Origin of the sequence: Microvirga lupini, assembly GCF_014191055.1 — a bacterium.
Classification (GTDB): domain Bacteria; phylum Pseudomonadota; class Alphaproteobacteria; order Rhizobiales; family Beijerinckiaceae; genus Microvirga; species Microvirga lupini_A.
In genome coordinates, this window is the sequence record NZ_JACHWB010000001.1 from 679096 (window position 1) to 730850 (window position 51755).

Here is a 51755-nt window from a genome sequence, read left to right on the forward strand (position 1 = left end):
CGGGTTGATCTATCCCTACCCTACATTTTCCGAGGTGACGAAGAGCACAGCGGTGGAGTTTCTCAAGCCTTCGGCCCAAAATCCCTGGGTGCGGCGGCTGGTATCCCTGGTCCGCCGCTTGGGATGAAACCGGACATGAGATCTGAGCAGACCTCCCTTGCAGGACGCATTCTGAGCCAGTTCGGGCTCTCCGCGCGCCTGCTGCTGCTCACGGTGCTGTTCGTCATGATCGCCGAGGTGCTCATCTATGTGCCCTCCGTGGCCAATTTCCGTCTCACATGGCTGAACGACCGGCTGGCCGCGGCGCAGATCGCCGCCATGGTGCTCGATGCGGCGCCCGAGGAAAGCCTTCCCGAAGATCTCGAGGTTCGCCTGCTCCAGGGTGTTGGCGCCCGGGCCATCGCCCTGCGGGGCGGTGGGCGCCGGAGCCTTCTGGCCGCCGGTGACGTGCCACCCGAGGTGGGCAAGACTGTCGATCTGCGGGATGCGCAATGGCTCATCCTGGTCCAGGATGCCTTCGATGTTCTGCTCAACCCGGCCGACAAGCCGATTCGGGTGATTGGGGCCGGCATGGGCGTCGACTTCGTCGAGATGATTCTCGACCAGCGGCCCCTACGCCACGCCATGATCGAGTTTTCGCGCAACATCCTTTTCCTGTCCCTGTTCATCTCCATCATCACGGCAGGCCTGGTCTATCTCACCCTGCAATGGGTGATCGTGCGTCCGGTGCGGCGGCTGACCGGCAACATCGCGGAATTTTCCAGCAATCCCGAGGATGCCTCCCGGGTCATCCGGCCCACGGATCGGGTCGACGAGATCGGGCTCGCCGAGCAGGCCCTGGCCCGCATGGAAACGACCCTGGCCGATGAGCTGCGCCAGAAGCGGCGCCTCGCCCAGCTCGGCCTTGCGGTCAGCAAGATCAACCACGAGCTGCGCAACATGCTGACCACGGCTCAGCTCCTGACGGATCGCCTGGATAATGTCAGCGATGATTCCGTGCAGCGCATCGCCCCCCGGCTGGTCAGCACCCTCGACCGGGCGATCGCCTTCTGCGAGACGACCCTGGCCTATGGCCGGGCGACCGAGCCCCTGCCGCAGCGGCGCCTGATTCCCCTGGCGCCCATGATCGACGAACTGTCGAACCTGACGGATCTGGCACCTGAGGTCGGGATTGCGTTCCAGGCGGATGTGCCCGACGACCTGATGATCGACGCAGATCCGGACCAGCTCTCCCGGGTGCTCGTGAACGTGGTCCGCAACGCGGTTCAGGCGCTCAGCCAGACCGGTTCCCCTCATGGCCAGCCCTGCATCGACATCTCGGCCCATCGCGAGGGCAGCGATGTCGTCATCCTGATCAAGGATAACGGCCCTGGCATCCCCGAGCGGGCCAAGGCCAACCTGTTCACGCCCTTTCAGGGGTCGGCCCAGAAGGGCGGTACGGGCCTGGGGCTGCCGATCGCTGCGGAGCTCGTCCAGCTCCACGGCGGAACGATCGTTCTCGACGAGGGGCATGGCAAGACCTGCTTCAAGATCACGATCCCCGACCGGCTCGCCGCCGCGGAAGCAAACTGAGCTTTCCGCAAAACTTCCACACAAGAGGCTTGCCAACCGGGTCAGATCCCTTTATGTCACCGGCCTCGGCCAACGTTGCCTCCCGCAACGACCTAGCCGACCAAGCGCCCGTAGCTCAGCTGGATAGAGCACCAGACTACGAATCTGGGGGTCAGAGGTTCGAATCCTTTCGGGCGCGCCATTTTCTCCTTCAAAAATCCCTTACAAACCAAGGCTTTGCACGCCGTAGGTGCGCCTGTCAATCGGGCGCGACTTGGGGCGCAGTAAGGCTTTCGGGCGCAATTCGGGCGCAAGAACCGGCGGTACCGAGGGAGAACAAGGGATTGCGCGCCGGAGCCCGCGGTAACTTCAGGGGAGCAAGGATCGGGCGCTGCGCCCGGGTTCGAACCTCCGGGCGCGGCTTCGGGCGCAAGTTCGGGCGCAGCTAAACGACCACTGTCACGCGGTCAGCGGCGCGCGTGATGGCCGTGTACAGCCACTTCCCGGCGTCCTCCCGGAACACGCTCGATTCGTCGAAAACCAGCGGGTGTGACCATTGGCTGCCTTGGGCCTTGTGACAGGTCAGGGCGTAGCCATAGGTGAACTGGTCGGCGCGCTTCAGGTCGCGCCAGTCCAGGGTCTTCTCGGTGCCATTGAAGAACTCGGCCGGCACCTTCACGCGGGCCGGTGACAGCTCCGGCTCGTCCAGTGACTGGACGGACATCTCGACTTTCCCGTTGAACACGTCCTCGGCCAGAACCTCCCAGAGACCGCCGTTGAGCAGGCCGAGCTCCTGGTTATTCTTGAGGCAGACCAGCCGGTCGCCGACCACCGGCAGGAACGGTGCGCGGGCGCCGGCTAGCTCCTTGATCTCGCGGATTCGGGCGTTGAATGTCTGCCGTGACTTGTTCAGGCCGCACAGCAGCTGGTCAGAGGCCAGCACCATCTCGCGCAACTTGTGCTTGTCCAGGCTCGACCGTGCGACGACCAGGCTTTCACCGTAGGTGCCCAGCTGCAGGCGGCGCCCCTCGCGGACGTCCATGGACATCCGGATGATCGGGTTCTCGGCCGCCTGGCGGTGCACCTCGGTCAGCATCACGTCCGGCCGGGAGTTGATGAAGAAGCCCTCGCCCTTGACCGGCGGCAGCTGGGCGGGGTCGCCGAGCACCAGCACCTTGGTGCCGTAGGACAGCAGGTCGCGAGCCAACTCCTCGCCGACCATGGACACCTCGTCGATGATGACCAGGGCGGCGTGGGCCACCGGGCTGTCGGGGTTCAGCTTGAACTCTGTCAGGCCGGTGACCGGATCCTCGAACGGCTTGTAGATCATGCTGTGAATGGTGCTGGCGCCGACGCAGCCCTTCTGGCGCAGCACTAGGGCGGCCTTGCCGGTGAATGCCCCGTACAGGACGGTTCCGCGCACGGCGCCGGCCATCTCCTTCGCCAGGGTGGTCTTGCCGCTACCGGCGTACCCGAAAAGTCTGAAAACCTGCGGGCCGGGCGTGGCCAGCCACTGACGGACAGCCCTGATGGCTGCCTCCTGCTGGGGTGACCAGCTCATATGAATCCCTAGCGGCGCCGCGCGCCGCTGTGAGTGGATGGTGTTGGGCGGGTGGCTTAGGCCTGGGTAGCGTCACGACCCGGGGTGGCCGCCGGGCGGGTGGCGATCAGCTTCCAGCCGTGGCCGAACCCGTCATCAAGCGAGATGTGATCATGCACCCAAGGATGCGGCCCTTTGGCCATTTTGGCTTTTGCTCCGTCCGTGAATGACTCTGCCCAGATGAACCATTCCGTCGAGCGCACCACGACCGTTGCCCACTCCGGCGCCTGCTCCCAGCTCAGGCCTTCAGGCAGGCTGCCGGCCATAGCCGCGGTAACCTTAGCCGGCGCAACCGACTCCAGCACCTGATCCAGGCTGATGGCCGGCTGGTAGTGCTCGCCGCCGTTCCCGTTCTGCCCCACCACATCCATGCGGGCCTCGTCGGCTTCGGTGTAGAGCTCGGTCGTGCCGCGCGCGATGATGCGATCCCAGCGCTCGATCTCGGCCAGGATCAGGGCGGCGGCTTTCACCAGGTCGCGACGCGGGATGCCTGGCTTCCAGAATTCAGGCTCCCAGGGCCAGCACATTGGCTGGGCGTGGCCGCCGTCACCCTGGCTGTGAGGATTGAGCTGACCGGCGGCGTTCAGCGCGTAGGCAGCTGCAGCTGCAGCCAGCTCGCCGGCATCGTGCTCGTCGTCGTGCTCCAGCGTCCGGCCTTCCTTCTCCACCTGTCGGCAGCGTTCGGCCAGCACGTCGCGGACGGCGTCGGTCTGCTCGCCGGCGACAGCCGGCACCTCCTCGGCGCCATCCATCAGCAGGATCGGCATGCCCAGCTTCTGGGCGATGTGCACCTCGAGCTGGGCGCCGCGGGACTTCGACCAGCCGGGCAGCAGCGCGATGCTGGCGCAGTCGGCCAGGCGACCAATGTCGTAGCGCAGGTAGTCGCCCCACTCGGCGCCTTCCACGATGCCGTGCTCGGCAGGGTTGACCACATGGGCGAAGCGGCCGCGCAGTTTCGCGGCGCAGGCGTTGAAGGCCGGGAAATTGTGGTCATCGTAACCGGTCATCGGGCCGGCCAGGTAGACGCTGCTCAGCCGGTCTTCGGCGAGCTTGATACGGTGGCTGATCGGCGTCAGGTACATAGGCTCTGGCTCGATCAGCACGGCTGCCACCTGGTGCAGGGCAGACGCTGAGTCCATGTTCTCATCGACCAGCCACTTGCCCAGGATCTTGCGGATGCTCTCGATAGCGGTCGATTTCGCAACTTGAATGCTGTTCACTTTCCTTTCCCCTTTGAGCTGTTCCGCTCATGAAGAAGGCGGGGCACCCGGCCCCGCCTTGGTTCACCGGCTGGTGCCGGTCAGTTGATCGCCGATTTCAGCTCGGCTGCAGGCACGAACTTCACGACGCGCTTGGCTTCGATCTGCACCGGCTCGCCGGTCTTCGGGTTGCGGGCGGTGCGTGCCTTCTTGTCAATCGGCTTCAGCTTGCCGAGGCCGACCACGGTGACTTCCTCGCCCTCGTACAGGGCCTGCTTGGTCACCTGGGCGGCGGACTCCAGCACCGCGCGAATGCCTGCCTTGGGCAGGTCGACGTGCTCGAAAATGGCATCGATCATCTGCTGCTTGTTCATACTGCTCCTTATGCGCTTGCTGCGCGGTATTGGCTTGTTGATGTGACGGTGTTGCTCTTTTCCCAGGCCGCCACCTGCTCGCAGTCGTAGAGCACGGCGCCGCCGATCTTCACGAACGGAGGCCCTGCCGCCTGGCTGCGCCAGTTCGCGAGGGTGCGGGTGGTGATCCTGCCGCCCCAGCGTTCAGACAGCTCCGCTGGGGTCAAAAACTTCTTCTCGTGCATGTGCCATCCATGGCGCTGGTGTTGCGTTAGAACAGGTCGCCGCCGTCATCCTGGGAGGTGTCATCGGCGGTCTGCTCCGGCTCGGACTGTTCGGTCTCGGGCTGGGACTGAGTTTCCGTGACTTCCGCGGCTGGCTCTTCCACCGGCTTGCGCTCTTCTTCCGCCGGCTTGCTCTCCTGCGGCTTGGCAGCAGGCTTGCGCGCGGCCGGCTTGCTGTTGCTGGCCGACTTGGCGGTGGCGGCCAGGTCGGCTGCGGCCTCGGCACTGCTCTCGGCGGTCTCGCCGGCACCGAAGTAGTCGGACGCCGCGGCGCCCTCCTTCAGCGCGTTGAAGACACCAGTCAGGTCGACCAGCTCGTCGAGCAGCACTTCGTCGAGCGAGTGGCCGACATAGGCCTCGAGGTGCTTGGCCGTGACGCCGTACTTGGCGAAGGCCTGGGTCATCTTGCGAACACGAACCGACAGCGGCTCATCGTTGTTGCCGGCGAGGGTCTTCTTGCACTCCTCGATGGCGTCAGCGACCAGCCACTTCGGCATCAGCGCCAGGATGCGGCCGCGGATCTGCTTCGAGGCCTTGTTGGCGATCAGGTTGTCGACTTCGGCCTGGTCGCGGCACGGCTTCGGCCCGTTCTTGGTGTCCACCGCATGCGGCACGGTGAGCTGGCGGGTGGAGCGGTTGTTGTTCTGCATGTCCCAGGCGAACACCTCGACCTCGGACTTGCCGTCGCCGCGCGACAGCTCGCGGTGGCCGTACTGGAAGTTGCCGTAGACGCGGGCCACTTCCTCGGCAAAACGGATGCTCGGGCCGCTGCCGCGGTTCGGTACGCTGTAGAAGGCCTGGGCAGCAAACGCCGGGCTCTTGCAGGCGGCCATCAGCTCGGCATGGGCGCCGTTCAGGTCGCGCGGGAACTTCTTGGCCAGGATCAGCTGACCCTGGGCCTCGGCGATCGCGCGCTCCTGTTCGATCGCCACGGCGCCGGCGTTCACGCTCGTCGGCATCTGGCTGCGACTGGCGAAAGCAGGAAGGTTAGGCTGCTGCTCGCGGGTAACCAATTCTTGAGACATCTTGCGTCCTCGTTGTGATGTTGCGTTGATTATAAATGATTAGTCTTCGGAAGTGGCAGTATTTACTGCGAATTCTTCGTCAGATACTCGGGTGATGAAGAGCTGCAGGCCAGACTCCAGCGCGCGATCGCGGAACGCCTCGAACGCACCCTTGTCCAGCAGCTCCAGGCCGTCACAGCAGATCACGCCCAGCGATCCGGCGCGCAGCTTGGCGATCTCGACAGCGATATCGACCTGCTGCGCAGTGTTGAGGCGATCGAACGGAACAGCGTCGCGGAACACTTCGCCGTCGACCACTTCCAGCCCTGGAATCGGGAGGCTGGCGAGCAGGTCGGACTTGTACTTGTCGATATCGGTGATGGCCTGGGACTGCGCGGCGGCATCCTGCGTCAGCTCTTCCAGCTCCGTCTCCATCTGCTTGATGGTGGCCTCGGCCTGCTCGCGCTTGGCGTGGGCGCTACGGTTGGCGCTGATCGACGCAATGGCCTGGTTGAGCGGTGCCACGGTGTCGGTGTGCTTCTGGATGGCCTTCTCGCGCTGCTGGCCGGCCAGGCCTTCGATGCGGCGCTCCTCGGTCTGGATGGCCTCAACCTCAGCGAGGGCCTTAGCCTTCAGCTCGTCGATCTGGCGCTGGGTCTCAGAGCGGATTGCGTCGACCTTGGTCTGATTCTCAGTCTTGATGCCATCCAGCTTGTTGCGGATGCGCTCCAGCTCCTTGTCCTTCTCAACGGTGGCCGCATCCACCTGGCTGCGCAGCTCGTCCTCGCTGCCTTCCACGCCGCCTGGAGCGTCCGGCATGGCCAGGCGCAGCTGGTTGATCGTCGCGTCCTTCTCCTTGATGGCGCGGTTGGTACCGGTGCGATCGTCGTACACCTGCTTGCGCACCGCCTCGATCACCTGCAGGCCATGGACATTGGTGTCGACCATCACCGGTGCGTTGGCGATCTGCTCCAGCTTCTTGGCGTCGACCACTATCGGCATCGACTCCAGCAGGACTTTGACGCGATCCTGCTTGCGGGCGGTCAGGAACTCGACCGGGTTCACGCTGATGCTGTCGATCAGCTCGCGCAGGGCATCGGTCGGCTTCTTCACCTTTTCGCCGTCACGGGTGACGCTGAGCGGGCTGGAGCTCTGGGTCACGCGCTTGCGGATCTCGGTGCTGTCGTCGAGCACCAGCACGACTTCGCCCTTCTCCTCACCCTTGCGCAGCAGGGTCGCGTCGTGGCCGCCTTGCAGCGCGGTCTTGATCGCTTCCAGGACGCTGGTTTTGCCTTCACCGTTGCGGCCGCTGATTTCGTTGAACGTGCCGGCTTCGAACTCCAGCTGCTTGATGCCGAGGATGTTGCTGATAGAGAGCTTCGCGATTTTCATTCTGGTTTTCGTCCGTGTTGGCCTTTCGGTTTACTGTTGGGCGCTGGCGAAGATGCTCTTCATCAGCGCGTAGGTTTTTGGTGCGCTGCCGCGGCCTTCGCGCCAGTCGGGCGACTCCTCGTCCATCAGCGCGCAGAGCTCGTCCCAGCGCGGCACCAGGGCAGCCCATTCAGGCCCCGCGGCGGCGACGCGCGGCAGGCAGCTGACCAGCTCCGGGCACTGATCGAGCAGTTTGCGGCAGCGGCTCAGGTCGTCGGGATCGTGCGGGTGGCTGTAGCCCCAGTCGCCAGTGCAGTCGTGTCCGGTGGTCAGCGTGAACAGCGTCTCGCTGCTGGTGCCGCGCTCGCCGGTGGCCAGCCACATGATTGCGTTCTGGCTCAGGCCGCTGTCGGCCTGAGCTACCTTGGCCTCAAGCACGGCCCCGGCCTCTAGCCGCTCGCGCAGCTTCGCCAGCTCGGCAGGCGTGCCGGCGGCCAGGTTGGCGCCCGCCATGCGCGCCGTGTCCGGACACATCACCGCGGTCTTGCCGCACAGTTTCGCAGCCTTGCTGATGAAATCGATCGGTTGCGGGCCGAAGCCCAGAACCACCACCCCTTCCTGTTCACGCATGATCAAACTCCCGGTCAGCCCAATAGGGCAGTTTCGCTTGCAGCAGGTCGCCACCATCGGCGCCCGGCCAGTAATTTTCCTCGCGGCAACGCACGATGCGCAGCAGGTCGCGCTGGTACAGGCGCCGGCCGCGCTCCAGTGCTGGGTGATCGGCCTGCATGTAGTGGACGGCCACGTCGTATGGGCGGGTCTTCTGCGCGGCGATGAACGCAAAGCCACGCGGTGCGTCACGGCCATACAGAGCCTTGAGGATGTCCAGGTACCAGGCCGCCTGCACTTCGTAGCGGCGACGTGCGATTGTGGTGCCGAAGCCTGCCTCGCTGACATCGTCGGTGGTCTTGAGGTCGACCACCCATTGGCCGTCATGCGTGATGGCGTCCGTCCGGCATTTGCGCAGCACGCGAACGGTGACGACCTTGCCGGTGTCGTGGTCGATATAGTCCTGGTCGTTCTCGATGAAGAAGGACTGCTCGACCTCGGCGCCGGACAGCAGCCCGCCTGCGAACGGGTGCCGGTTGACCGCCTGAAGCATGCAGAGCATGTCTTTGTAGTCTTTCGCCGGGATGATGATCTTGTTGCCCAGCGTGGCGTTGTAGTCCTGCTCCAGGTACATGAGGATCTTGTCGCGCGGGTAGCCTTCCTCATCTACCAGACGGCGCGCCAGCTCAGGCTTGGTGCCGCTGGTCATCGCCATCTTCTTGGACAGCTCCTGCTTCATGTCGTCGACGGTGGCCAGTGCTTGCGGATATGCGCTCTTGTCGAAGCCGACCGCGTAGGTCTCCTCGAACGTGCCAGGCTCCAGCACCAGCTTGTGGGTGCCATCGCCGACCGCAAAGCAGTGTTTAAACACCTCCGGCTCGCGAGCAGGATTGATGCGCTTGTCCCAGTAGTTGAGCGGGCTGACGGCAATGTCGTCCAGGTGGCTTTTACTGATGCCAGGCCCTGAGTGATATTGCTCGTTGGTCAGCTCCACCAGCCCATGCAGCTGTTGTTCGCTCACAGAATTTCCTCGGTGGGTGGATTTGGTGAGCGAAGTGTAAGTGCAAATTTGAGCAACGCGCAAGCATTTCACCTGCAATTTCACGGCTTTTACTTATGTGTCATAGATTTGCACGCGGAACTATTGTGGTTGATTGCTCAAATACGATAAACTTGAGCTTCATTTACTGACCACGAGGATGCCCCCATGGGCAGCATCAAAGAGATCGACACCAATCAGCGCGCCTTCCTGGGCAAGCTCGACGAGCTTGAGAACCGCGCTCACGCGGTAGGCCACACGCTGACCAGCATTTGCGAGCTGTCCGGCGTTGCCCGGGCCACCCCTGATCGCTGGCGCAAGAGCACGCCCAACACCATCAAGCTCGTCGACAAGCTCGAGGCCGTGGTGGTCGAGGCGGAAAAGCAGGCGGCCAAGGCCCAATAGCAACCCAATCAGCGGGGCCGCGACCTATCGATAAAGCGCGGCTTACTTAATGAAAATCACTCCTCGCGACTATCAAGAAGCCTTGATGGCCAAGGCACTGGCAGCGTTCCAGTCAGGCAAGAAGCGACCTCTGGTCGTTGCTGCGACCGGTGCCGGCAAGACCGTGGTGTTCAGCTGCATTGCCCAGCGCGCCAGCGCCAAGGGCAACAAGGTGCTGATCCTGGCGCACCGTGACCAGCTGATTAAGCAGGCCAGCGGAAAGCTGCGCGACTACGAGGTGCAGCACGGCATCATCATGGCCGGCTTCACGCCGAACCCGAATGCGAAGGTTCAGGTGGCGTCCGTCCAGACGCTGGTGCGGCGCCTGAAGAAGATGCGCTTCATTCCTGACCTGATCATTATCGACGAGGCGCACCTGTCGGCCGCCAAGTCGTACATCGACATCATCAACCACTTCTCGAAGGCTCGTGTGCTCGGATTCACCGGGTCGCCGTGCCGGCTGGATGGCAAGCCCCTGGGCGCCGATTCTGGCGGCATCTACGACGACCTGATCCAGGCCATCACCATTCGCCAGCTGATCGACCGCGGCTTCCTCGTGCAGCCCAAGGTCTACGGTGCACCCCAGGAGATCGACCTGACGGGCATCAAAAAGTCGATGGGCGACTACAACACCGAGCAGCTGGCCGAGGCCGTCGACAAGCCGCGGATCACCGGTGACGCGATCGCCCAGTACAAGAAGATTTGCCCGGGCGCTCCGGCGGTGGCCTGGTGCGTGACTGTACAGCACGCCCAGCACGTGGCCGACGAGTTCAACGCCGCCGGCATCAAGGCGGTGATGCTCTGCGGCGAGCACGACACGGCCTACCGCGACGCAGCCCTGCGGGGGCTCGAAACCGGCGAGATCCAGGTCGTCACCTTCGTCGGCATCCTGGTCGAGGGCGTCGACTGCCCGGCGATCAGCGCCATCATCCTGCTGCGCCCGACGATGTCGCTGTCGAGCTACCTGCAGGTGATCGGCCGCGGCCTGCGCCCATACACCAACGCGGCCGGGGTGAAGAAAGAGGTCTGCTACGTCCTCGACCACGCCAGCCTGTGGCGCAAGCACGGCTTCGCCGACGAGGAGCGCGAGTGGGATCTGAACGGCGAGGTGAAGCTGCCGGGCAAGAAGAAGGATAAGGAGAAGGGTGTCGACCTGATCCAGTGCGGCGGCTGCTTCGCCGTGTTCGAGCCGGCGCCCGTGTGCCCGAACTGCGGCAAGCCTGTCGAAACCAAGGCCCGCAAACTCGACCAGGTCGACGGCGAGCTCGTCGAGATCACCGCCGAGATGCGCGAGGCGGTGCGCAAGGACAAGCAGCGCGAAGTCAAGGGCGCCAAGACGCTGGAGGAGCTGCAGCGCATCGCGGCCCAGCGCGGGTACTCACCAGGCTGGGCGAAGGCGACCTTCGAGGCCCGCAAGCGCACCCGCGAGAAGTACCGGCCGGCCAGGCCGAAGGAGCCGAGCATGGCGGAGCTGCAGAGCATGACCCTGGAGCAACTGGAGCGCGTGGCCAACGAGCAAGGCTGGCCTCGCGATTTCCCGAGCGAGTTTTTTTACACCAAAGGCGCCGGTGCCCAACCGGACAATAACCAACAGACCCTTGGAGGGTTCTAATCGATGTCGTCTCTCAACCAAGTAAACCTGATCGGCCGCCTGGGGCAGGATCCCGAAGTGAAGTACCTGCCCAATGGCGACGCGGTCTGCAACCTGAGCCTGGCGACGTCCGAGCGCTGGAAGGACAAGCAGACCCAGGAGCAAAAGGAAAAAACCGAGTGGCATAAGGTGGTGGTGTTCGGCAAGCTCGCCGAGATCGCCGGCCAGTACCTGCGCAAGGGCGCCCTGGTCTACTTCCAGGGCAAGCTGGAAACTCGCCAGTGGGAGAAGGACGGCGAGAAGCGCTACACCACCGAGATCCGTGCGAGCGAGATGAAGATGCTCGGCAACAAGGACGATGCCGGCGGTCGTGATGGCAACAATACCCAACAGCAGCCCCGCCAACAGACGCCGCAGCGTACTGCCCCGCAGCAGCCGAAGGGCGGAGCGGCTGACCAATTCGACGATGACGTGCCGTTCTGACACGGCAACATCGACAACAACAAAGGGGCCTCTGGCCCCTTTCCTTCGACCCGAGGGACTTATGAAAGAAAGGATTTTGCAGGCGTACCAGAAGATGCGCGCAGCCGCACGTGGCGCCAAGGGCGTGGCGCCCGAGCTGACCGACAGTGACCTTGCCGCGGCCGACGTCGCCGCCAAGCATCCCGAGCATGTGCTGCGCCAGGCTGTCGTCATGCGCGCCGCATTCGAGCGCGAGGCGCTGAAGAACCCGCCGAAGACTGTCGGCCTCGACCTTCCGGTGGTGCCAGCATGAGCGATCAAAAACCGACCAACCCCAAGGACATCATCGGCAGCACCAAGCTGCCGCTCCACCTCTGGCCAACCACGGCGACCGCCATGGGCTGCATCGGCCTGCTCGAGGGCATGCTGAAGTACGGCCGCCAGAACTGGCGCGAGGCAGGCGTGCGCGCGTCGATCTACGTCGATGCCTGCAAGCGCCACCTGGACGCCTGGTTCGAGGGCGAGGAGTGCGCGCCGGACAGCGGCTCGCCGCACCTGGCCAACGCCATCGCCTGCCTGGCCATCATTATCGACGCCAAGGCTGCCGGCAAGCTGGTGGATGATCGCGCCTACAACGGCGAGGGCTATCGCAAGCTCGTCGAGGAGCTGACGCCGCAGGTGGCGCACCTGCAGGAGCTGTTCAAGGACAAGACCCCGCACCACTACACCATCGCCGACAAGGATGCCGCCAGTGGCCAGTGAAGGTACAACCCAGCGCCAAATCTGGCTCGCCCTGGGTCGAGTGTCCCGCCTGTTCCGGCTCAACACCGGTCGTGGCTGGATCTCGAACCTTGGGCCGAATGGCGTGACCCGCCTGCAGGACGGCTCGGTGCTGGTGAAGGCTGCGCGATCGATCTCGCTCGGCCTGGCCATGCCGAATGGCGACCCGGTGAAGGGCGCATGTGACTTGCCCGGCTGGACGACCGTCGAAGTAACGCCTGAGATGGTTGGCAAGAAGATTGCTGTGTTCACGTCCGTCGAGGCCAAGGCGTCAAAAGGTGGTCGGGTGTCGCCTGATCAGAAGAACTGGCTCGACCAAGTAAAAGCCGCTGGCGGTATCGCCGGCGTTGCCAACTCGCCAGAATCCGCACGCGAAATTATTTCCGAGTGGGCTGCGCAGGTCGGTGCAAATTTGTAGTAGCATTGTGACTTGTTGGATCAGCCGGGTGGCAGCCCGGCTAATTACAGCTTCATCCCAGATATTCACGGCTTCATTGCTGCGACTCCCGCGGCCATAGGCCACTGTAGGTTAAGGGCTAGACACCGGTTAGCTCCCGGTGTCGAAGAGCGCTTTCTGCTGAGCGCCTGCCCGCTTTTTATTTACCAGCGGATAGACCCCGGGCAGAGGGACAAATGGCTCAAGTACCAGCATCAACAATAGAAAGGGCAAAAGCTGACATCGTCGGTACGATTTCCAAGTACCTTGAACTCAAGAAAGTAGGCCAGGAATACGAGGCCTGCTGTCCATTCCATTCCGAGAAGACTCCGTCTTTCCGTGTCGTACCGGAAAAGCGCTTCTTCTACTGTTTCGGCTGCGGAGCTGGCGGTGATGCCACTGACTTCGTCCAAGACTTCGAAAGCATCGGCTTTCGTGATGCCATAGCGCGCATTGTTAATGACCAGTCCATTGGTGACGCCGTTCCCAAGGCCCGACAGACGGTCAAAAAAGAGGTCGAGGCCGAGTGGGAGCCAGTCGTTCCAGTGCCGGCCAATATCAAGCAGCGGCCCATGGATACCTTCAACCGTCGCAAGGGCGGTGAGTGGGAGAGGCTGGTCAGCAGCAAGCGCTGGGAGTACCGCGACGCCAATGGCGGACTGATCGGCTACATCTGCCGCTTCGAGCTGCCCGGTGGTGGCAAAGACGTCATCCCTCAGACCTACTGCGTTAACAAGCAGACCGGCGAGATGCGCTGGAAGTGGCTGTCGTTCGCGAAGCCGCGCCCGATCTATGGTCTCGACAAGCTGGCGAAGCATCCGCTCGCCCAGGTGATCCTCGCTGAGGGCGAGAAGGCGGCAGACGCCGCCCAGGCGCTGTACGAGGCGGCTGGCATCTCGCGTGACAAGCTGGTGGTGGTCTCCTGGCCGGGCGGCGGCAAGGCCGTGCCTCACGTCGACTGGTCACCCCTGGCGGGCCGCAACGTGGGCCTGTGGCCCGATGCCGACCAGAAGCCTTACGTCGACACGCACCCCAAGGCCGGCCAGCTCATGCCCTTCATCGAGCAGCCGGGCGCCGTGTGCATGCTCGACATCGCCGAGCGCATCGAGGGTCAGGTCAACTCCCTGAAATTCATCATGCCGCCGGAAGGTGTCGAGGATGGCTGGGATCTGGCCGACGCGCTGCCGGCCGGCTTCAACCTGCTGGCTCACACCCGGGCAGCAGCCATGCCGATCGCCGACTTCCGTGAGAAGCACGTTCCGGCCGCTGAGCCAGAGCAGATCATGCCCTGGGACGACGAGCCGGACGCTGATGACATCGCGCTGGCCTGTGGGGTCGATCCTGCGCCGGTCGCCGAGCAGCAGGCCCAGGCCCCAGCACCAGCCGCCCCGCAGCCGAAGCCGGCGCCGGGTGATGACTGGGAAGACCCGCTGATCAAGAACGGGCACTTCACCATCCTGGGCTACGACCGCGGCAAGTATTACTTCTTCGTCCACGAGAAGCGTCAGGTCATGGCCTACCAGAAGGGCGACTTCAGCGACGCGGGCATGCTCGAGCTGGCTGAGATCAACTGGTGGGAGGAGCACTTCCCGGGCGAGCGGGGCAGCATGAACAAGAAGATGGCCCTGAACTGGATCTTCCGCACCGCCAACCGCCGCGGCGTCTACGACCCGGAGCGCGTGCGCGGCCGCGGCGCCTGGACGGACAACAAGCGGGCCGTGTTCCACCATGGCGGCCATCTCACCGTCGACGGCGTCTACACCGACATCACGGCCATGCGCTCTGCCTACGTCTACCAGGTCGAGCGGAGCATCCCGGCTCCAGCCGTCGAGCCCATGACCGACGAGGAGGGTTCCTGGCTGGTCAGCGTCGCCGAGATGGCCCGCTGGAGCATGGCCGGCAGTGCTGCCCTGCTCGCTGGCTTCGTCATGCTCGCGCCGATCTGTGGCGCGCTGCCGTGGCGCTCGCACATCTGGCTGACCGGCGGCGCCGGGTCGGGCAAGTCCACCCTGCAGAGCAAATACGCGGCCTCGCTGCTGCGCGGCGTGTCGGTGTACGCCACCGGCGACAGTACCGAGCCCGGCATCCGCCAGAGCCTGCAAGCTGACTCCCTGCCGGTGCTGATCGACGAGATCGAGTCGAACAACGACAACGACAAGCGCCGCGTCGAGAACATCATCGGCATGATCCGCAAGACCTCGACCGAGAGCCAGGCCCAGACGCTGAAAGGCACTGTGTCCGGAGACGGCCAGAGCTTCCACGTCCGCTCCATGTTCTGCCTGGCGTCGATCAACGTGAACATGCCCAGCAAGGCCGACACCGACCGCCTGACCAAGCTGGTGCTGCGCCCGCCGATCGCCGACAGCCGCGACCACTGGGACAAGCTCGAGGCCGAGCTGAACAAGATCGAGGAAGACGAGGACATTTCAAGCCGCCTGCTGGCGCGCGCCCTGGGCATGATGCCGGTCATCCTGGAGACCGTGAAGGTGTTCCGCCGGGCTGCCGCCAAGCACTTCGGCACCCAGCGCCAGGGCGACCAGTTCGGCACCCTGCTCGCCGGCTCCTGGTGCTTGCAGAAGAGTACCGTGCCTTCCGAGGAGGAGGCCATGGTGCTGATCCGCGGCTACAACTGGAATGAGCACGTCGAGGACAACGACCAGGACGACGCGGCCCGCGCTGTCGAGGCCCTGCTGGGCGCCAAGCTGCGCGCCAAGAGCCTCGGCGGTAGCACCGACGAGTACAGCGTCTACGAGCTGATCCGCGAGTGCTCTCCGATGCACCGCCACAACGTCATTGATGTCGGGGTCGCAGACGCGACCCTGAAGCGCCACGGCATCCGCGTCGAGCACGCCACCGGCGAGCTGTGGTTCGGTACCAGCGTGACCAACCTGGTGCAGATGGCCAGCGGCATGTCCTTCGTCACCGACCTGCGCGGCCAGCTGCTCAGGGTCAAGGGCGCCAAGCGCATCAGCGGCAGCAAGAAGTTCAACGGCTCGGACAGCAAGGTGGTGAGCATCCCGCTGGATCCGATCCTGGGCGATGAGAAGGAGGCGGGCAGCAGCGACGATCTGCCGATCTAGAGATCAGGGGTAGAGAAAAGCCGGCGCTAAGCCGGCTTTTTCTTGCCCCGCAACATCCCAAAGTCTGCCCATAGATCCTCGCTCGCGCCGCAGTCGCAGCATTCCCTGATTCTCCGGCTGTGGTAGTAGATCCAAGCGTGTTTGCCGCGGCAGGCAGGCCCTGTCGGCCGCCAATCCCAGACGTCTTTCATCGTTGCTCCAGGTATAAAAAAGCCGCCTTTCGGCGGCTGTGGTTGGTGGGACTATTGTGCCCGATTTCGCGGTGGCGGCATACCCAGTCGGATGGCCAGGTCATCGCAGACCCGGGCGACCCGCTCCCGCATTGCGCGGGCCTCGGCGTCGCGCTGGGCGGCCGCGGCTCGCCAGTCGAAGGTGGATGCCGCCGCCGGCGCCTGACGCAGCGTGTCACCGGCCCGCGCCTGGGCGCTGTCGGCGTAGAGGTCGAGCTGGTCAGTCACTGGCATGGCTCCTTGGCGATGACGGCAATGGCCTGCAGCAGGCGGAGTTTCGCCGCCAGCGTCTCCTGCTTGCGAGTCGAGCGCTGAGCTTTTGGGCAGCGGTACTCCATGCGCACCGCGCGCTCCAGGCCGTCGACCAGGCCGCGCAGGCGGGGAGGGGTCATGCGGCACCTTCCTGCTGGGCGCGGTGGGCGGCGAGGGCTGCGCGCGCTACGTTGCCGTAATTTCCTCGGCTGGTAGACTCGTAGAACTCCAGCGCAGAAACCAGCCCGCTCATGTCCTGCGCTGCTGGCTGCTCACCGCTTACAGGGTGCGGGGCGGCGGCGAGCAATCTCTCAAGCACGCTACTCAGGTAGGAAGATGACGCCGCTATGTCCTCCATGTAGCCAAGCGCACTGCGCCCCGCCTCGTAATCGACAGCGGCCTTATCAACCAGGCGGTACACCTTCCTAGCTGCGTGCAGCATAGTGGTCAGCTCAAGCCGACTTGGATTGCTCGACGCCTCCCCGCCTGCCGGCAACTGGGCGCGGGCTTGCCAGATACGCCATGCAACTTCTCGGACAGTTGTGCTCTGGCTACCGCAAGCTGTTTCGTATGCCGCCTCGAACAGCGCGCGCTCTTGATCGTTGTGGTTACTCATGGCGCTGGGCCTCGGTAGGATAGGCCCACGGCCCGGTGTAGTCGCTGAAGTGGGTGCAGCACTCACGGCGGAAGCAGCGCGTCTTGCAGTCGTGGTGGCATGTGCCGCCGTCAATGCAGCGCTCACCAAGCACCTCCCCATCGCCGACGTTGGTGGGCTCTGCGCTGGCGGATAGCAGATAATCCGTCTTGCGCCGCAGGTTGTTGATGGCAGGTGATGACTTGCCAAGGTCGGTGTCCAGCCAGTCACGCAATATAGCGAACGCCGCATCGCGCTTTCGCTCAATGCCGTTTAGCTCTACGAGCGAATTACGCAGATCGGCCGCATGACGCTCAGCCGCATCGGCGCGCTGGATTGCGGCTTCGAGTTGACCTTCAAGTTCAGCGGCCTTTTTGAGCACTTTCAGACAGTTGCTGGCCCACCTTTCTTTGTCGGCCAGCAGCCGCTCCCCCTCGGACGGGTCGGCGTGGGTGAAGAGCGGCCCCAGCTTGGCTATCTCGTCAAGACATTGATTCCAAGTACCATGCCCGTGCTCAGCTATCTCTTGAGTGTCTTTGCGTTTTGGCAGCGTCACCGGCTGCTGCTCGGACAACGGCTCCCCGTCTTTCAAGCGTTCAATCTCCGGCTCTGTCAACCCTTTGGTGCCACGCCCAGGAAAACCGCAGTCACGGTTGGGGCAGTAGATGGTACATACGCCGGTAACGCACAATTTCGTACCGCAAAGGCGGCAGAATGTGCCGCCTTTTACCCACGCCACCGGCTCCTGCTCAGGCGCGGCGCCAACCTGCTTACATGAGCATGGCAAGCGCCCTTGGTTGCAATCACACGTTTTTGCTTGCTCCGGCGCGGCGCTGGCCTGGGCCTGCTTCACCTGGTGCAGCTCCTCAGCCAGACGAGCGTTGCGGCCAGCCATGTCGACCGCGGCCCACTCCATGCCGGCGAGGATGGTCTGCTGCAGCCGGGCGGTGGCCTGGGCGCTAGGTCGGCCAGGATCTTGGGCCAAGCCCTGCGCCAGCTCGAAGGCCTTCAAATCCATTTCAGCGCGCGTGTTCATGCCAGCCACCCCGCGACGTCCAGCAGGTTGACGGTGATCACCGCCGCAAGGCTGACGGCCATGAAGGTGATGATCTTCCACTTTGCGATTTGCGTCTCTGCGTTGCGCATCTTCCTTTCCTCACTGAGCGTGTTGTTGAGCGCACCGGTCGACGGTGCGCGTGAAGGTCTTGAGGTCTTTCCCGACGCCGTGCTGAGTGTACGGCGCCGGGCAATTGTGAGGGGGCTCCGCCATCGGTACCGGGCCGGCGATGATCGGGGCGAGTAATGCCCAGGTCAGCCAGGTGGTACATATGGCCATGACATGGCCGGCGATGAGTTTCGGCATTGCGTTGCCCCTTGTATTTGTTGGGGCAATACTACGCCATTGCTCAAATTTGAGCACGAGAACGCTTAGAATGTTTTCTTCTATGCGTTGCTGTGAGCTGCGGTAAAAGTATTGATCTCGTTCGCCAGCTTCTGCGCACCGATGGTCGGATGGCGGCTGACGATGATCTTGGCCTGGCGCAGGAGGCGCATGGCTTCGTCGGTGTCGAAGGGAGCAGACGCACCAGCGCACTGGGCTTCGATGCGGCGTTGAGCAGCTGACTTGTCCATGGCGGGAACTCGGCAGGAGGTGGGCTCACTGCCGAGTTTGGTGTCACGATCAGTCGGGGCGCTTGCCCAGGGCGACGATCTGGTTCGGGGCCTTGGCCCAGCCCTGCAGCTCGGCGCGAGTGAATTTCCCGGCGTCCATCTGCTCGGCGGCGTACCCACTGAAGCCTGCGCAGTGATAGAGCTTGTGCTCGGTATGCCATAGGCAGAACACCGGCTCACCTGGCGGCCAGATCAGGTCGCGCAGCACCTCGGCGCGGCGGTAGTCCATTCGCGCCACGGCGGCGTTCAGCTCGCTCTCCAGGCGCTTGCGACGCAGAGACTTGTTGCGCTTGCAGCGCAGGTCGCCTGGGTTGTCGACATAAAGCTCGAAGCTGGCTTCGTTGGTGACAGCATACTTGCCGCTGACCACCCACCACATGTTGTTGATGTTGTAGTGGGCGATGCCGGTCTGCGCGCGACCCTTCCGGTCGAAGAAGTAGACGGGCTGGCCATGCTCGAGCAGCTTGCCATCGGCTGACTTGCGGTTGCTGTTGAAGCAGCTGGAGAGGCCAGGGCTGCTATTGGCGTCGCGGTAGGCCTGCCAGTCTCCCTTGAAGTGCCAGCTCTCGGAATAGCAGCCATTCAGGTATTCCATAGCCGTTGGCGGCTTGAGTCCGCGCCGCCGTGAACCTCGTCCAGGGCTCTGCTCTTCGAAGGTATAGCCGATGAACACGTTACAGAGGTAATCGCGGATCCGGCGCCGGGTTCGCTCCATCTCCAGGCGCAGAAGGTAAGGTGCGACGGCTTCTTTGTTCGACTCGTAGCGGCCCTTGTGATCTGGCCTGGTCGGGGTATTAGCCGACTGCCACATTTCCAGCCTGATGCAGCGCCCACTGAGATCCAGCAGGGCGTGCAGGTGTTCACCCTTGCTGCATGTGCGATGGTTGTTGGCGATGATTTTATATTGATCAGCTTCATCCCACGGGCCGACAGTCCAGCCGATGCGGTTCAGTTGCTGGATGATCCGAGCGAAAACTTCCCGCTTGAACTTCTTCCCCCAAGCGGTGCGCTCTTCCCAGCTCCCGCCCAGGCCTTCCTCCGAGATATACAGGGCGGCATCGCCGAAGCGGACAGTGCCCTGTCGATTGATTTGTGGCATTTCCTTTCCTTAGCGCCCCAGCGGGGCGCGGTAGTTGATCAGGACGCGGCCTGCAGCGCGTCGTTGTGCTTCTTGATTTCAGCGTGCAGGGCTCGCTCCGTCACCTCGACGAACCCGTCTGGGATGACAACCGGGGCGGCTTCCGTCGAGTCGTCATCGCGGTATGGCAGGCTGCATGCGACCATCGTCTTTCCGTGGAGCAGGTAGGTCGATGCGTAATTGATCGAGCGGCCACTGAACACGCCGTCTGGCAGGCCAAGGCGAGCCGCGAAAACCGTGTCGATGGTCGGCCGACGGTATGAATTGGCGCCCTTCAGCTCATCGGGAATCGCGGGGGCACCCTCGCACAGGGTGTCGTAGAACTTCTTGCCGCGGCCCCGGACGGTGTACTTGAAGTAGTAGACCCCGTTCTCGCAGATGCGCTCGCCGCCCTTGAAGTCAGCGAGCGACGGGCCTACGCGCGGCGGGTTCTCTTCCTGGCAACGCTTGCAGAAGAACATGGGCACGCTGAATGGGTGCATGCCGAGCTCGTCGAATCCGAGCGCTTCGACCTTCTCCTTGAAGAACCGATAGCGGTTGGCGGCCTGGGCAGTGATTTCCTTGAGCACTTCAACGTGACGCGGGTCTGTCGAGGTGATGTAGTAGCGCATTTCCTTTCCTAAGCGGCCAGCGGCCGCGGTGTTGGTGGTCGTTATGCTGCTGCGAAGTGATGGCTGCCGACGCTGACGGCGACGATGCGGCGCCCGGCGCGGTACTCGGTTGCGGTGGTGGCGGTGTTGTAGCGGGTGCGCAGCCGGCCTGCGGTGGTCAGCGGCAGCAGGATCTTGTCCAGCTGTTCGGTGGTGACGGCGATGATCTTGCGCTTCATGGTGCGTTCCTTGATGTAGGAGGAGGCTTCCGCTTCCGTGGTGAATACAGCGAGCAGGCGGCCAGTGGTCACGCGGGTGACGCGGTGCAGGCCAGCGCAGTCGACGGTGATGGCGAGGGTCACAGCTTGCACCCTGCAGCCAGGACAGCAGAGGTGCGGTGCACGTCGCCTTGGGTGCCCAGGCCAACCAGGGCAGAGCGGGCGGCGCGCTCGCTGTCGAAGGTATTGCCCTCGACGCCGGCCTCCTCGTCCGCCAGCTCGAACCAAGCCTTGCCGAAGCGGCCGTGGTGGAGCTTGCCGATAATGAAGGGTTTGGTTGGCAGCAATTTGCCTTCGGCCTGCAGCTCGGCGATGGTCGGGCCGGTGGCGACCAGGGCGTCGAAGTCGACGGTGGTGGCGGGTGCCTGGCCGGCGTTGACGCGCACGATGGCGCCCGCGTCTTCCAGCTGCTCAAGCATGAGTTGGGTTTGCGTATTCATGGCGGGTTGATCCTCGCTCGTGTGTTGGCTGGTACTGCCAAAGCCCCAGTTAAGGGGCGTGTGGGTGGCGGGGTTGGTTACTCAGCGAGCATGTAACCTTCGCCGTCAACAACAAAGCGGCTTCCATCCTTGAGCAGATAGATGCGGCTGCCGTCTTCAGCATCGATAATTTGATTGCTGAGCATGCGCGCCTGAATACGTGCACCAGTAACGCTTTTTGCGGTCTCGAGGATGTCTTGTGCGTCGGTCATCGTCTTGCCCTCCAGGGCGTTGTTCGTTTCGATGGGGCAATTATGCTTGAGTTGATCAAATTTGATCAAGCAACGCATTAGATCAGTTTGGCATAAGAGCGTGCGAATACTGGCTTGCCATCATCAGCGGGCGGGTAGCCATCCCGGCCCGGACAACCCCAGCTCGGTGCAAGCCTGGGGCGGTTTCGGCGGTTACGCGATGTCGTAGCGGGCGTGCCTCTGCTTGATGTCGCTGAGGCGGATGTTCAACGAGGCCATCATCGCTTTCTGGAAGCCTTCCCAGGTGGCCTGGGTCTCCGGATCGAAGTAGCGATCGAACTGACCGTTCACAGTGATGGTGCCGAGCGGGAGGACGGGTGTCAGGGTCGACGTCCAAGCCTCGAAATGCTTCTGGGTCATGCGGCCGGCCGCATTGGTGATCTCGACCGGCAGGTGGCTGGCGATGATGGTCATGTCAGTTCCTTGTGGTGGTTGGCCCGGCTGCCCGGGCGTGATGGTCGGTTATGGCTTGTAGTGGGTGGCCAGCTCGAAGCTGCGCGCCAGGTCTTTCTTCAGCGCCTCGATCGTTTCATGGCTCAGGCCGTCGCGGATCACCACCGGCTTGATGATCTCGCGGCCGCCCAGCACGGTGAGCTGCAGCAGGACACCGGAGGCCATCAGGTGGTCGGTGGATGCCTTGGCGATGTCCTTCGAAGCGAACGCATAGACGTAGGCCAGCTGACCATTCAGCTCCATGACCTTGCGCTCGAGGTCGCGGTAGGTCGGTTTTTTGGTGGTGTTGCGAGCCATGGTGATTGCCCCCCTCGGTCGGTTGCTGTCCGGAGTGTGTCTCCGTGTTGGGTTGCATTGTGCCTGCGTTGCTCAAATTTGATCAAGCAATTGCGATGACCGTTCGTCGGGTTTCCCTTAAAACAAACGCTCTTCCGCGCTACCTACCAATGCCTCAAGCAGCAGGTCGGCTTGCACAGACACGACCTTCGACGAGTGCCCGCCAAAGCTCTTGGTGCCGTGGCGCTCGGCGCCATCAATGGCGCAGAACATCTGGCCCAGGCTGGCGGTCTCGACGCCGGCGCGCTGTGCCAGGCCGACCATCGCTGGCGTGGACATGCCGAGCCAGATCCGATCGCCGACCTTGCGCAGTCCGAACTCCTTGACGATTTCGCGTCGTTCGCCGGTGCCGTCTGCCAGCTTCTCTATGGCGGCCACGAACCCCATCTGACTGCCGACCGAGGCACGCAGCTCTGTGTGATCGACGTATGTCCTGACCAGCGGGACAGCCGGCTGTATGCGGTTGAACACTGCGCCGATGCTGTCGCACTGGGCTTTCTTCAGGTTCAAGTGAACGGCCAGCGCCATCAAGTCGCCGACCCGCAGCCGCGTATCCTTCTCATAAGCGAGCGAACCATCACGCTGCGGCAGCACGTCTTTGTCGAGTGTTCCGGCCGTCACCATGTCGCAGAGGTGGCGGATAAAGGCGCGGTGATCCATGCCGAGTTTATCGGCGACGATTTTGCTGTTGATGCTTGCTGCCATGGCGAGCCCCATAAAGTGGTTGTGGTTGTTGCGGTTGGAATTGTCCCATGCCCACAACCTTGTCGCAACCGTTGCAACCTAGTTGACGGGCAGGGCGCGCAGCCAGAAAGCAGGGGCGACCGACCGCAAAAACTGCGGAAACTGCTTTTTCGCCTGTATTTGCTGGCTGTTTGATCGAGGGGCGACCGACAAATGCAGTCTGGTCGCTCTTTTGGTCGCGCCCAGTGCCGCGACTAATGCCCAAAAGGCGACCGGGCCGCGTCTCCCGTTTCTGCCAATGAATACAGGGCATTTGGCGGGGAGCGTCCAAAGCGACCGCTCCAGCCGGAAAAAGGTATAAGTAGGAATATACGGTTGTGCTGGTTGTGAATTGATAACACAACTATCACAACCAAGTTTAAGTCCTATAGGGGGCTTATATATATGGTTTCTTGGTTTCTCTTATTATTATTATTTAAATAAGTTATTGTTTTTATTATTATTATAGGGCCTTTTATGGGGCAACCAGAGGGGCAACCAAGGAGCAACCAGCAGCAGCGACCGGTCGCCCTAGTGACCGTCCGTCAACTTCTCGCAAATTACTCGGAATTATTTACCACCAGGCCAAGTCACCTGTAGAATTGCCCGCAGCACTTACCGCTGGGGCAGCAGCAATGGTCGAATACTTCACGCTGGAAGAACTACCGGACAGACCCATGTTCCGGTGCGAACGCAGGAACGCCACGCTACAGGTCTCGGCATGCGCCGGGATGTGGAGCGAAGCCAACGGCAAAGCCGCACCCGAACGTCTCGACCGTTGCAAGAATTGCCCACTGGGCGCAAAGCATGCCGGGGTCGGTGAAATCTCACTGTCACCGCTCAGGGGCATGAGCATCTGCGCTCGCTGTCACCAGGGCACCACCCGGCTCATTCGCAAGCACCTGTGCGTCAGCTGCTACAACCGCGAACGCGAGTTCAACCTGGGCCGCAATGCCAAGGGCTCAGCACCCGTCAAGCATCCTCCGCTGCACAACATCGAGATCCGCTACCAGGCCGGGGAAGTTCTCCAGCGCCTGGCGATGCCTGTTGTGTCGAGCGAGGAACTGGTGGTCGCAGCGCTCAGGGATACGAGCAAACAAGTTACATTCGCATTCAGCGGTAAGCGGCCAGAGATGCCGCAGGGAGAGTTGTTTGTATGAGCGCGCAGAATTCACAGGGTCGGCCGGCTGATAGCGTTATCATCGGGCAAAATCACGTGCGCGCGATAGAGAGGGAAAACACCTCCGGTTGGCGCCTCGAGCAGCACTGCTGCCGGAACTGCTTCGGGCGCATCGCCTCGATCAAGCATCCTGACGGCGGTCGCACGTACCAGTGCACCAACTGCGGCCTGGAAGGCCACGGCCACAAGCCTGACGTGGTGTGCTCGTGCGGCACCAAGCTGCGCAAGTACAAGGGCGACGGCCGCACCGGCGTGGTCATGGTCGACGCGGGCATCCGCTGCCACCCGAACAAGCGGGTCTCGCCTGAGTTCCCGTCGCTGATCGTGGCCAGCTATGGCGGCGCCCAAGCGGAGGGTGTGTGATGCGGACTGCTCGCTCTTTGCTGTTCGGTGCACGTGTCGCGCTGGCCGCCTGGTGCTTTCCGTTCCTGATCGGGCCAAGAACGCCTGAGAGAAGCGCCGCGATGGCCAAGTGCGGGCGCTGGGCAGCGCGATAACCAGATGACCAATCAGGGTTTCAAGACGCCAGAACCCTTGCGCCACAAGGCTTTCAGCCTAACGCCAAGGTTTTCGGGCGCACATAGGGCTCAGATCGCCAAAAGTGATCAAGTGTAAAGCCCGGGCATTGATCAGAAATGATTGGTACAATTCAGGCTCAACCCCAACACATCGCAGAGGCTCACATGAGCGAATTCCAACCGGTCACCACCGTGCGCGACCTGGCGACCATCGACGAGAACGAGTGCATGGCCGGCTACCTGGCTGGCCTGCGTGGCGCGCCTGAGCCTGGCAACACCGCGACGCGCTCCGCGTGGCATGGCTGGCGCAACGGCATGGTCGACGGCGGTCACCGCGAGAAGGACTGGCACCAGTCCGTGCTGGCTGCTGACGTCTGCCTGCGGATGCCGCTGCAGTGAGGTCTTTCTGGTGGCTGATGGCCGGGCTTGGGTGCTGCGGCCTCGCGCTGGTGGCGATGATCGCCGGCGTCGCGGTCGACGCTACTCCGCGCTGGCTGGCCGGATGCACGATGGGGGCTGTCGCCGCGTCCATGGTCTGCGCGCTGCTGGCCTTGTCGGCCGATAGGGTGTCGGCATGAACGTCTGCACCTGGAAGGCGCCCATGGTCACCCTGTACACCGGCGAGCAGGTGCCCAGCGACAGCGAGGCCTGGCGCGCTGAGTGTGAGGCGCGCCACATCCTGACCATGACCCAGGCCCAGCGCATGGAGTTCTTCACCATGGTCGAGAAGCGCCGCGGCACCGACGCAGCCAAGGCCCTCAAGATGCGCTGCTACGAGCTCGAGCCGCACTACGTGCTCAACCTGCCGAACAAGCAGCAGCGGCAGCACTACCTGGACGCCGTCGAGCTGCGCTTCGGCAAGAACCCATGCGACACCCTGAAGGCCAAACTGCTCGCCCTGCACGCCGCGCGACAACCAGTTGCAGCGCAGGTTCAACAAAGCGCATAATTGCTCAAATACAACGCACCGGCGGAGCCGGTAAGGGGAAAGGGGTGAGCAAACTTCTCAGGCTGCTGGATATCATCGTCCCGCGCTTCATTTCCGAGGACACGGCAGTTCGCCGCGTCGGAAAATCGTCGATGTACGAGCCAGTGTGCTCGATGAAAGACATCGACCCAGGTGAGCGTTTCGATGGGATCGCCACCTACGTGATGTTCAACCTGTTCGGCCAGGGCCTGTTCCCTCGCCAGGTGGGCAGCATCCGCCCCTGGGTGAACCCGCACGACGCGCAGGTGGCATCGTGATCCGCGCCGCGGCATTGGCCGCTGCACTGGTGGTGCTGGGTGGGTGCGACGGTGGCAGCCCCTCATACGGCGAGCTGAAGCCATACGATCAACCTGTCGGCCTGAAGGCTCGCGACGCTGATCGCTACGACCTTCTGGTTCTGCGCGACCCAGAGCGCGGGGTTACCTGCTGGCGACCCAGCAACGACAATCGAGCGCTGTCCTGCTTGCCAGACTGGATGCTCCAGGCCCAAGGGCCATCGGAAGCCATTGCCCATCAGCCGACCTGGGGCGATGGTCGCCCTTGCGCTGGGCACAAGGTGTGCGAGGGGTTCAGCAACCGTCGTGAGGCCCTGGCCTGCGCCGAAGGCCGACTGACCGGCCCAGCGTGCGATGCTTGGGCTGAGCGCCAGCGTGAGGATCGTGGCCTATGATCCGCGCAACCACTCTCCTGCTCGCCGTGGCGGCCGCCGGCCTCCTGGCCAAAGCGCCCGCTGCAATCATGCCGACGCGCCGCCCTGAGTGGCAGCCTGGCTACGACATGAACGCGCTGCTTGACGATGCCGGCCGCCGGGCCGAGCGCGCGCTGCGCAAGGTGGCGCGCCGTTCCAAGCTCCAGCAGCTGCAGGCCCAGGCAGCAGGCGGTGCCGCATGAGGATCGCCTACAGCGCAGTATGCCGCGGCTACGCCAAGACCGACCACACCGCCACCGCGGCGAAGAGCAAGGCCACCGGCAAGATCCGCGGCAATGCCCCGCTGATGACCGACGAGCAGATCCTGGAATGCCGGGCGCTCGACCAGTTCGCTGGCTGGGGCACCGAGCAGCTGCAGCGCCGCTACGGCGTCGACGCGGCCATGATTCAGCGCGTGCTGTCGGGCATCACCCGCTCGCGCCTGGTGGCCACCCGCAAGCACCTTCCAGCGGTGGCAGCATGAGCGCCGGGCAGTTTGTGGCGCTCTGCGCTGGCGTGTGGGTTCTGGCGGCGCTCGGCCTGCTCGCGTTCTTCCATGCTGCCACGCGCAATGACCCGGCCAGCATCATCGACGAGGAGGATGCCCTGTGAACATCCAGCAACGCACCGAGGAGCGCTGGGGCATGCCGTTCTGGGATCTGGTCGGCGACTTCGCTGACCAGGGCCTGACCCGCAAGGACACGGCACGGGCGCTGGGCGTCGACTACTGCAACTTCCAGAAGAAGCTCGCTGACAACCCAAACAGTGACCCGTTCGATGCCTCGAACGTGGTCGCGCGCTACGTCGCCGAGACCGGCGAGCCGTTCCGTGATGCGGTGATCAGGCTGGCCAAGACGCACACGGCCCAGGCCGCTGCGCTCGCGATCGGCTACTCGCACCGCAACCCATTCCTGCACGCCCTGCGCGCTCGCGGCATCGAGGTGCAGTTCCAGCGCCGCACGGCGCCAGATGCCCTTCACCAACTCTACGGAGATCACTCGAAATGAACGAGAACTACACCCACACGGAGCTCGTCGAGCTCGCAGCCATCCAGAAGCGCGCCGAGAAGCGCCTGCGCAAGTCTGTCCGCAAGCTGATCCGCGCCGACCTGCAGCGCCGGGCGATCACCGGCGAGCCGTCGCAGTTCAAGCGCGCTGCCTACGGCGCCCAGCTGTGAGCAAGACCGCTCAGCGCCGGCGATCGGCCTACCAGAACGGCTATCGCGTGGGTCGCTACGGCTGGCCCGAAGGCGTGAAGAGCTACCGCGTGGGCGTGATCGGCGATGCAGCCTACGAGCGTGGCCTGCGCGATGGCCGCAAAGACCGCCGCGCCGCCCAGGATCTGGGGCAGTCCATGCCGCGCCGCGTGCTCGCCTGGCTCAGCGGCCTGATGACCAAGCCCTGACTAGCAATCTGGTGCTCTGGGTCGCCGGCCCCAGGGAATACGCCACTTCCAGCCGGTATAAACCATCATCGGGCGCCATTAGGGCGCCACAAGGGGAAAGGAAATGGGCAAGACCGTAGAGCAGCGCGTCATCGAGATCGTCGAGCAGCAGCTGGGCCTGGGCGGCAATGAGCCAGTGACCGCCGAGCAGCACATCCTGAACGACCTGGGCGGCGATAGCCTCGACTTCATCGAGATTGTCATGGCCATCGAGGAGGAGTTCGAGATCGAGATCAGTGACGACGCCGCCGAAGGTGCGCAGACCGTTCAAGAAGCCATCGATCTGGTCAAGCGCCTGGTCGACTGATCACCACCACGGCGCCTGCGGGCGCCAACCTACCGAGGAAAGGAAATTGAAACCACGTATCTTCGCGTACCTGTTCTTCATCGCCGTCATGTCCATGCTCATTGGCTCGGTGCGGCTCGACAGCCCAGGCCTGGCAAACATGGCCGCCGTCAGCCTTTGGGCGTTCTCCGCGCTCGGCATCTTCGGGGGTGTGATGGCCGCCGTAATGGGGCTCGGCGTCACGCACGCCACCGGCGAAGCGCGCGACAAGATCATTGCGCAAGCGCGCGACCTGATCGGAAAGACCACCTACGGCCCTGTTCGCAAGACCATCTCCTGGCTGATGACGCTCGCCATCGTGCTGATGTCCGCATACGTCGGCTTGATCGCCACCGCGGTCATGTACTGCCTGGCGGTAGCTGCGACCCAGTTTGGCAAAGCCATGATCAAGTCAGCCTTGGCCGACTACGACGCCGAGGCATCCGCCGCCTAACCACCCCGCGCCACGGACGGCGCACCTATCGAGAATTGAGCATGAACCTCGAAGACCACCGCAACCCCAACGGCACCTACGACGGCGTTGGCGTGATGGCTGAGCTGACCAGCCTACCGCGCGACGAGATTCGCGCGATCGCCGAGCAGGTGAAGGCGAACAGCGCGAAGCTGCGCGCCTGTCCTTGGCACGAGTTCGAGCAGCTGATCACCGCCCCGCCCGGCAATGGCAAGTACCGCTGCCGGCACTGCCAGGGTGAGGTCAGCGCGAGCGCCTACCACTGGCACCAGCAGGGGCGCCGGCCGATGCCGGTGGGCGAGCCATGAGCGGCTGGACGATGATCGGCTTCGTGCTGATCGCCCACCACATTGGTCGGCCAGAGCTCGGCCTGGGCGCGTTCCTGATCTGGTGCCTGGTCGATACGCCACGCCAGCGCTGCGAGAAGCTGGAGAAGCGGATTGCGGAGCTGGAGGGCAGACCGTGAGCAGGTCAATTACCGGAAGCAAAGGCCCAGGCTACGACTTCTGGTCGCGCAGGCCATTCAGCGGTCGAGGGCATGGCGCGGTGGTCAAGCACTTCTGCCACAAGGCGGAGCGGCAGCAGGGTCGCCGCGCACCTGCCCAAGCGTTGCGCGCGGAGCACAAAGCCGATGCGGCTGACGATGCATTTGAGGTATGGGAGTGCGATCAGATTGATCGGCTTTACGGGCTTCGCGAACTACAACCCTGATACACCATCAGGGCATCAACGCTCGCCACGCCAGACGCTGCAAGGGCTGGCGAGCACACCGCACACCTTCGGGCGCCATTCGGGCGCACCAGCCCCGCAGCAAGGCACCTTTCGTCGTGACGGCACACTGGCGCCATCGCAACCGCCAGATGATGCAAGTGTGACCGACGACTCCTTCCACCACCGACTGGGCGATGCCCGGGCCATCTACGAAGGCACCCATGGCATGACCATGGCGGAGCTGACCGAGGTGACCGGCATCCCGTCGCGCGTGCTCGCCGCGCAAAAGCGTGCAGAGGGCTGGGCCAAGGTGGTCAAGTCCGGCCAAACCGAAGAGGCCGCAGAGGCGGTGATCCGCTTCAACGAGTGGAAGATGCAGGTCGCCGAGGTCAACGCCCGCGATGGCGAGGCCATGCCGAACCTGGCCGTGCCCCTGCACGAGGACGCCGTGCACAAGCTGCTCGAGCGCCACAAGGCCGAACTGATCGCGCCGCGCGTCCTGTCGCAGGAGGCGATCAAGATCCGGCACAGCGACCCGAACATGGCGTTCCAGAAGGCGAAGCTGGCCAAGATCACGGCCGAGACGCTGGACATCCTGCATCGGGCCGAGCGCCGGGCCTTTGGCGTGAAGGACGACGAGAAGCCGGGCGGCGGCGTGGTGGTGGTGGAGCGGACATGAGCGACCTGAGCAAGATGATGGGCCTCGACCCGGACGTGCCGCAGATCAAACTGCGCCCGCTCGACAGCCTGGTGGCCTACGCCCGCAACAGCCGCACGCACTCGCCGGCCCAGGTCGAGCAGCTGCAGGCCCTCCTGCTGGAATACGGCTGGACGAACAGCGTCCTGATCGACGACATGGGCATCGTCGCCGGGCACGGGCGCTGCATGGCCGCTGAGGCGATCTACAAGCGCGGCGAGCAGATCAAGTTCCCGAATGGCACGCCGATCCCGATCGGCATGGTGCCGACCATGGACGTCACCGGCTGGAGCGCGCAGCAGCGCCGGGCGTACATCATCGCCGACAACCGCTCCGCCCTGTCCGCGGGCTGGGACGACGAAATGCTGAAGCTGGAGCTGGCCGAGCTGAAGGAAGCCGACTTCGACCTGTCGCTGACCGCCTTCGACGAGGACGAGCTGGCGGCGCTGCTGGCGCCGGAGATCGAGCTGCCCGAAGACAAGGATCCGGACGCAGCACCTGCAGCACCCGATGAGCCCGTCAGCGTGCCGGGCGACGTGTGGGTGATGGGCGCGCACCGGCTGTGCGTCGGTGATGCCACCAGCGTCGATGCCTGGGATCGCCTGCTGGGCACCGAGCAGGTCGATATCGTCTGGACAGATCCACCCTACAACGTCGACCAGGGCCGCAAGAACCGCGAGCAGGACAAGTGGGACGGCGGCAACCGCGCGGACACGGGCGCGATCGCCAACGACAAGATGTCGCCGGCCGAGTTTTCCGAGTTCCTGCAGACCACCTTCGCCACCCTGTTCGGCGTGATGAAGCCAGGGGCGCCGATCTACGTGGCGCACTCCGACCTCGAGGGCCAGACCTTCCGCAACGCCTTCGCCGACGCCGGCCTGCACCTGCAGTCCTGCCTGGTCTGGAAGAAAGACCGGATGGTGCTGGGGCGCATGGACTGGCAGAGCATCCACGAGCCGATCCTGTACGGCTGGAAGAAGGGCAGCGCGCACCGCTGGTACGGCGGCCGCAAGAACACCAGCGTGATCGACCTGGGCGACGGCTCGCCGTTCACCCGCATGGAGGATGGCCGGTACCAGGTGCGCATCGGCGAGAGCGTGCTGGTGGTGTCGGCGGATGCCATGGTCGAGCAGCATCCGTCGTCGATGTTGTTCGAGCCCAAGCCGGCGAGCAGTGGCCTGCATCCGACGCAGAAGCCCGTTGCCCTTGTCGAGCGGATGCTGAAGCAGTCCGCACGTGCCGGCGACCTGGTGGCCGATGCCTTCGGCGGATCCGGCAGCACGCTGATCGCCGCCGATCGCCTGGGCATGTCGGCACGCCTGATGGAGCTCAGCCCGAAGTTCGCCGACGTGATCGTGCGGCGCTGGGAGCACTACAGCGGGCGCAAGGCGGTGCACGCGGTGACCGGCGAGGAGTTCCCGGGCGAGGGCGAGGCCCGCGCGCTACCGCCGCAGGTTGATGACCTTGACGACGAAGCGTTGTTCTGATTGTGCAAACCCAGATCACCAGTCTGGGAATCCAAGCCTATAAAGCTGAGTCCTTTCAACAACTTACGCCAAATAGCAAGGGTCTCGGGCGCGTATAGGGCTCAAATTAGCGTTATCTCTGGATAGCGGGGATATGTAATAAGATTCGTTCTAATCTGGACTTAACCTAGGTTATTGCGCTGCCCAGATTTTCATCTTTGGCAGTAACCCATTGTGGCAGGACTTCCCGCAACCCCCGGCATCGAGATCCAGCATTTCGAAAACGCGGGCATCCGGATATTCACCGGCAAGTACACTGGACAGATAGACAATTTTACCGTGCCTGAGCACGTCGTGGTTCTGTCGCACTCGGATTACAAGCCGATCAGTTATGCTCCGGTAGAGCGCTGGAAGGTGAACGATGTCTGCTTCCTCCCCAAGGGATACACGCAGACCGGGCACCTGGCTGAGCTCGCCGAGCTGACTGCTATCAGGATGAGCGACGACCTCTTCACCAAGGTGGCCGAGGATCACGTCGACCACTCCCGCATCGAATTCCGCTATGCCGACATCACCGGGCCGACGACGCAGTCTCTGTCCGGAGCGCTTCGGCACATGTCCATGACCGAAGGATTCCGCGAGTGGCCGCTGCTGATCGAGAGCACGGCGATTGCCCTGGCTGTCGCTGCCGTGCGCAAGCTGTCGCCCAAGGCGTCGGTTGCATTCGACAAGCAGAGCGAGCTCAGCGCGGCCAGGCGCCGGCGGGTGATGGACTTCATCGACGACAACATCCACCGGCAGATCACCCTGGCTGAGTTGGCAGCAGCGGCCAACCTGAGCGCCTTCCACTTCGCGCGCCGGTTCAAGGCTGCGACCGGCCAGACGCCGCTGCGGTTCATCGCCGAGCGGCGGGTGGTGGAGGCCAAGAAGCGCCTGCGTTCAGGGGTGATGCCGCTGGCACAGGTCGCACTGGAATGCGGCTACACCGGCCAGAGCCACTTCACCACAGCGTTCAAGGCCGTTACCGGCGTCACCCCGGGCATCTACCGCCGGGGAGCTCAGGCGGTGCTGATCGCCGGCCTGCTCTGCTTTTCCCTCATGTACAACGTCGCGACCCAGGCGGGCGCCATGGATGTCCTGATGGCCGCTATGCATGAGTTCGGCCACGAAGTCGTCGAGTTCGCGGTCGATCTGGATGACTTTCTTGAGCCGTAGTTCTGCTGCGCCATCATTCGTGACGCGACAATCCTGATCAGGGTTAGTTCTGATCAGGAAAGGCACATTGAAAAAGTCCAATGATTTGCAGCGTGCTGAGTACCAGCACCCGTTCAAGAAAGCGACTGACGAGCAAGTCATGGAGTGCATACGTGCAAACCTGACCGGCAAGCAGGCGGCCGCCAAACTGGGTATCCATGAGCGCGTCTACTTCTCCCGCAAAGCTGCGTTGGTGAAGAAGGGCTTCAGCCCTGAGCACGACATGGTGCACACGGTGCCTGACGGCTTCCTGGTGAAGGGCGTCAGCACCTACTACGACGTGGATGGCAAGCCGCGCGGCCAGTGGGTCAAGAGCCAGGTCGACCGCGAGCGCCAGATCGAGCTGCTGCGCGAGGCCTGCGAGGCCATGGTCGAAGAGCTGCCCAAGCTCAAGCCGCGCAAGGATAACGGCCAGTACCTGTCGCACCTGATGGCAACCTACCCGATCGGCGATGCCCACATCGGCATGCGCGCCTGGGCCGAGGAGACGCAGGGCCAGAACTGGGATCTTGAGATCGGTGAGCGGATTCAGTGCGGCGCGATGGCCGCCCTCGTCGAGATGTCGCCGCCAGCCGAGAAGGCGGTCATCATCAACCTTGGGGATTGGTTCCACGCCGACAACATGGAAGGCACGACCAGCCGTAGCGGGCACATCCTGGACATGGACGGCCGCTACGCCAAGATGATCCGCGTCGGCATCAAGGTCATGCGCCAGTGCATCGAGTCAGCCCTGGGCAAGCACCGCACCGTGCGCGTCATCAACGTGATCGGCAACCACGACGACACCGGCGCCATCTGGCTGGGCATCGCCCTGGGCCACATCTACGCCAACGAGCCGCGCGTCGAGATCGACAACAGCCCGGCGCCGTTCATGTACGTCGAGCACGGCAAGGTGCTGATCGGCATGCACCACGGCCACACCTGCAAGCCCGACCGCCTGCCTGGCGTGATGGCTGCAGACCAGGCCAAGGCCTGGGGCCGCACCGAGTACCGCTACTGGTTCCTGGGCCACGTCCACCACCAGAGCGTCAAGGAATACGCCGGTGTCACCGTCGAGTCGTTCAACACGCTGACCGCCAAGGACGCGTATGCTGCCTGGGGCGGCTACCGCGCGCAGCAGAACATGAAGTGCATCGTCATGCATTCGGAGTTCGGCGAAGTCGCGCGCCACATCGTCAACCCGGCCATGCTCGAAGGCGCGGCCTGATCAACCATCACAAGGAGCACCCATGAAGTATTTCGAACTGCCCGTAGGCGTCGTCCTGACCGGCCTGGGCAACGCCCGCCTGATCCACCAGGGCGGTGGCGTCTTCGTCTGTTCTGACGCACACGCGCCGAAGGTATTCGAGGTGGCTGCGCCGGAGGGCGAGGCCCTGGACACCAGTGCGGTGCCGGAGCTCGAGTCGATCGCCGACTACGGCGGTGTGTGGCAGCTGGGCAAGCGCGACATCGAGCAGCCAGCGCCGGCCGAGGAGCCTGAGCCCGTCGAGGAGCCTGCCGAGTGAGCCTCGTTCTCTGGTTCCTGCTCCTGGTCGTCCAGAACGCCGCCTTCACCTGGGTTAGCCGCGCGCGTAACTCCGGCAGCTACGGCTACCACGCGATCGCCGCGGTGTTCAGCAACGGCATCTGGTTCGTATCGCAGTTCCTCCTGATCGGCATGGTGGTGCGCCCGGGCATGCAGCTGAGCGACGCCTACCACCTGGGCGCGGTCTACATCGCCGGCACGGTCACCGGTTCGGTGCTGATGCACTGGGTGTCGGTGCGCTGGCTGGAGCAGGGCAAGCGCAAGGTGGGCGGGTAGCCAGACTGCGAGTCTGGGTGTCACCACCTGCAACACCAGCAGCGGCGCGCCATCTGAGCGCGCCGCTCTGTTTCGGGCGCGTATCGGGCGCCTCGGCATGGATTCACACTTGACCGCTATACCGCCTCACGGTATAGGCTGATCATGATATCGAGCTTCCGAGATGCCTGGCTGCATGAGTTCTACGTCAACGGTACCGGGCACCGGCTGATCCCTGGCGCTATGGAAGGGGCTCTGGCCAGGAAGCTGGACATCATCCGCTTCGCCACGACCGAGGGCGATCTGCGGGTACCGCCCGGGAACCGGTTCGAGCACCTGCACGGCAAGCTGGCCGCCTACTGCTCGATCCGGGTCAACAAGCAGTACCGCCTGATCTTCCGCTGGAACGACGGCAAAGCGAGCGACGTATACCTGGATCCGCACACGTACCGGTGAGAGACATGATCGAGACCAACCGCAAGCCCACGACTGTCGGCGAGATCCTGACCGCCGAGTTCCTGGAGCCGATGGAGCTGACCCAGACCGACCTGGCCCGGGCCATGGGCGTGCAGACGCGCCTGGTCAACGAGCTGTGCCGCGATCGCCGGGCCGTGACCGCGGACACCGCCCTGATGCTGGCCGGCGTGTTCGGCACGTCGCCTGAATTCTGGCTCAACGCCCAGCAGGCCACCGACCTGTGGGAGGCCATGCACGACGAGAAGCGCCGGCAGCGTATTGCCCGGGCGCGGCCGCTGCAGGCTGCCTGATAGGTTCACGCTGTCTCCCGTGATTGCACGCAATATCGTTACTCAGATATGATGCGTGAAATCACGATCAAGCCAGGAAACAACCTGGCGGGAGACTTATGGAAGCGCCGTACCAGCTTCACCTGGGCGACTGCCTGGCAGTGCTCAAAACCCTACCTGACAACTCCGTCGACAGCATCGTCACCGACCCTCCCTATGGCCTGAGCAAAGAGCCCGACATGCTCGAGGTGTTGCGCCACTGGATGGCCGGCGACGACTACCAGCACAAGGGCGGCGGTTTCATGGGCAAGACCTGGGACAGCTTCGTGCCCGGGCCGAGCGTGTGGCGCGAGAGCCTGCGCGTGCTCAAGCCTGGCGGCCACCTGCTGGCGTTCTTCGGCACGCGGACGCAGGACATGGGCACGCTGGCTATTCGTTTGGCTGGCTTCGAGATCCGCGACAGCATCGCCTGGGTGTACGGGTCGGGTTTCCCGAAGTCGCACAATCTTGAGGGCGAGTGGGAAGGCTGGGGTACTGCGCTCAAGCCGGCGCTGGAGCCGATCGCGGTGGCGCGCAAGCCATTCCGCGGCACCGTGGCGACCAACGTGCTGGCGCACGGCACTGGGGCGCTGAATATCGATGGGTGCCGGGTCGGTACGACGGTCGAGACATGGCCAAAGTCGAAAAGTTACACTCGACAGGAGCCTGGCGGTCGAGGCGAGAAGGAGTACCAGCTTACAGGAGAGGCGCCCGCCGGCCGCTGGCCCGCCAACCTGATCCACGACGGCAGCGACGAGGTGGTGGAGCTTTTCCCTGCGCAGGCCGGCGCAGCTGCTCCGGTGCGAGGCACTGAGGACAGCAAGGCCAGCGTCGGCAATGTGACTGGCGAGCGTGAGCGTGTTCCTGGCGCCTTCCACGCCGACAACGGCAGCGCTGCCCGCTTCTTCTACTGCGCCAAGGCCAGCCGCAAGGATCGCCACGAGGGCCTGGATGATCCTGGCGCTCAATTCAAGCGCGGCACCACCCTGCGCCAGGTCGAGAACACCGCGACAACCGGCAACAACCACCCGACCGTCAAGCCCACCGACCTGATGGCCTACCTGTGTCGGCTGGTGACGCCGCCGGGCGGTGTGGTGCTTGACCCGTTCATGGGTAGCGGCAGTACCGGCAAGGCCGCCATGCGCGAGGGCTTCCGCTTCATCGGCTGCGAGCTGTCGCCGGAGTACCTGGCGATCGCCGAGGCGCGCATCGAGCACGAGCTGGTGAAGCGCGCGCCTGAGCCAGCGGTCGTGCAGGCGGTGCAGCAGGATATGTTCGCCCAGGAGGCCGTGTGAGCCTCCTTATCCCGATGTCGCACGCCGACCTGTGCGCCACCGCGGTGAAGTGGCTGAAGCGGGCGAACTCGGCCGGCGGCCCGGGCTGCCACGTGGCGGTCAGCGAGTGCCGGTCGGGCTGGACTGGTGAGGTGCCGGACGCGATCGGGTTCCGCGCTGCTGGCAGCTACGACGACGGGTCGGTCGTGGTCGAGTGCAAGACCAGCCGTGCCGACTTCCTGGCCGATCGCAAGAAGGCGCACCGCACCACCGGCGGCTGCGGCAACTGGCGGTATTTCATGGCGCCAGAGGGGCTGATCAGCCCTGACGAGCTGCCGCCAGGCTGGGGCCTGCTCACGGTGAACAGCCGCGGGCACGTGAAGGCAGTGGCCGGCCCTGCGGCGCACTACGGCGGGCGGTACGACGCCAGGCTCGAGGCCATCGAGGCCTTCCGCCACGTCGCCGATCGCGACCGCGAGCAGTTCCTGCTGACGAAGTTGCTGCACCGTGTCGGCGATGCCGAGGAGATGAACCGGAAGATCAAGGCTGTCTACGCGGAGCAGACCAGGCTGATCAATCGCGTGAACTCGCAGATCAGGGAACTCGACGAGCTGCGCAACGAGAACTGGCGCCTGAAGCACGCGCTTGAGCAGGCTCAATCCAGATAGATAATCAGGGCGTCACAGCTCAGGAACACAAGGACGGCGCGGCCTGCGAGGGTTGCGCCGTTTTCATTGGGCGCACATAGGGCGCAGGTGTTGCAATTGATCAGAAAAGAGTAATAGAATTGCGTCACTGCCGAGGCATGAGCCAGGCAGAACTCCAGAGGAAAGGAATGTGGAAAGTAACGTTCGCGGTTATGCGGTAAAAGGTCTTGTGGCAGTGGCGGCTCTGCTTCTGTTTGTGGCAGCCATTCTGAGCTTCTACACCGTCGACGAGAAGGAACGTGGCGTGGTGCTGCGTAACGGTGCGTTCGTCGAGGTGGCGGATCCCGGCCTGCACTGGAAGATCCCCTTCATTGACACGGTGAAGACCATCTCGGTGCAGAACAACGCCAACAACTGGAACGGTCTGCAGGCCTACAGCCGCGACCAGCAAGCCGCATCGCTGGTGGTGTCGGTCAGCTGGCACGTTCCACCAGGCGAAGTCGCTGCCGTGTACCGTGGCTACGGCGACCTGGAAGGTCTGCTGGCCCGAGCCATTGCCCGCCACGTGCCGACCCAGGTCGAGAACGTGTTCGGCCAGTACACCGCCGTCAACGCTGTGCAGCAGCGCGGCAAGCTCGTCACGGACATTGCTTCGGCGATCAAGGGCGCCATTACCGGCCCAGTGGTGATCGACAGCGTCCAGGTCGAGAACATCGACTTCAGTGATGCCTACGAGAAGTCGATCGAAGAGCGCATGCGGGCCGAAGTCGCCGTGAAAACCCGCGAGCAACAGCTGGCCACCGAGCAGATCCAGGCGCAGATCGTGGTCACCCAGGCCCAGGCCACGGCTGACTCAGCGCTCGCTGCCTCCCGTGCCAAGGCTGAAGGTATCGCGCTGCTGGGTGCCGCGGAAGCCGAGGCGATCAAGGCTCGTGCTCAGGCCCTGGGCAGCAACCCGGAGCTGGTGGAGCTGACCAAGGCAGAGCGTTGGAACGGTGCCCTGCCTTCGACCATGCTGCCGAACCAGGCGCTGCCGTTCATCGAAGCCAAGAAGTAATGCAATCGGGCGCCCCGGCGCCCAACCCTTAGAACAACAGCAGGCGCGGCCTGCAGGGGAAAGGAAGGTGAGCAAACAGAACGAGCTGGAGCTGAACAGTACCAGCACTCTCGCCCTAACGGGCAACGCCCTGGGCCACGAGTTCGGGCATCAGGACTACGGCACGCTGCAACTGAATGGCGTGCGCCTGGTGAATGAGGCCTGGCTGCTCGGCATGATTGAGCAGCGCGACCAGCTCCTGGCGGCGCTGGAGAATGCGGAGGAGTGCCTGGCCGGCGTCGATGCAACGGACTACCCGGTCAGCGAAGAGCTTGCGCAGGTGCGCGCCGCCATCGCCGCGGTGAAGGGTGGTGCCCAATGAGCGCCAAACCAGTGAAGGCCTTCATCATCGAGACCGATGATCCGGAAGAATCCACAATCCAATTCGCTACCACCAACGTGGCGGCCCGCCGGCAGGGCGCCGATGAGATAGGTACCGACTTCGAGGCTGTGTCCTGCAAGCGCCTGCCGTGGGCCGATCAGTATGTGGACAGCGGCATCCCGGCGCTGGCCTACATCGAGAACGACTGGCATGTCAGCTGCGCCAACTGCGGCGCCATGGTGCACAAGGAGTCGGGTTCGACCGACGATGACGGCAACTACGAACCGCACGAACCTGTGTATCGCGGCGAGCATGTGTTCTGCAGTCCTGGCTGCGAGACTTCGCACGACTCCAAGGTGGCTGAGCAAAACGCGAAGTTCGCCGCCTTCGAGAGCCGTGTGCGCGAGCTGCGGCCCGACCTGCAGTACAAGTCGTTTCGCGGTGCCTATCCGTACATCACCATGACCGGCGAGTTCATGTTCGATGGCGCCAAGTACGGCGGCTCAGTGCGTGACGAAGGTGACGGCGCGCTGTTGTGGTTCGTGGCCAATGGTGACAAGGCCGCATGGGATCAATACGAGGCCGACCAGGCCAAGTCAGGTGCCCAATGAAGCCCATCCCAATCTCCGCCGCCGAGCGCATCGCGAAAGAGTTCGGCTACGACCAGGTGATCATCGTCGCCCGCAAGGTCGGCGACGATCCTGATCCGCATGGCGAGCACGTGACCACCTTCGGCGTCACCAAGGCGCATTGCGCCGTGGCGGCCAGGGCCGGTGACTTCCTCAAGTACAAGGTGATGGGCTGGGTTAAGGACGGTGAGAAATGACGCGCATGATCGAGGTGAAGGTCGCCGAGCTGAGTGGGCGCGCGCTGGACTGGGCTGTCGACGCGGTTGTTTCTGGCAGGCCGCTGGAGGTGCGCCACCACAAGAGCGGTAACGGCGAGTGGGCGTTCTTCCACGAGGACATCCCGTACCAGCAGGGGCCGGCGCCGTACTCGACCGACTGGGCGAAGGGCGGGCCGCTGATCCAGAAGTACCGTATCAGCGTGACAGGCCCAGGCCATTCGCTCGGGTTCTGGTCAGCACACATGCTCGGAAGCGAGGTCATGAGCTCCTGCCAGGGGCTCAACGCCTTGCAGGCCGCGTGCCGCCGCTTGGTCTACGAGCGCCTGGGCGACACCGTCAGCGTGCCGGCTGAGCTGGTGGGAGGTGGCGTGTGAGTAGCACTCGCGTGTCATCACGCCAGATCCCATGCTGGCCTACGCCGTGCAGTAAAGAGGGATGCGTTTACCTCAATGCTGACGGCGTTTGCGGCGAGCCCAGAATTAACCGAGGGAATAGCGATGCCGCGTGCCATCGAATGAATCCGAAGGACGTCCTGGCGGCTCTGTCGATCACTCCCAGACACTGAATCAGGGTGTCACAGTATCAAGATCAAGCAGCGGCGCGGCCTTAAAGGCTGCGCCATTTTTCTAGGGCGCCAATAGGGCGCAAAATATTTGAGGAAAGGACATGTCATTCCCGAACAAAGCAGGCGATCACCAAGACACCGACGACATTCTGCGTGCCGAGCTGAAGGCGGCCGGCATCCCGACCATTCAGGAAGCGGATGGAAAAGGCCCTGAGCACATGGCCGAGCTGCTGCGCAAGATGTCGGGCGAGGTCAAAACCTCCGTAATCGGCATCCTGCACGGCTGGAAGTTCACTCGTGCCTGGTACTACTGGGTCTGCGAAGGCCCGGGCATCGAGGTTGCGGCTGCAGAGGAACTGCACGCCTCACATGGTCGTTCGGTTCGCGTTGACGGCCACTGCGGCTGCCCTAGCCCTCGCGAGCAGTACAAGGGGCTGGCTGTCGGTCTCTACCATGTAGACGACGCGGACGGCCTCAAGGCCCTGGCCGACACCATCCGCAAATTGGTCGGTGAATAGCGCAGGCGTTGCGCATATTTGAGCAAGTAAGTTACACTCGCCACAAGACAAACAACCGCCGGCATGACCGGCCAAGGAAAGGAAGGTGGAAGACAATATTCAGTGGGAGGAATGCGCTATTGGCGCCTTCGCTAACGTGAGCGGCATGTTCCGTTCATTCCAGGTATCCACGAAAGTCCGTGACGACAACTGCGTTCAGCCAGGTCGCGCAGGTTTTGTTGGCAAGAAGGTCGATGGTGCTGAGTACCACGTTTTCTCCGACATCTGGCTCTGGATTCCGCGCCCCGTGAAATGGAACGGCGAAGGCCTTCCACCGGTTGGGGCTGAACTCGAGTGCGGATTTGCATGCGAAGGCTTCAAGGCCTGGCACAAAGGTGTCTGTGTCGCTATCGGCATTGATCCGGAAGACCGTGAAGAAATCTGCGTCGTGAAGAGCGGCGAGAAGATCGCCATGTACACGACCTATGGCGGCAGGATGCGCCCCATCCGCACCGCCGAGCAGATCGCGGCCGAGGAGCGCAATGAACGCATTGCAGCCATGTGCAAGCTGGTGCAGGCGCATCCAACGTATCCAGTTCACAATCTTGACATCTCCCACTCTGCCGCCATGCGCCTCACTGTCGAAGCCCTGCACGACGCCGGCTACCGCCGTGTCGAAGGCGGTGCGCAATGAGCCTGGTCGAGCAGCGGCGCGATGCGTTCGAGCAGGCAGTCATCGAGCGCTTCAAGGAGAGCGGGTTCCTCGAGGTCGAGATCCGCGTCGAGTGTCTGGGCCGCAGCGGCGATGGCTACGCCGACAGCTCGGTCGATGCGTACTGGGCGTTCTGGAACAAGGCGCTGGACAGCGTGGTGATCGAGCTGCCGATGGTCTGGGCCGGCGGCTCCTTCAAGGAAGGCGCGATGAGCGCTGTCGGTGTGCGTGACGCAATCGAGGCCGCCGGCCTGAAGGTGGCGTCATGAACTACCTCATTGCCTTCCTGGTCGTGGTGATTGGCCAGGTCGTCATGCACCTCATCTTCCCGGACAGCCCGGTGAGCCGAATGGACGTCGTATTCGGCGCATTCTTCGGGTTACTGATGCTCTGGGGTGTGACGTGGGCGAGGGCTAAGCCATGACCATCACCCGCATCACCATCACCGCAAGCCGGCCGCGCAAGCAGCCCAAGGCCGGTGACGAACGCTTCCTGAAGGGGCGCCAGGTCACGCAGATCCGCCAGCAGGAGATGCACGTCTACCCGGGCGGCAACGGGCGCATGGCCGGCGTGGTCAGCAATGGCCGCCCGGTCTGGGAGTGGGTCGATAAGGGCAGCGACCGCGACCGCACGTCCGCTGCGTGGAAGGCCAAGCGCGCCGCTGAGCTCGCGGAGCGTGCGCCATGAACCTCGACATCACTGGAGATCGCTACGGCATGCTGGTAGCCGTCCGCCGCAATCCTGACGGCCAGGGCCAGGGCGCGCAGTGGTACTTCGCCTGCGATTGCGGGCGCGAGGCCTCGCTGAGGCTCAAGGACGTGCGCCACGGCAACACGCTGTCCTGCGGCTGCATGAAGAATGCGCGAGGATACCGCTATGGCGCGCCAAAGCTGATGCAGCCAAGGCCTTGGCGCGACACGCCGACCACGTTCGCCAAGAGCTTCGAGGCGGAGTGTGCTGGTGCGCGGATTGGGGTGGCGCCATGACCCGCGACCTCTGCATCATGGCCTGCATCTTCTGCCGGGATCCGCAGTTCCACCAGTGGGCAGGCGCCACTGCTCGCGCTCAGCGCTGGCTGTTCATCGGTGACGTCGACATGAAGGTTGACGATGGCCGGTTGGCCAAGCGCTTCATCCTGAGCCAGTGCCAGGTGAAGTCCCGCAACGAGCTGGACACCAACCCAGACGCAGCCCAGCGCTTCCACGAGCTGGTGCGCAAGCCGTTTCTGGAGTGGAAGGAGGGGAGGACGTGAGCGGGACAAGGGTGTTAATTGTCGATGGATGTTCGGCCGCATACCTCGCACGCCTGATCGGCGATCTTACGGAACGTGAAGTAGGGTTCGTGCACGGCAGCAAATCGGCGCCCGCGCCTCGTCCTGGCGGCATGCTTGGCCTCGCCCCGCTTGATCAGGTTGCCGAAGTGCGGCCTCCGAGTGGATCAGCCGGCCCGCGCGACCGCTGGGGCAAGGTTCGCTGATGGCCGTCCTCAACAAGCACCATCACGGCGGCCAGATCCCGCAAGGCGCGGTCAACATCATGCGCGGGACGCTGTTCGGCAACCCGTTCGTGATCGGCCGCGACGGCGATCGCACCGAGGTGGTCGAGAAGTACCGGCAGTATCTGTGGAAGCGGATTCGCGAGGACTACACCTTCATGAATGCCGTCTACAAGCTGCACGGCCGCGACCTGTGTTGCTGCTGCGCACCGGCGGCCTGCCACGGGCACGTACTCGAGCGGGCCGCTGCCTGGCTGGAGCTGCGTTCGCGCCCAGCCGAAGAAAATCAATCAGACGCGCCCGCCGGGCGCTAGGGGAAAGGAAGTGAGCGAACTGATGGATCACGGCATCATCGGGATGCCGTTCGATATGGCAATGGGCGACGAGCTATCGCGCCAGCAGTTCTATGCCCGGGCTCAGGCGATACTTGCCGAGCGCGACCAGCTGCGCGCCGAGGTCGAGGCTTTGCGCGAAGATGTCGAGGCGGGCGAGCAGTGGCGCGCACTGGCGCTTCAGTTTGACCGGCACCGCATGTCAGCGATTTGGCACCTGAAAGCACTGCTGGGCAGCGCCGAGCACGCAGGCGCTGCCCATGATTTCCTCGATGCGCCACCGGTGCAGGGAAATGTGTTGTGGGCTGAGATCGAGGCGCTGCGGAAGGATGCGGCGCGCTGGAATTGGTATGCGCCGCAGGTAGGCAAGTATGTCGGCGAAGGCATTGATGCCGTGAACGCAGAAGTAGACGCCGCCATGGCTGCGAAGGAGGGTGACCTGTGAGCTACCAACTCGAAGAAGCTGCTGCACTGCTGGATAAGGAGCTGCCAGACTGGTCGTGGTCATTCACGCGCATCCGCAACCCTGGCCACGCGGTAAGCCCGTTCGGCGAAGGGGTCGGGCTCGATCTGCTTGGCCCTGATGGAAAGCTGCGCGTGTACCAGAAGCACGGAACCTCAGCATTGGAGGCTGCGCGGCGGGCCATACCGCGCGCTCGTGCGCGCCTTGCTGGCGACTCCGGTGCTTGATGACCAGATGCCAAGTCAGGGGCTCAGCCTCCTGATCGCCTACTGACGCGCCGCCTACAAGGGCGGCGTTGTCGTTTCGGGCGCTGGTAGGGCGCGCGAGATGTTGTTGCGCGCAGGCTCAGCGGGACGTTATGATGAGTTCTCTTTTTTGAATAACCATTGCTTTGGAGGGTCGCATCATGAAGCGCGATGAACACGATGACTTGTAGCAAGCTCGACACCGGCTTCGGTGAAAGCTGACTCCACTCAAAAAGCCCGCCGATGCGCGGGCTTTTTCATGGGCGGCGCGCCACCCGTCGTGATTCCACAATGGGCACATGACCACTATCGTGCCCACGTCTATGCATCGCCAAGTCCTGCTGATCAAAGCCCAGGGTGATTTCAAGCACTCTGGAAAATACTTCCTGCAGAACGGGCGGTGGCATAAATTGCACCCGGACAAGCCGGCGCCGAAGGGCGCGCCAGTGGCGGCCCACCCGAAGGCCGCCGGTAACCACGCGCCTGTGGCGCACTTCACCGACGACGAGTGGCAGAAGCTCAAGCTGCCAGCCGAGAACAGCAACGCCGGCACCTTCAACAAGCAGCTCGAACAGCTCAAGCAGCTGAGCGACGCCGGCGACGTGACCGGCATCCTCGGCATGCAGCTCGGCACGAATACCTACGGAAAAAAGCTCTCGACGATCGCCAACCACCTGCTCGGCCTGCACGGCAGCGAGCACAAGGTCGCGCCCGGGCAGAAGGCTGGCGAGCATGCGGCTGTGCAGCAGGCGCCGGCTGAGCACAGCGCAGCGTCACCGGCCACCGAGCCCAAGGCGGAGGAGAAGCCAGCCGCCCCGGCCGAGAAGCCAGCGGCGAGCAAGCCTGACGCCATCGCCAAGTTCCAGGCCTCGCATGCGAAGCAAGGCACACCATCGACAACGGTCGATGGCAAAGACTGGTTCGTGGTCGGCACTGGCACCACCAATGACGAAGGCAAGGTCTACGCGCACCTGGCGAGCAAGACCGAAGGCCAGGTTCAGAAAAACGGCTTCGTACCGAAACAGATGGCCGACTGGATCGACCCGGCGACGATCAGCGACCCGAAGAAGACGGCAGCTGCTGCAGCATCGAAGGCGACCGGCTTGCCCATGCCCGCCTTCGTGGAAGGCAAGACCACCACTGGGGTGGTCAGCTACTACGAGGCCCAGGCCCAGAAAATCCTCGACATGGCCGCCGCCGGCGACGTGGAAGGCCTGGCGGCCATGAAGGAAGACGGCCTGAAGCCGAACAGCAAAGGCAAGGTCAGCAACACCTTCAAGGGCAAGACCGAGAACAGCAAAACGCTGCTGGCGCTGCATGCGCAGGCGGTCGTGCATGCCAAGGGTGGCGCCACCGCGGAACAGCCGGCACCAGCGGCCGAGGCCAGCACCCCTGCGCCGGCCGAGCCTTCGCCGGCCGAGAAAGTGAAGCAGGCCACGCAGGCAGCCACCGCTGCCGTGGCGCAGACGCCAGAGCACCAGGAGGCGGTCGCGATCGCCACTGCCAGCCTGGCCGGCTCGAAGGTCTCCCAGATCCCGTGGGACAGCCAGCTGCTGCCGGACAGCAACAAGAACGCAAAGAGCCACAACAAGCAGGTCGCGAAGATCCAGGCGATGGCCGAGGCCGGTGACCTGGCTGGGCTGGAGGCGCTGAAATTCGGCACCAACACCTACGGCAAGAAGCAGGAGAAGCTGAAGCAGCTGGCGATCGCCGCGCTGCAGGAGGACGCCGCAGCGCCTGTACCTGCTGCCGCACCTGCGCCTGCCGAGAAGAAGGGCTACGACAAGTACGGCATCTTCGACAGCCTCACGAGCGACATCGACACTGCCGCCAGCGGCGGCGATGCGTCCACGCTGAAGGACATCGAATCCTACCTGAATACGCCGGCCCACAAGAACGAGCCCGGGCTGGACGCGATCAAAAAATATCTGGATAGGGCAAAGGCGTCCGTGGCGACACCGGCGGCTCCTGCCGCAGAGCAAGGCCCCAAGGAAGGCGACACCAAGCAAGGCGCCGATGGCATGCTCGTGTTCAAGGACGGCCGCTGGCACAAGCAGGCCGAGCCGGCAGCAGCCGCTCCTGAGCCTGCCCCAGCCCATCCGATCGACGCAGTCCCGATGCCGGAGCTCACCTTCTCGAGCGCCGCCAGCAACGCGAAGGTGGCGGCCGCCCTGGAGAAGCTGAAGGAACAGATCAAGGCGGAAGGGCCTGGCGCGCTCAAGGGCGTAACCAAGCACATGAAGAGCAAGGGCAAGTACATCGTCAGCCTGCCCGGCACATACGGCAGCCTGAAGGTGTACGGCTACGAGCACGCGCCCGACCATGCTGGCACCAAGGTGCACGCCTACATCGAGGCACTGAAAGCTGCAGCAGGCAAGCCCAGCAAGGCCCCCGCGAAAGCCAAGGCCAAAAATCCTGTCGTTGACGCCGATGGCATCCAGTCCATGGACAGCTGGAAGAAGACCGGGGAGCAGGCCGGCTCGAACCCAGGCGGCAAGTTCAAGGACGAGAACGGCGTCGAGTGGTACTGCAAATTCCCGTCCGACGAGGATGTCGCCAAGTCCGAGGTGCTGGCCGCGAAGCTCTACGCTGTCGCCGGCGTGATCGGCCAGGACGCGAAGCTGATCAAGAAGGACGGCAAGCTGGGCATCGCTTCCCGCTGGACGACCGTGAGCAAGGCTGCGCCAAAGGATCTGGCCAAGGCCGCGGGCGCGCAGTCCGGGTTCGCCGTCGACGCGTGGCTCGCGAACTGGGACGTCGTCGGCATGGGCTTCGACAACCTGCAGGTCGGGCCGGATGGCAAGGCCGTCCGCGTCGATGCCGGCGGCTCACTCACCTACCGCGCCCAGGGCGGCAAGAAGGCGTTCGGCGCCACCGTCGCCGAGATCGACAGCATGCGCGACGCGAAGGTCAACGCCCAGTCGGCGGCCGTGTTCGGCAGCATGACCCAGGCCGACCTGACGGCATCCGTGGCGAAGGTGGCGGCGATCCCTGATTCCGCCATCAAGAACCTGGTGGAGCTGCACGGCCCAGGCGATGCGGCAGAGCGCAAGGCGCTGGCTGACACTCTGATCGCCCGCAAGAACGACCTGATCGCCAAGTATCCCAAGGCTGCCAAGACGCCGAAAAAGCGCCTTGACCCGAACAGCCTGCCGGTCGATCCGGATCGCCTGCCGAAGGCGCACGACTTCAACAACTGGCTGGGCGCCGGCAAGCCTCTGTCGTCGCAGCCGCACGTCAACGCCGCGAACATGGCGGTTGAGCAGGAGCTGCTGGCGCTCGCCAAGACCGGCAACCTGACCAAGCTGAAAGACTTCCAGTTCCACGCCATCGACAAGGCCACGGGCAACCAGACCGGCCAGCTGATCCCGATCGCCGAGCATCCGTCAAAGCACGTCGTTCAGCTGCACGCCGACCTGGTGATGGCCCTGGACGAGATCGCCAACCCGCCGCAGCCCCTGAAGGTCTTCCAGGAGACCGACGTCGGCACGATCGACCAGCTGGCCGCGGCGCTGCCGTCGAAGAAGTTCGGCACCACCGTCACCTCGGTGCACTCGAACGAGAAGCTGGGCTTCTGGGTGGTGCTGGGCACGGCGCACGGCGCAGCGAAGTTCAAACCGTCCAAGGTGATGGACTATTCGAGCGCGGCGATCGCGGCGGCGAAAGAGAAGTTCCAGCAGGCCAGCCACCTGGCCAAGCACTTCATCTACTCGGTGCAGGCATCCGGCAGCTACAACGACCTGTTCCGCGCCGGCAAGTCGCACGATCACGCCGGCAACAAGCTGTCGGACGTGGCCAAGGCCGCGCTCGAGCACGCGACCACCATGCCGGAAGGCACCAGCTTGTACCGCTGGCAGTCGATACCTGACGACATGGTGAAGAAGATCCTGGACGCGCCGGACGGCACTGTCTTCCAGGCCACCGGCCCTATGTGCACCTCGTACCACCCAACCGGTACGGCAGGGTTCGGCAAGCACCGCGTGACCGTGCGCTACGCCAATGGCGCCAAGGCGGTAGAGAGCTTCGCATCCGGGAAGTTTTCCGGTGAAAAAGAGGTGACCACGCTGCCGAACTCGCGCTTCGTGATCCTCAAGAAGGAGATGGTGCCTGACGTCGAGCACGGGAACCCGGGCGGCAAGCGCCTGGAGCTGGAGGTGCTGATGTTACCTCCCGATATGGGCCTGTGATGCTACAATACCTGCAAATCAGTGAGATGCGACCATGACCGACCCACGTGAAATCGAAGGCAGCCCCGAGCGGGCAGCCGATCGCGGCCGAGCCGAAGACCTCGGCTTCAGCATGGATCCGCGCCCGTCCCTGGGGAACGTGGACGTGGTTCGCGGCCTGGTGTCCGAATTCGGCTCGGCGATCGTGGGTGTGCGCAAGGACTACCACGAGGACAAGCTGACCGGCGAGCAGGCCCAGGAGCGCGTTCGCGAGCTCGCCCGCGAGTACGGCGACATCATCCTCGGCCGCAGCGAGAAATACTTCGCGCTGCCCTGGAATGACCCTTCGCGCCTTGGTCGACGCATCAAGCTCGTAGTGCCGGCAGCCGAAGGCGTCAGCGACCCGGGCGAGCTGCTGTTCGTGACGATCGGCACAAGCCTGATGGCCATCGGCAAGGCGCACGAGGAAGAGCGCCTGTCCGACGCAGATGCCGAGCGCCACACCAAGGACATGCTCGAAGACACGGCCAGCCTGATCCTGGGGCATCGCTGATGGTGCAGGTACTGGCCAAGGCCCGGGTGAAGGGCTACGCGAAAAAGGACGGCACCTACGTCAAGCCGCATGACCGGAAGGAGGCGCCGGCCGCGGCGCGCCCCGAGCAGAAGCAGCTGCGCCTGCCTACCGAGACGGACGAGATTTTGCATCATCACCCCAAGGCCGGGGAGAACGGAGCCCAGGTCGTGTTGAAGAAGCCCAGCCACCCGAGCGCGCCCAGCACCTGGCACAGCCCGACCGCCGTGGCGACCTTCGTACCTGACGGCGACGTGCCGCTGTCGATCAACGGCGTCCGGCTCAGCCCCTGGAAGGATCACCCGACCACCAATGAGGGCTGGGATTACGTCGACGGCGTCAACGACGACCTCTGGGAGCCGGCATTCATCCTGCCACCCGGTAAGAAGGCGGCCAGCGGCGTGGTCATCGAAGAGCCTGATGGGCGTGTGTGGTTGATCCACCCGACCAACCAGTTCGGCGGGTACCACGCCAGTTTCCCCAAGGGCACGGCCGAGCCGGAGCTGTCGCTGCAGGCGAACGCCATCAAGGAGGCGTTCGAGGAGTCAGGCCTGAAGGTCGAGATCACCGGCTTGCTGGGGGACTACGAAAGGACAACGTCTGTAGCTCGAATTTACACAGCCAGGCGCGTAGGCGGAACGCCAATTGCGATGGGCTGGGAGTCGCAAGCTGTCAGCCTTTGCCCTGTCGAACACCTCTATGAGCTGCTGAATGTTTGGGCTGATCACGGAATAGCTGAAGCGATCGGCGCCGGGCCGATACCGAAAGTAAAATGAACGTAGTCAGCCGAGCAGAAGCACGCGAGCAGGGCCTAAAGCGCTACTTTACTGGGGCGCCTTGCAAGCGCGGACACATCGATGAACGCTTCACTGCCTCTACGAGATGCGTCTCGTGCAACGCGATCATCTGTGCCGGATGGAAAGCCGGGAACAAAGACCTGAAGGATGAGCTTGATCGCGAGTACCGGAGCAACAATCGCGAGAGGCAGAAGAAAAATTCGTCCGATTGGTACAGCCGGAACCGCGACCTCACCATTGAGAGAGCCCGCCAGCATGCCCAGAAGTCGCCGGAGGCTCAGGCAAAGAAGAAGCGGGAGTGGAAATTCAGGAATCCTGATAGCTCCACGTTTCACTCCGCACTGCGTCGAGCCAGGAAAAGCGCGGCAATGCCAGCCTGGTTCGGCGAGCTTGACGAGTTCGTATGGGATGAGGCTGCTGAGCTCGCCATCCTGAGACGCGCTGCTACTGACATCAGCTGGGCGGCTGATCACATGATCCCGCTAGCTTGCAAAAAGGCCTGTGGGCTGCACGTCTGGAATAACTGCCAGGTGATCCCTGCGTACCTGAATGGACGCAAGGGCAACAAGCTGATCCTCACTGAGCCGGACGAATGGCTTGCACGTATAAGCAAGTAAATAGCAAGTATTCACAAGTAATGGCGTGATGCAGTTGCCTACTTGCGCAATTAATCAAATTTGATATACGCTAGCCTCATTCCGCTCAACAACGAATGAGGCTTTCTGTATGTGGATCTGTTTAAACAATGCTTTCCTGTCGATCATCGAGCCCGTCAAGGGCGGCGACAAGCTGCGCGTTCGCGCTCGCCGCAAGGGTGACATCGAGGCGGTCTTCCCGGGCGCCAAGGTCGAGCGCACCCCGGGCCGTGACTATCTCTACCGCGCCGAGCTGCCGCGCGAGCAGGTGGTCGCGGCCATCGCCAGCCAGGTGGCCGGCATCAGCTACCCGAACTTCAAGGACAGCGTGAAGAACAAGCCCCTGCACGATGCCTATGCCCGCTTCTGGGGCATCATGGCCAACCTGCAGGAGCTGCGCCCTTACTCGACCACCAAGCGCCGCGGCCAGGGAGCGTTCCTGTGAACGCCGTCGTAGGCCAGGTGACTGGCGAAATCATCGAGGACGTGTCCGAGTTCTTCGCGCCGATGTCGGCTGACTTGGTGGACAGCCTGATCGGCCAGTACAACGCCGCCCGCGGCAACGTCGAGGCCCTGGCGGCTGCCGTGCGCGCCGGCCAGAACGCCTCGGTGCTGCACTACTTTGTCGAGGGCAACGTGCGCGAAGAGCGCTACACCCTGCCGAAGACGGTCGAGGCCCTGTTCCGCACCGAGGGCGCCATCGCTCAGCTCAACGCCGACTTCTGGAACCGTGCGCTGCGCCTGACCGACGTGCTCGACTACATGCCGCAGAAGCGCCGCGACGAGTGGTTCGAGCAGATCCGCAACCCGGAAGGGCGCAAGGCCGGCCGGCACACCAGCGACACGGAGCTGCCGCCGCTGCCTGAGTTCGAGGAAGCCACTGTGCGCTCGACCCTGGCCGGCCTGCTGCACAACCGTGCCCAGTTCCTGGCCGAGCGTGTCGACGGCATCTTCCGCGCGCTGAGCCGTGCCCACGTGACCAACCAGCCCCAGGGCTTTGGCAAGCGCATGATCATCGCCAACGTGTTCGGCTACCAGACCCACGGCCACATCAACGACCTGCGCTGCGTGATCGCCAAGTTCATGGGGCGCGACGAGCCGAAGCACGGTGCCACTGACCCAGTGATCAAGGCCGCCCGCCGCCAGAACGGCCAGTGGATGAACGTCGACGGTGGGGCTCTCCGGATCCGTGTTTATGGCGGCGTCGGTACCGCGCACCTCGAGGTGCACCCGGACATGGCCTGGCGCCTGAATGCCATCCTGGCCAGCCTGCACCCCCTCGCTATCCCGGCCGAGTTCCGCACCAAGCCGAAGCGCGTGAAGAAGATCAAGGACTTCGAGCTCTTCGACCGTCCGCTGCCGTTCGCGGTGATCCATCTGCTGGCAGGCATGCGCCAGGTTCGTGAGCGCATCGAACCAGCCTATCCGGAGCGCTACCGCGACGTGCCGAACGCGCTCAGCTGGGACTACGGCCAGCACGAGAAAGCGGCAATGGCGGAAGCCGAGAAGGTGCTGATGTCCATCGGCGCGGTGAAGGAGAAGCACTACTGGCAGTTCGACTACAACCCGCAAGAGGTGCTTGATCAGGTGGTGTGCTCCGGCTGCATCCCCGACCACAAGTCGCACCAGTTCTACCCGACCCCGGCGTCAGTGGCCGAGAAGGCGATCGAGCTGGCCGAGATCCAGCCAGGGCATCAAGTGCTGGAGCCGAGCGCCGGCCAGGGTGGTCTGGCTGACCTGATCCCTGAACTTGCCTTCACCAGCTGCGTCGAGATCAGCCCGCTGCACTGCCAGATCCTCAAGGCCAAGGGCCACAACGTGATCGAGGCCGACTTCCTCAAGTGGCGCGGGATCGGCGCGTTCCACCGGGTGGTGATGAACCCGCCTTTCAGCGAGGGCCGCTGGCAGGCGCACCTGCAGCACGCCGCGACCATGCTCTACCCGGGC

General features: G+C 63.7%; 78 protein-coding genes and 1 tRNA gene (2 of these 79 only partly in view). 57 read left to right on the plus strand and 22 right to left on the minus strand.

Going from position 1 to position 51755, the window contains the following annotated elements:
• The 3 genes from FHR70_RS03220 to FHR70_RS03230 all read left to right on the plus strand — a co-directional run.
• On the plus strand, positions 1-127 hold the 3' portion of the coding sequence (locus FHR70_RS03220) for a dihydrolipoyl dehydrogenase family protein (RefSeq protein WP_183447048.1). It extends 1331 nt beyond the left edge of the window; the window shows 127 of its 1458 coding nt (coding positions 1332-1458); the start codon falls outside the window, past its left edge; its stop codon occupies positions 125-127.
• Between the two features lie 8 nt (positions 128-135).
• A complete protein-coding gene (locus FHR70_RS03225; protein ID WP_183447050.1) occupies positions 136-1572 on the plus strand; it encodes a sensor histidine kinase in 1437 nt (478 codons plus the stop codon).
• Between the two features lie 104 nt (positions 1573-1676).
• Positions 1677-1753, plus strand: a tRNA-Arg gene (locus tag FHR70_RS03230).
• Positions 1754-1996: 243 nt separating this feature from the next.
• Here the strand turns inward: FHR70_RS03230 and FHR70_RS03235 are convergent.
• The 8 genes from FHR70_RS03235 to FHR70_RS03270 form a co-directional block, all read right to left on the minus strand.
• Positions 1997-3112 carry an ATP-dependent DNA helicase gene (locus FHR70_RS03235; RefSeq protein WP_183447052.1) on the minus strand — a complete coding sequence of 372 codons (1116 nt, stop codon included), beginning with the start codon at positions 3110-3112 and terminating at the stop codon, positions 1997-1999.
• A 56-nt stretch (positions 3113-3168) separates the two neighbouring features.
• Positions 3169-4371: a DUF4406 domain-containing protein gene (locus FHR70_RS03240; RefSeq protein ID WP_210277452.1), complete on the minus strand. Its 1203-nt coding sequence runs from the start codon at positions 4369-4371 to the stop codon at positions 3169-3171.
• Between the two features lie 80 nt (positions 4372-4451).
• Positions 4452-4724 (minus strand): HU family DNA-binding protein, encoded by a 273-nt coding sequence (locus FHR70_RS03245; RefSeq protein WP_183447054.1) that lies wholly within the window; start codon positions 4722-4724, stop codon positions 4452-4454.
• A gap of 8 nt (positions 4725-4732) precedes the next feature.
• Positions 4733-4948 (minus strand): DNA-binding protein, encoded by a 216-nt coding sequence (locus FHR70_RS03250; RefSeq protein WP_183447056.1) that lies wholly within the window; start codon positions 4946-4948, stop codon positions 4733-4735.
• A 26-nt stretch (positions 4949-4974) separates the two neighbouring features.
• The gene (locus FHR70_RS03255) at positions 4975-6012 is read right to left on the minus strand and encodes a hypothetical protein (protein WP_183447058.1); all 1038 of its coding nucleotides are present in this window, start codon (positions 6010-6012) and stop codon (positions 4975-4977) included.
• A 39-nt stretch (positions 6013-6051) separates the two neighbouring features.
• On the minus strand, positions 6052-7383 hold the full coding sequence (locus tag FHR70_RS03260) for an AAA family ATPase (protein WP_183447061.1): 1332 nt from the start codon (positions 7381-7383) through the stop codon (positions 6052-6054).
• Positions 7384-7413: 30 nt separating this feature from the next.
• Positions 7414-7992, minus strand: a complete 579-nt coding sequence (locus FHR70_RS03265) for a hypothetical protein (protein WP_183447063.1) — start codon at positions 7990-7992, stop codon at positions 7414-7416.
• Positions 7985-8992: a PD-(D/E)XK nuclease-like domain-containing protein gene (locus FHR70_RS03270; RefSeq protein WP_183447065.1), complete on the minus strand. Its 1008-nt coding sequence runs from the start codon at positions 8990-8992 to the stop codon at positions 7985-7987. The genes FHR70_RS03265 and FHR70_RS03270 overlap by 8 nt, the downstream gene beginning before the upstream one ends.
• A gap of 186 nt (positions 8993-9178) precedes the next feature.
• Between FHR70_RS03270 and FHR70_RS03275 the strand changes: the two genes are divergently transcribed.
• The 7 genes from FHR70_RS03275 (at position 9179) to FHR70_RS03305 (ending at position 15803) form a co-directional block, all read left to right on the plus strand.
• On the plus strand, positions 9179-9415 hold the full coding sequence (locus FHR70_RS03275; protein ID WP_183447067.1) for a hypothetical protein: 237 nt from the start codon (positions 9179-9181) through the stop codon (positions 9413-9415).
• A gap of 49 nt (positions 9416-9464) precedes the next feature.
• The gene (locus FHR70_RS03280) at positions 9465-11066 is read left to right on the plus strand and encodes a DEAD/DEAH box helicase (RefSeq protein WP_281381263.1); all 1602 of its coding nucleotides are present in this window, start codon (positions 9465-9467) and stop codon (positions 11064-11066) included.
• Between the two features lie 3 nt (positions 11067-11069).
• The gene (ssb, locus tag FHR70_RS03285; protein ID WP_183447071.1) at positions 11070-11528 is read left to right on the plus strand and encodes a single-stranded DNA-binding protein; all 459 of its coding nucleotides are present in this window, start codon (positions 11070-11072) and stop codon (positions 11526-11528) included.
• Positions 11529-11589: 61 nt separating this feature from the next.
• Entirely contained in the window at positions 11590-11820 is a 231-nt protein-coding gene (locus tag FHR70_RS03290; RefSeq protein WP_210277453.1) for a hypothetical protein, read from the plus strand.
• Complete coding sequence (locus FHR70_RS03295) at positions 11817-12269, plus strand: dATP/dGTP diphosphohydrolase domain-containing protein (protein WP_183447075.1); 453 nt, start codon at positions 11817-11819, stop codon at positions 12267-12269. Before FHR70_RS03290 ends, FHR70_RS03295 begins: the two co-directional genes overlap by 4 nt.
• Positions 12259-12705 carry a VRR-NUC domain-containing protein gene (locus FHR70_RS24465; RefSeq protein ID WP_183447077.1) on the plus strand — a complete coding sequence of 149 codons (447 nt, stop codon included), beginning with the start codon at positions 12259-12261 and terminating at the stop codon, positions 12703-12705. Before FHR70_RS03295 ends, FHR70_RS24465 begins: the two co-directional genes overlap by 11 nt.
• 215 nt (positions 12706-12920) lie before the next feature.
• Complete coding sequence (locus tag FHR70_RS03305) at positions 12921-15803, plus strand: CHC2 zinc finger domain-containing protein (RefSeq protein WP_183447079.1); 2883 nt, start codon at positions 12921-12923, stop codon at positions 15801-15803.
• Positions 15804-16045: 242 nt separating this feature from the next.
• Here FHR70_RS03305 and FHR70_RS03310 read toward each other — a convergent pair whose 3' ends face one another.
• The 14 genes from FHR70_RS03310 to FHR70_RS03375 form a co-directional block, all read right to left on the minus strand.
• Positions 16046-16261 carry a hypothetical protein gene (locus FHR70_RS03310; protein ID WP_183447081.1) on the minus strand — a complete coding sequence of 72 codons (216 nt, stop codon included), beginning with the start codon at positions 16259-16261 and terminating at the stop codon, positions 16046-16048.
• Positions 16258-16425, minus strand: coding sequence for a hypothetical protein (locus tag FHR70_RS03315; RefSeq protein ID WP_183447083.1), 168 nt, complete (start codon positions 16423-16425; stop codon positions 16258-16260). The genes FHR70_RS03310 and FHR70_RS03315 overlap by 4 nt, the downstream gene beginning before the upstream one ends.
• A complete protein-coding gene (locus FHR70_RS03320) occupies positions 16422-16901 on the minus strand; it encodes a hypothetical protein (protein WP_183447085.1) in 480 nt (159 codons plus the stop codon). Before FHR70_RS03320 ends, FHR70_RS03315 begins: the two co-directional genes overlap by 4 nt.
• On the minus strand, positions 16894-17955 hold the full coding sequence (locus FHR70_RS03325; protein ID WP_183447087.1) for a hypothetical protein: 1062 nt from the start codon (positions 17953-17955) through the stop codon (positions 16894-16896). The genes FHR70_RS03320 and FHR70_RS03325 overlap by 8 nt, the downstream gene beginning before the upstream one ends.
• 120 nt (positions 17956-18075) lie before the next feature.
• Positions 18076-18282: a hypothetical protein gene (locus FHR70_RS03330; protein WP_183447089.1), complete on the minus strand. Its 207-nt coding sequence runs from the start codon at positions 18280-18282 to the stop codon at positions 18076-18078.
• An 80-nt stretch (positions 18283-18362) separates the two neighbouring features.
• Positions 18363-18551 (minus strand): hypothetical protein, encoded by a 189-nt coding sequence (locus FHR70_RS03335; protein ID WP_183447091.1) that lies wholly within the window; start codon positions 18549-18551, stop codon positions 18363-18365.
• Positions 18552-18600: 49 nt separating this feature from the next.
• Positions 18601-19689, minus strand: coding sequence for a UvrB/UvrC motif-containing protein (locus FHR70_RS03340; protein ID WP_183447093.1), 1089 nt, complete (start codon positions 19687-19689; stop codon positions 18601-18603).
• Between the two features lie 38 nt (positions 19690-19727).
• Complete coding sequence (locus tag FHR70_RS03345; protein WP_183447095.1) at positions 19728-20339, minus strand: hypothetical protein; 612 nt, start codon at positions 20337-20339, stop codon at positions 19728-19730.
• 41 nt (positions 20340-20380) lie between these two features.
• Entirely contained in the window at positions 20381-20689 is a 309-nt protein-coding gene (locus FHR70_RS03350) for a hypothetical protein (protein WP_183447097.1), read from the minus strand.
• Positions 20677-21036 (minus strand): hypothetical protein, encoded by a 360-nt coding sequence (locus FHR70_RS03355; protein WP_183447099.1) that lies wholly within the window; start codon positions 21034-21036, stop codon positions 20677-20679. Before FHR70_RS03355 ends, FHR70_RS03350 begins: the two co-directional genes overlap by 13 nt.
• Positions 21037-21113: 77 nt before the next feature.
• On the minus strand, positions 21114-21287 hold the full coding sequence (locus tag FHR70_RS03360; RefSeq protein WP_183447101.1) for a hypothetical protein: 174 nt from the start codon (positions 21285-21287) through the stop codon (positions 21114-21116).
• Positions 21288-21479: 192 nt separating this feature from the next.
• Complete coding sequence (locus FHR70_RS03365; RefSeq protein ID WP_183447103.1) at positions 21480-21740, minus strand: hypothetical protein; 261 nt, start codon at positions 21738-21740, stop codon at positions 21480-21482.
• Positions 21741-21788: 48 nt separating this feature from the next.
• Positions 21789-22076, minus strand: a complete 288-nt coding sequence (locus FHR70_RS03370) for a hypothetical protein (protein WP_183447105.1) — start codon at positions 22074-22076, stop codon at positions 21789-21791.
• Positions 22077-22193: 117 nt separating this feature from the next.
• Positions 22194-22820 (minus strand): hypothetical protein, encoded by a 627-nt coding sequence (locus tag FHR70_RS03375; protein WP_183447107.1) that lies wholly within the window; start codon positions 22818-22820, stop codon positions 22194-22196.
• A 653-nt stretch (positions 22821-23473) separates the two neighbouring features.
• On the opposite strand from FHR70_RS03375, the gene FHR70_RS03380 reads away from it, so the two are divergent.
• The 47 genes from FHR70_RS03380 to FHR70_RS03605 all read left to right on the plus strand — a co-directional run.
• Positions 23474-23998, plus strand: a complete 525-nt coding sequence (locus tag FHR70_RS03380; RefSeq protein WP_183447109.1) for a hypothetical protein — start codon at positions 23474-23476, stop codon at positions 23996-23998.
• 56 nt (positions 23999-24054) lie between these two features.
• A complete protein-coding gene (locus FHR70_RS03385; protein ID WP_183447111.1) occupies positions 24055-24381 on the plus strand; it encodes a hypothetical protein in 327 nt (108 codons plus the stop codon).
• A 320-nt stretch (positions 24382-24701) separates the two neighbouring features.
• Positions 24702-24935, plus strand: coding sequence for a hypothetical protein (locus tag FHR70_RS03390; protein WP_183447113.1), 234 nt, complete (start codon positions 24702-24704; stop codon positions 24933-24935).
• Positions 24932-25114, plus strand: coding sequence for a hypothetical protein (locus tag FHR70_RS03395; RefSeq protein WP_183447114.1), 183 nt, complete (start codon positions 24932-24934; stop codon positions 25112-25114). Before FHR70_RS03390 ends, FHR70_RS03395 begins: the two co-directional genes overlap by 4 nt.
• A complete protein-coding gene (locus tag FHR70_RS03400; RefSeq protein ID WP_183447115.1) occupies positions 25111-25485 on the plus strand; it encodes a DUF7696 family protein in 375 nt (124 codons plus the stop codon). Before FHR70_RS03395 ends, FHR70_RS03400 begins: the two co-directional genes overlap by 4 nt.
• A gap of 44 nt (positions 25486-25529) precedes the next feature.
• Positions 25530-25781, plus strand: a complete 252-nt coding sequence (locus tag FHR70_RS03405) for a hypothetical protein (RefSeq protein ID WP_183447116.1) — start codon at positions 25530-25532, stop codon at positions 25779-25781.
• Between the two features lie 409 nt (positions 25782-26190).
• Positions 26191-26415 (plus strand): hypothetical protein, encoded by a 225-nt coding sequence (locus FHR70_RS03410; protein WP_183447117.1) that lies wholly within the window; start codon positions 26191-26193, stop codon positions 26413-26415.
• Positions 26412-26696 (plus strand): hypothetical protein, encoded by a 285-nt coding sequence (locus FHR70_RS03415; RefSeq protein ID WP_183447118.1) that lies wholly within the window; start codon positions 26412-26414, stop codon positions 26694-26696. The genes FHR70_RS03410 and FHR70_RS03415 overlap by 4 nt, the downstream gene beginning before the upstream one ends.
• On the plus strand, positions 26693-26824 hold the full coding sequence (locus FHR70_RS24260) for a hypothetical protein (protein WP_281381266.1): 132 nt from the start codon (positions 26693-26695) through the stop codon (positions 26822-26824). Before FHR70_RS03415 ends, FHR70_RS24260 begins: the two co-directional genes overlap by 4 nt.
• Positions 26821-27219, plus strand: a complete 399-nt coding sequence (locus tag FHR70_RS03420) for a hypothetical protein (RefSeq protein WP_183447119.1) — start codon at positions 26821-26823, stop codon at positions 27217-27219. The genes FHR70_RS24260 and FHR70_RS03420 overlap by 4 nt, the downstream gene beginning before the upstream one ends.
• Entirely contained in the window at positions 27216-27389 is a 174-nt protein-coding gene (locus tag FHR70_RS03425; RefSeq protein WP_183447120.1) for a hypothetical protein, read from the plus strand. Before FHR70_RS03420 ends, FHR70_RS03425 begins: the two co-directional genes overlap by 4 nt.
• Entirely contained in the window at positions 27386-27616 is a 231-nt protein-coding gene (locus FHR70_RS03430; protein WP_183447121.1) for a hypothetical protein, read from the plus strand. Before FHR70_RS03425 ends, FHR70_RS03430 begins: the two co-directional genes overlap by 4 nt.
• Before the next feature lie 103 nt (positions 27617-27719).
• Entirely contained in the window at positions 27720-27962 is a 243-nt protein-coding gene (gene acpP / locus FHR70_RS03435; protein ID WP_183447122.1) for an acyl carrier protein, read from the plus strand.
• A gap of 46 nt (positions 27963-28008) precedes the next feature.
• On the plus strand, positions 28009-28434 hold the full coding sequence (locus FHR70_RS03440) for a hypothetical protein (RefSeq protein ID WP_183447123.1): 426 nt from the start codon (positions 28009-28011) through the stop codon (positions 28432-28434).
• A gap of 41 nt (positions 28435-28475) precedes the next feature.
• Positions 28476-28760: a hypothetical protein gene (locus FHR70_RS03445; protein ID WP_183447124.1), complete on the plus strand. Its 285-nt coding sequence runs from the start codon at positions 28476-28478 to the stop codon at positions 28758-28760.
• Entirely contained in the window at positions 28757-28918 is a 162-nt protein-coding gene (locus FHR70_RS03450; protein WP_183447125.1) for a hypothetical protein, read from the plus strand. Before FHR70_RS03445 ends, FHR70_RS03450 begins: the two co-directional genes overlap by 4 nt.
• 405 nt (positions 28919-29323) lie before the next feature.
• Positions 29324-29842: a hypothetical protein gene (locus FHR70_RS03455; protein WP_183447126.1), complete on the plus strand. Its 519-nt coding sequence runs from the start codon at positions 29324-29326 to the stop codon at positions 29840-29842.
• Positions 29839-31347 carry a site-specific DNA-methyltransferase gene (locus FHR70_RS03460; RefSeq protein ID WP_183447127.1) on the plus strand — a complete coding sequence of 503 codons (1509 nt, stop codon included), beginning with the start codon at positions 29839-29841 and terminating at the stop codon, positions 31345-31347. Before FHR70_RS03455 ends, FHR70_RS03460 begins: the two co-directional genes overlap by 4 nt.
• 213 nt (positions 31348-31560) lie before the next feature.
• Positions 31561-32541, plus strand: coding sequence for a helix-turn-helix domain-containing protein (locus FHR70_RS24470; protein ID WP_183447128.1), 981 nt, complete (start codon positions 31561-31563; stop codon positions 32539-32541).
• Between the two features lie 139 nt (positions 32542-32680).
• The gene (locus FHR70_RS03470) at positions 32681-33787 is read left to right on the plus strand and encodes an oxidoreductase (RefSeq protein WP_183447130.1); all 1107 of its coding nucleotides are present in this window, start codon (positions 32681-32683) and stop codon (positions 33785-33787) included.
• A 22-nt stretch (positions 33788-33809) separates the two neighbouring features.
• Positions 33810-34085: a hypothetical protein gene (locus tag FHR70_RS03475; RefSeq protein ID WP_183447132.1), complete on the plus strand. Its 276-nt coding sequence runs from the start codon at positions 33810-33812 to the stop codon at positions 34083-34085.
• Positions 34082-34381: a DUF1145 domain-containing protein gene (locus tag FHR70_RS03480; RefSeq protein ID WP_183447134.1), complete on the plus strand. Its 300-nt coding sequence runs from the start codon at positions 34082-34084 to the stop codon at positions 34379-34381. Before FHR70_RS03475 ends, FHR70_RS03480 begins: the two co-directional genes overlap by 4 nt.
• A 144-nt stretch (positions 34382-34525) precedes the next feature.
• Positions 34526-34816 (plus strand): type II toxin-antitoxin system RelE/ParE family toxin, encoded by a 291-nt coding sequence (locus FHR70_RS03485; RefSeq protein WP_183447136.1) that lies wholly within the window; start codon positions 34526-34528, stop codon positions 34814-34816.
• A gap of 5 nt (positions 34817-34821) precedes the next feature.
• Positions 34822-35127, plus strand: a complete 306-nt coding sequence (locus FHR70_RS03490; RefSeq protein WP_183448466.1) for a HigA family addiction module antitoxin — start codon at positions 34822-34824, stop codon at positions 35125-35127.
• A gap of 98 nt (positions 35128-35225) precedes the next feature.
• Positions 35226-36440, plus strand: coding sequence for a DNA-methyltransferase (locus FHR70_RS03495; protein WP_183447138.1), 1215 nt, complete (start codon positions 35226-35228; stop codon positions 36438-36440).
• 44 nt (positions 36441-36484) lie between these two features.
• A complete protein-coding gene (locus FHR70_RS03500) occupies positions 36485-37087 on the plus strand; it encodes a hypothetical protein (protein WP_210277454.1) in 603 nt (200 codons plus the stop codon).
• A gap of 169 nt (positions 37088-37256) precedes the next feature.
• A complete protein-coding gene (locus FHR70_RS03505; protein WP_183447140.1) occupies positions 37257-38123 on the plus strand; it encodes an SPFH domain-containing protein in 867 nt (288 codons plus the stop codon).
• A gap of 67 nt (positions 38124-38190) precedes the next feature.
• On the plus strand, positions 38191-38484 hold the full coding sequence (locus FHR70_RS03510; protein WP_183447142.1) for a hypothetical protein: 294 nt from the start codon (positions 38191-38193) through the stop codon (positions 38482-38484).
• Positions 38481-39095, plus strand: a complete 615-nt coding sequence (locus tag FHR70_RS03515; protein ID WP_183447144.1) for a hypothetical protein — start codon at positions 38481-38483, stop codon at positions 39093-39095. The genes FHR70_RS03510 and FHR70_RS03515 overlap by 4 nt, the downstream gene beginning before the upstream one ends.
• Positions 39092-39310 carry a hypothetical protein gene (locus FHR70_RS03520; protein WP_183447146.1) on the plus strand — a complete coding sequence of 73 codons (219 nt, stop codon included), beginning with the start codon at positions 39092-39094 and terminating at the stop codon, positions 39308-39310. Before FHR70_RS03515 ends, FHR70_RS03520 begins: the two co-directional genes overlap by 4 nt.
• Positions 39307-39705, plus strand: a complete 399-nt coding sequence (locus tag FHR70_RS03525; protein WP_183447148.1) for a phage protein NinX family protein — start codon at positions 39307-39309, stop codon at positions 39703-39705. The genes FHR70_RS03520 and FHR70_RS03525 overlap by 4 nt, the downstream gene beginning before the upstream one ends.
• A 292-nt stretch (positions 39706-39997) precedes the next feature.
• Positions 39998-40414, plus strand: a complete 417-nt coding sequence (locus FHR70_RS03530; protein WP_183447150.1) for a hypothetical protein — start codon at positions 39998-40000, stop codon at positions 40412-40414.
• An 85-nt stretch (positions 40415-40499) separates the two neighbouring features.
• Entirely contained in the window at positions 40500-41087 is a 588-nt protein-coding gene (locus FHR70_RS03535) for a hypothetical protein (RefSeq protein WP_183447152.1), read from the plus strand.
• A complete protein-coding gene (locus FHR70_RS03540) occupies positions 41084-41374 on the plus strand; it encodes a phiTE_015 family protein (RefSeq protein ID WP_183447154.1) in 291 nt (96 codons plus the stop codon). The genes FHR70_RS03535 and FHR70_RS03540 overlap by 4 nt, the downstream gene beginning before the upstream one ends.
• Positions 41371-41529 (plus strand): hypothetical protein, encoded by a 159-nt coding sequence (locus FHR70_RS03545; protein WP_183447156.1) that lies wholly within the window; start codon positions 41371-41373, stop codon positions 41527-41529. The genes FHR70_RS03540 and FHR70_RS03545 overlap by 4 nt, the downstream gene beginning before the upstream one ends.
• A complete protein-coding gene (locus FHR70_RS03550) occupies positions 41526-41792 on the plus strand; it encodes a hypothetical protein (RefSeq protein ID WP_183447158.1) in 267 nt (88 codons plus the stop codon). The genes FHR70_RS03545 and FHR70_RS03550 overlap by 4 nt, the downstream gene beginning before the upstream one ends.
• Entirely contained in the window at positions 41789-42091 is a 303-nt protein-coding gene (locus tag FHR70_RS03555; RefSeq protein WP_183447160.1) for a hypothetical protein, read from the plus strand. The genes FHR70_RS03550 and FHR70_RS03555 overlap by 4 nt, the downstream gene beginning before the upstream one ends.
• Positions 42088-42357 (plus strand): hypothetical protein, encoded by a 270-nt coding sequence (locus FHR70_RS03560; protein WP_183447162.1) that lies wholly within the window; start codon positions 42088-42090, stop codon positions 42355-42357. The genes FHR70_RS03555 and FHR70_RS03560 overlap by 4 nt, the downstream gene beginning before the upstream one ends.
• 223 nt (positions 42358-42580) lie before the next feature.
• The gene (locus FHR70_RS03565; RefSeq protein ID WP_210277455.1) at positions 42581-42913 is read left to right on the plus strand and encodes a DUF4326 domain-containing protein; all 333 of its coding nucleotides are present in this window, start codon (positions 42581-42583) and stop codon (positions 42911-42913) included.
• A gap of 10 nt (positions 42914-42923) precedes the next feature.
• The gene (locus FHR70_RS03570) at positions 42924-43376 is read left to right on the plus strand and encodes a hypothetical protein (RefSeq protein ID WP_183447164.1); all 453 of its coding nucleotides are present in this window, start codon (positions 42924-42926) and stop codon (positions 43374-43376) included.
• A complete protein-coding gene (locus FHR70_RS03575; protein ID WP_183447166.1) occupies positions 43373-43621 on the plus strand; it encodes a hypothetical protein in 249 nt (82 codons plus the stop codon). Before FHR70_RS03570 ends, FHR70_RS03575 begins: the two co-directional genes overlap by 4 nt.
• 317 nt (positions 43622-43938) lie before the next feature.
• The gene (locus tag FHR70_RS03580) at positions 43939-47826 is read left to right on the plus strand and encodes a hypothetical protein (protein WP_183447168.1); all 3888 of its coding nucleotides are present in this window, start codon (positions 43939-43941) and stop codon (positions 47824-47826) included.
• Positions 47827-47860: 34 nt separating this feature from the next.
• Positions 47861-48358: a hypothetical protein gene (locus FHR70_RS03585; protein ID WP_183447170.1), complete on the plus strand. Its 498-nt coding sequence runs from the start codon at positions 47861-47863 to the stop codon at positions 48356-48358.
• Positions 48358-49152: an NUDIX hydrolase gene (locus FHR70_RS03590; RefSeq protein ID WP_183447172.1), complete on the plus strand. Its 795-nt coding sequence runs from the start codon at positions 48358-48360 to the stop codon at positions 49150-49152. Before FHR70_RS03585 ends, FHR70_RS03590 begins: the two co-directional genes overlap by 1 nt.
• Positions 49149-49790: a hypothetical protein gene (locus FHR70_RS03595; protein WP_183447174.1), complete on the plus strand. Its 642-nt coding sequence runs from the start codon at positions 49149-49151 to the stop codon at positions 49788-49790. Before FHR70_RS03590 ends, FHR70_RS03595 begins: the two co-directional genes overlap by 4 nt.
• Before the next feature lie 109 nt (positions 49791-49899).
• Positions 49900-50253, plus strand: a complete 354-nt coding sequence (locus tag FHR70_RS03600; RefSeq protein ID WP_183447176.1) for a hypothetical protein — start codon at positions 49900-49902, stop codon at positions 50251-50253.
• Positions 50250-51755: the 5' portion of a DUF4942 domain-containing protein gene (locus FHR70_RS03605; RefSeq protein WP_210277456.1), read on the plus strand. It continues 144 nt past the right edge of the window; 1506 of the gene's 1650 nt are visible here — the first part of the coding sequence; its start codon is at positions 50250-50252; the stop codon falls past the right edge of the window. The genes FHR70_RS03600 and FHR70_RS03605 overlap by 4 nt, the downstream gene beginning before the upstream one ends.

Bases quoted from the DNA above. Each gene is read 5' to 3' on its own strand.
- FHR70_RS03225 (WP_183447050.1), top strand. From the start codon at position 136: ATGAGATCTGAGCAGACCTCCCTTGCAGGACGCATTCTGAGCCAGTTC.
- FHR70_RS03235 (WP_183447052.1), bottom strand. From the start codon at position 3,112: ATGAGCTGGTCACCCCAGCAGGAGGCAGCCATCAGGGCTGTCCGTCAG.
- FHR70_RS03245 (WP_183447054.1), bottom strand. From the start codon at position 4,724: ATGAACAAGCAGCAGATGATCGATGCCATTTTCGAGCACGTCGACCTG.
- FHR70_RS03250 (WP_183447056.1), bottom strand. From the start codon at position 4,948: ATGCACGAGAAGAAGTTTTTGACCCCAGCGGAGCTGTCTGAACGCTGG.
- FHR70_RS03255 (WP_183447058.1), bottom strand. From the start codon at position 6,012: ATGTCTCAAGAATTGGTTACCCGCGAGCAGCAGCCTAACCTTCCTGCT.
- FHR70_RS03260 (WP_183447061.1), bottom strand. From the start codon at position 7,383: ATGAAAATCGCGAAGCTCTCTATCAGCAACATCCTCGGCATCAAGCAG.
- FHR70_RS03265 (WP_183447063.1), bottom strand. From the start codon at position 7,992: ATGCGTGAACAGGAAGGGGTGGTGGTTCTGGGCTTCGGCCCGCAACCG.
- FHR70_RS03275 (WP_183447067.1), top strand. From the start codon at position 9,179: ATGGGCAGCATCAAAGAGATCGACACCAATCAGCGCGCCTTCCTGGGC.
- FHR70_RS03280 (WP_281381263.1), top strand. From the start codon at position 9,465: ATGAAAATCACTCCTCGCGACTATCAAGAAGCCTTGATGGCCAAGGCA.
- ssb (WP_183447071.1), top strand. From the start codon at position 11,070: ATGTCGTCTCTCAACCAAGTAAACCTGATCGGCCGCCTGGGGCAGGAT.
- FHR70_RS03290 (WP_210277453.1), top strand. From the start codon at position 11,590: ATGAAAGAAAGGATTTTGCAGGCGTACCAGAAGATGCGCGCAGCCGCA.
- FHR70_RS03295 (WP_183447075.1), top strand. From the start codon at position 11,817: ATGAGCGATCAAAAACCGACCAACCCCAAGGACATCATCGGCAGCACC.
- FHR70_RS03305 (WP_183447079.1), top strand. From the start codon at position 12,921: ATGGCTCAAGTACCAGCATCAACAATAGAAAGGGCAAAAGCTGACATC.
- FHR70_RS03315 (WP_183447083.1), bottom strand. From the start codon at position 16,425: ATGACCCCTCCCCGCCTGCGCGGCCTGGTCGACGGCCTGGAGCGCGCG.
- FHR70_RS03320 (WP_183447085.1), bottom strand. From the start codon at position 16,901: ATGAGTAACCACAACGATCAAGAGCGCGCGCTGTTCGAGGCGGCATAC.
- FHR70_RS03325 (WP_183447087.1), bottom strand. From the start codon at position 17,955: ATGAACACGCGCGCTGAAATGGATTTGAAGGCCTTCGAGCTGGCGCAG.
- FHR70_RS03330 (WP_183447089.1), bottom strand. From the start codon at position 18,282: ATGCCGAAACTCATCGCCGGCCATGTCATGGCCATATGTACCACCTGG.
- FHR70_RS03335 (WP_183447091.1), bottom strand. From the start codon at position 18,551: ATGGACAAGTCAGCTGCTCAACGCCGCATCGAAGCCCAGTGCGCTGGT.
- FHR70_RS03340 (WP_183447093.1), bottom strand. From the start codon at position 19,689: ATGCCACAAATCAATCGACAGGGCACTGTCCGCTTCGGCGATGCCGCC.
- FHR70_RS03345 (WP_183447095.1), bottom strand. From the start codon at position 20,339: ATGCGCTACTACATCACCTCGACAGACCCGCGTCACGTTGAAGTGCTC.
- FHR70_RS03355 (WP_183447099.1), bottom strand. From the start codon at position 21,036: ATGAATACGCAAACCCAACTCATGCTTGAGCAGCTGGAAGACGCGGGC.
- FHR70_RS03360 (WP_183447101.1), bottom strand. From the start codon at position 21,287: ATGACCGACGCACAAGACATCCTCGAGACCGCAAAAAGCGTTACTGGT.
- FHR70_RS03365 (WP_183447103.1), bottom strand. From the start codon at position 21,740: ATGACCATCATCGCCAGCCACCTGCCGGTCGAGATCACCAATGCGGCC.
- FHR70_RS03370 (WP_183447105.1), bottom strand. From the start codon at position 22,076: ATGGCTCGCAACACCACCAAAAAACCGACCTACCGCGACCTCGAGCGC.
- FHR70_RS03375 (WP_183447107.1), bottom strand. From the start codon at position 22,820: ATGGCAGCAAGCATCAACAGCAAAATCGTCGCCGATAAACTCGGCATG.
- FHR70_RS03380 (WP_183447109.1), top strand. From the start codon at position 23,474: ATGGTCGAATACTTCACGCTGGAAGAACTACCGGACAGACCCATGTTC.
- FHR70_RS03390 (WP_183447113.1), top strand. From the start codon at position 24,702: ATGAGCGAATTCCAACCGGTCACCACCGTGCGCGACCTGGCGACCATC.
- FHR70_RS03400 (WP_183447115.1), top strand. From the start codon at position 25,111: ATGAACGTCTGCACCTGGAAGGCGCCCATGGTCACCCTGTACACCGGC.
- FHR70_RS03410 (WP_183447117.1), top strand. From the start codon at position 26,191: ATGATCCGCGCAACCACTCTCCTGCTCGCCGTGGCGGCCGCCGGCCTC.
- FHR70_RS03415 (WP_183447118.1), top strand. From the start codon at position 26,412: ATGAGGATCGCCTACAGCGCAGTATGCCGCGGCTACGCCAAGACCGAC.
- FHR70_RS24260 (WP_281381266.1), top strand. From the start codon at position 26,693: ATGAGCGCCGGGCAGTTTGTGGCGCTCTGCGCTGGCGTGTGGGTTCTG.
- FHR70_RS03425 (WP_183447120.1), top strand. From the start codon at position 27,216: ATGAACGAGAACTACACCCACACGGAGCTCGTCGAGCTCGCAGCCATC.
- acpP (WP_183447122.1), top strand. From the start codon at position 27,720: ATGGGCAAGACCGTAGAGCAGCGCGTCATCGAGATCGTCGAGCAGCAG.
- FHR70_RS03445 (WP_183447124.1), top strand. From the start codon at position 28,476: ATGAACCTCGAAGACCACCGCAACCCCAACGGCACCTACGACGGCGTT.
- FHR70_RS03450 (WP_183447125.1), top strand. From the start codon at position 28,757: ATGAGCGGCTGGACGATGATCGGCTTCGTGCTGATCGCCCACCACATT.
- FHR70_RS03460 (WP_183447127.1), top strand. From the start codon at position 29,839: ATGAGCGACCTGAGCAAGATGATGGGCCTCGACCCGGACGTGCCGCAG.
- FHR70_RS03470 (WP_183447130.1), top strand. From the start codon at position 32,681: ATGGAGTGCATACGTGCAAACCTGACCGGCAAGCAGGCGGCCGCCAAA.
- FHR70_RS03475 (WP_183447132.1), top strand. From the start codon at position 33,810: ATGAAGTATTTCGAACTGCCCGTAGGCGTCGTCCTGACCGGCCTGGGC.
- FHR70_RS03485 (WP_183447136.1), top strand. From the start codon at position 34,526: ATGATATCGAGCTTCCGAGATGCCTGGCTGCATGAGTTCTACGTCAAC.
- FHR70_RS03490 (WP_183448466.1), top strand. From the start codon at position 34,822: ATGATCGAGACCAACCGCAAGCCCACGACTGTCGGCGAGATCCTGACC.
- FHR70_RS03495 (WP_183447138.1), top strand. From the start codon at position 35,226: ATGGAAGCGCCGTACCAGCTTCACCTGGGCGACTGCCTGGCAGTGCTC.
- FHR70_RS03515 (WP_183447144.1), top strand. From the start codon at position 38,481: ATGAGCGCCAAACCAGTGAAGGCCTTCATCATCGAGACCGATGATCCG.
- FHR70_RS03520 (WP_183447146.1), top strand. From the start codon at position 39,092: ATGAAGCCCATCCCAATCTCCGCCGCCGAGCGCATCGCGAAAGAGTTC.
- FHR70_RS03525 (WP_183447148.1), top strand. From the start codon at position 39,307: ATGACGCGCATGATCGAGGTGAAGGTCGCCGAGCTGAGTGGGCGCGCG.
- FHR70_RS03530 (WP_183447150.1), top strand. From the start codon at position 39,998: ATGTCATTCCCGAACAAAGCAGGCGATCACCAAGACACCGACGACATT.
- FHR70_RS03540 (WP_183447154.1), top strand. From the start codon at position 41,084: ATGAGCCTGGTCGAGCAGCGGCGCGATGCGTTCGAGCAGGCAGTCATC.
- FHR70_RS03545 (WP_183447156.1), top strand. From the start codon at position 41,371: ATGAACTACCTCATTGCCTTCCTGGTCGTGGTGATTGGCCAGGTCGTC.
- FHR70_RS03550 (WP_183447158.1), top strand. From the start codon at position 41,526: ATGACCATCACCCGCATCACCATCACCGCAAGCCGGCCGCGCAAGCAG.
- FHR70_RS03555 (WP_183447160.1), top strand. From the start codon at position 41,789: ATGAACCTCGACATCACTGGAGATCGCTACGGCATGCTGGTAGCCGTC.
- FHR70_RS03560 (WP_183447162.1), top strand. From the start codon at position 42,088: ATGACCCGCGACCTCTGCATCATGGCCTGCATCTTCTGCCGGGATCCG.
- FHR70_RS03565 (WP_210277455.1), top strand. From the start codon at position 42,581: ATGGCCGTCCTCAACAAGCACCATCACGGCGGCCAGATCCCGCAAGGC.
- FHR70_RS03580 (WP_183447168.1), top strand. From the start codon at position 43,939: ATGACCACTATCGTGCCCACGTCTATGCATCGCCAAGTCCTGCTGATC.
- FHR70_RS03585 (WP_183447170.1), top strand. From the start codon at position 47,861: ATGACCGACCCACGTGAAATCGAAGGCAGCCCCGAGCGGGCAGCCGAT.
- FHR70_RS03590 (WP_183447172.1), top strand. From the start codon at position 48,358: ATGGTGCAGGTACTGGCCAAGGCCCGGGTGAAGGGCTACGCGAAAAAG.
- FHR70_RS03595 (WP_183447174.1), top strand. From the start codon at position 49,149: ATGAACGTAGTCAGCCGAGCAGAAGCACGCGAGCAGGGCCTAAAGCGC.
- FHR70_RS03600 (WP_183447176.1), top strand. From the start codon at position 49,900: ATGTGGATCTGTTTAAACAATGCTTTCCTGTCGATCATCGAGCCCGTC.